The sequence below is a fragment of the Streptomyces sp. NPDC043853 genome, from assembly GCF_056436025.1.
In genome coordinates this window covers 285,714-331,765 of the sequence record NZ_JBWKDJ010000008.1, presented here as the reverse complement: position 1 = coordinate 331,765, position 46,052 = coordinate 285,714, and the positions used below count along the sequence as shown (strand labels likewise).

Here is a 46,052-nt window from a genome sequence, read left to right as displayed (position 1 = left end):
TGGGCGCTACCGGTGCCACGGGTGACACCGGTCCGACGGGTGCGACGGGTCCGACGGGCCCTGGTGGGACGGGCAGTGTCGGCCCGACGGGCGACACCGGTGCGACCGGCCCGCAGGGCGACACCGGTGCGACGGGTGACACGGGTGCGACGGGTCCGCAGGGCGGCACGGGCGCTACGGGTGACACCGGTCCGACGGGTCCGACGGGCCCTGGTGGGACGGGCAGTGTCGGCCCGACGGGTGACACCGGTCCGACTGGCCCGCAGGGCGACACGGGCGCTACGGGTGACACGGGTGCGACGGGTCCGCAGGGCGGCACGGGCGCTACCGGTGCCACGGGTGACACCGGTCCGACGGGTGCGACGGGTCCGACGGGCCCTGGTGGGACGGGCAGTGTCGGCCCGACGGGCGACATCGGCCCGACCGGCCCGCAGGGCGACACTGGTGCGACGGGCGACACCGGCCCGACCGGCCCGCAGGGCGACACGGGGGACACCGGTCCGACTGGTCCGACCGGTGCGACGGGCTCGCAGGGTGGCACGGGCGACACCGGCCCGACTGGCCCGACCGGTGCGACGGGCTCGCCGGGTGATACGGGTGATACCGGCCCCACCGGCCCCACCGGCCCCACCGGCCCCACCGGTGCGACGGGTCTGACCGGCGCCACCGGCGCAACCGGTCCGACGGGTGCCACCGGTGCCACCGGCGCATCGGGTCCGTGCCAGGACGTCGACTCCTACAACCCCAGCGGCTCGGCCCACGTCAAGGCGATCCTGACGTCCGACGGCCGGGCCATCGGCGGCGCCAGGGGCAGTCAGTCCGCGTCGTGGAACTGGACGCTCCTGAACCCGGCAGGCTCGAACTTCCCCGCGAATGCCTGCCACATCTCCGTCGCATCACAGGCGAACAGCGTCGAGTTCAACGTCCTGACCACCAACAACACGCTGTTCCAGGCGACTTGCAGCTACAACACCCCCACCGACACCCTGGTGATGTGCACTGGCTGGACGCAAGCCACTCCAGTGCTGCCGACGCCTCCGCCGCTCCGGCGAGCCGGGGCTCCGTCGGTGGTTCCGACCGACCCCAACCACCAGCGGAAAGACCTCGACAAGAGCGCCGCTCCCGAGAAGGCCGTGAACCACAAGGCCAAGGAATGACCGGCGCGGCTGAGCCGATCAGGTTGAGCAGGGCCTGACCGCCTGTGCCGTGTCGGGGAGCACCGGGGCGCGGCACAGGCGCATTTGACCGCCGGATTGGGGGCGCCACACCGCGATTTCCCTCTCATGGACCGCCTCAGGTGCGCCGTTGTGTTGAAGTTGCCGCGAGCCTGAGGGGATCGGACGTGCACGCAACCGAATGATTCCGACGGAAGTTGAAGCCCTTCCACCGGACCACCCCCCATTCGGTTCCATAAAGGAGCAAGTGCATGAGTCCTGAGTTCAGGACACGATCCTCGCTCGGCCCGCTGCCCCGCCGGAAGGCCTGGCTGGCGGGCAGCGCGCTCGCGTCGCTCGCCCTTGTGCTCACGAGCGTGGCCAGCCCTGCGGTCGCCCAGATCCAGAACGTCCAGACGGCTCCCGCGGCGGGCGAGGTCACCCCGTCGGGCGGCGGCGAAGAAGACTGCAAGGACGACCACCACGGCCGGCCCGACCGTCCTCACGATGAGTCGGACTGGCACGACGGTCCGGAGGGGGCGTCGTTCGCACTGGACGAGGCGATGGCCCTCGCGTCGGGCAAGTCGCGGGCCGTCCCGCGCATGAACCCGGACGACGACCACGACGACCACGACGACCACGACAAGTGCAAGAACAAGGGCGCCACCGGGCCGACCGGCCCCACCGGCCCGACCGGTCCGACCGGCCCCAAGGGCGACACGGGCGACACGGGTCCGACCGGCCCCGGCGGCACGGGCGCCACCGGCCCGAAGGGCGACACGGGCGACACGGGTCCGACGGGTCCGACGGGCCCCGGCGGCACCGGCGCCGCTGGTGCGACTGGTGCCACGGGTGCGACTGGCGATACGGGTGCGACGGGCGCGACCGGTCCGCAGGGTCCGACCGGCCCCGGCGGCGGCGACACCGGCCCGACCGGCCCGCAGGGTGACACCGGTGCTACCGGTGCCACGGGTGGAACCGGCGCGACGGGTGACACCGGCGCGACGGGTGCTACGGGTCCGCAGGGTCCGACGGGCCCCGGCGGTGGCGACACCGGCCCGACCGGCCCGACCGGCCCGACCGGCCCGACGGGTCCGGCGGGTGACACCGGCGCTACCGGTGCCACGGGTGGGACCGGCGCGACGGGTGGCACCGGCGCTACCGGTGCCACGGGTGGGACCGGCGCAACGGGTGGCACCGGCGCTACCGGTGCCACGGGTGGGACCGGCGCAACGGGTGGCACCGGTGCCACTGGTGCCACGGGTGGGACCGGCGCAACGGGTGACACCGGCGCTACCGGTGCCACGGGTCCGACCGGCGCTACGGGTGGCACGGGTGCGACGGGTGCGACGGGTGCGACCGGCGCCACCGGTGACACCGGCGCAAGCCAGTGCATCGACATCGACTCCAACGAGCCCAGCGCCGGCAACGACGAGGTGAAGGCCGCTCTCTTCAACGGCCAGGCTGTCGTCGGCATCCGAGACCTGGACAGCGACACGACCGACCCGGGTCCGTTCTTCTGGCACTCCCTGAGCGGCCCGAACGCGAACTTCCCCATGGCCCCGCCTGCAACCGACTTCCCCGACAACGCCTGTTCGATCGCGGTCGGCCGCCTGCACTCGGACCACGCGATCTCGGTCCAGGTGCTGACCACGGACGGCCAGGTGTGGGAAGTCCGCTGCTTGGTCGTCGAAGTGAGCAACCGGCCCTCGGGGCAGTTCGACCTCAACTGCACCAGCGGCATGCCGGCGACGGTGGATTGGAACCAGTATCCGTCGACGCCGCCGAACGGGCCGTTCGGCCCGCCGCCTCCGCTCCAGAGCAACCTCGACGCGAACTACAGGCTGAAGCCGAAGAAGTAACAAGCGCCCCTGAGCTGATCGGGAGCTGACCGTGTGTGCCGTGTCCGGCCCCGCCGGACACGGCACACGCATGCCCCGGGCCCTGCCTCCCGCGCGCGGCCGTGCGCGGGATTCTGACTCAGCGGACCACAAGACGGAGGCGGCGCGCCGGGTTTCGCCCTCATGGACCTCAGCGGGCTGCGCCGATGGTTGGAAGCTGCCGCGTGCCTGCCGTGCTCGGGCATGCCCGGAACCGAATGATTTCGGTGGAAGTCCGTACGTCTTCCACCGAATCACCCCTCCATTCGGTTCCGTAAAGGAGCAAGTGCATGAGTCCTGAGTTCAGGACCGGATCGCTCGGCCCGCTGCCCCGCCGGAAGGCGTGGGCGGCGTCGAGCGCCTTCGCGTCGCTGGCCCTCGTCCTGACCGGTATGGCCGGCCCCGCGCTCGCCCAGGCGCAGGTCGTGAAGTCGGTCGCGGTCAGCGAGGTCACCCCGTCGGGCGGCGGTGACGACTGCAAGGACGACCACGGCCGTCCGCGTCCGGACAAGCCGCACGGGCCGGACAAGGCGAAGCCCGGCAAGCCGCGTGGTGACGAGGACGGCAAGCACGACCACGACGGCAAGCACGACGACAAGTGCAAGGACAAGGGCAAGGTCGGCCCCACCGGTCCGACCGGCCCGACCGGCGACACAGGTCCGACCGGCCCGACCGGCGACACCGGTGCTACGGGTGACACCGGTGCCACGGGTGACACCGGTCCGACGGGTCCGACGGGCCCCGGCGGCTCCGGCAGTGTCGGCCCGACGGGTGACACCGGTGCTACGGGTGACACTGGTGCCACGGGTGACACCGGTCCGACGGGTCCGACGGGCCCCGGCGGCTCCGGCAGTGTCGGCCCGACGGGTCCGGCGGGTGACACGGGTGCCACGGGCGACACCGGCCCCACGGGTCCGGCGGGTGACACCGGAGCCACAGGTGCGACCGGCGCGACGGGTGCGACGGGTGCCACCGGTGACACCGGTGCGGCCGGCCCGTGCCAGGACGTCGACGCCTACGAGCCCAGCAACTCCAGCGAGGTCAAGGCGGTCCTGACCGCCGGCAACGTCGTCGGTGGCGTCCGGTCCATTCAGAACCCGACCACCTGGAACTGGCTGAACCTGACCAACGGCACCGGCGAGCCGCCCGGTGCGGACCTCCCCGAGAACGCCTGCTCCATCTCCGTCGCGTCCCAGGCGAACGACGTGTCGTTCCAGGTCCTGACCACGGACAACACCCTGTACGAGCGCCGGTGTGTGCTCCAGAACAACACCGACACCCTGGTGAACTGCACCAACGGCTGGGTACTGGTCACCCCGCCGCTGCCGCTCGTCCTGAACCAGCGCGCCGGCGCACCGCTGACGCCGGGCATGGACCCCAACCATCAGCGCAAGGACATGAAGGCCCTGAAGAAGTAGCGACCACCTGAGCTGATCAGGTGAGCAGGGTCTGACCGCACCACACCGCACCGTGCCGTGCCCGGCTCCGCCCGGGCACGGCACGGGCATGATCGGGCGGCAGACGCCAGGCGGCCGGCCGGCAGCCGCCAGAGAAGGATCAGCCCCACACCAGGCAGTACGGCTGGTGCCCCGCCTCGTGCAGCCGCTGCGAGAAGTCCTGCCACTCGTGCAGCAGCCTGTACACGTTGAACGCGTCGCTCGGACCGCCCCGGTCCGGGACCGTGGACCAGATGAAGGCCGCCGCGCCCACCGACTCCTCGCCGATGTCCCGCAGCGGGTCCACGACCGTCATCGGCAGCTTGACCACCGCGTAGTCGGGGTGCAGGACGACCAGCTCCAGCGGCGGGACCTTGTGCAGGGGTATGCCCTCGATGCCGGTCAGGACCATCGCGGCCACCGTCTCCGGCTTGATCTTGGTGAACATGCCGCCCATGCCGAGCTCGTCGCCGCCCAGCTCCTCGGGGCGCATCGACTGCGGCACCCGGGCCGCCGTCGCGCCGTCCGGGGCGCCGAAGTACTTGTACGTCACCCCCATGGCGCGGCCGCCCACGATCTTGCCGCCGGAATCCCTGCCGACGGGGCCCGAAGCCGGACCCGCGATGGGCAGCGGGGTGATGTCCGCCACCGGCGAGGTGATGTCCGAGACCGGGCCAATGTCCGACATGGGTGTGATGTCCGCGGCCGGATCGGACGTGGAAGCAGCCTCCGCGGACTCCGCCGCGGCCCGCCGGTGCTTGCCCCGCCGGCGCGCTTCCCGGGCTTCGCGGGCGCGCTTCGGGTCGAGGCCGTCCGTACCCTCGCCCGGTCCACCACCGCGTTGCATATCTCCACCCGACTGGTCTTGCCCGCGCCTGCGCCTGCCCTGGCCCCGGCTCCGCGGCCCCCGCCACGCAGCCTGATCATCATGGCAGTGACCTCCCCCGCGCCGCAGCGGTGAAACGCCCGTCCGCAAGCGAAGTCGCGGCCTCTGAGACCATGGCTGGTGTGAGCTACCCGTACACGTATGAAGCCCCAGTTTCGCAGACGCTCTTCGAGCGCGCGTCCCTCGTGACCCCCGGCGGCGTGAACTCTCCGGTCCGCGCCTTCCGTGCCGTGGGCGGTACGCCCCGGTTCATGGTGTCCGGTACCGGTCCGTACCTCACCGATGCCGACGGGCGTGAGTACGTCGACCTCGTGTGCTCCTGGGGGCCGATGATCCTCGGCCATTCCCACCCCGAGGTGATCGAGGCGGTCCAGGCGGCCGTCGCCCGAGGCACCTCCTTCGGCACGCCCGGTGAGGGCGAGGTGGCGCTCGCCGAGGAGATCGTCGCCCGCATCGAGCCCGTGGAGCAGGTCCGCCTGGTGTCCTCCGGCACCGAGGCGACCATGTCGGCGATCCGCCTGGCCCGCGGCTTCACCGGCCGCGCCAAGGTCGTGAAGTTCGCCGGCTGCTACCACGGCCACGTGGACGCGCTGCTGGCCGCCGCCGGTTCCGGCCTGGCCACCTTCGCGCTGCCGGACACCCCCGGTGTGACCGGCGCCCAGGCCGGCGACACGATCGTGCTCCCGTACAACGACCTGGACGCGGTCCGGGCGGCCTTCGCCGCGCACCCGGGCGAGATCGCCTGTGTGATCACCGAGGCGGCGCCCGGCAACATGGGCGTGGTGACCCCGCTCGACGGGTTCAACCAGGGTCTCGCCGACCTGTGCCGCGAGAACGGCGCGCTGTACATCTCCGACGAGGTGATGACCGGTTTCCGCACCTCCCGCGCCGGCTGGTACGGGGTGGACGGGGTCAAGCCCGACCTGATGACCTTCGGCAAGGTCATGGGCGGTGGCTTCCCGGCGGCTGCGTTCGGCGGCCGCGCTGACGTCATGGGGCACCTGGCCCCGGCCGGCCCGGTCTACCAGGCGGGCACGCTCTCCGGTAACCCGATCGCGACCGCCGCGGGCCTCGCGCAGCTGCGGCTGCTGGACGAGGCGGCGTACGACAAGGTCAACGCGGTCTCCAAGGAGATCCAGGGCCTGGTGACGGCGGCGCTGGCCAAGGAGGGCGTGGCGCACCGGCTGCAGACCGCGTCCAACATGTTCTCCGTCTTCTTCACCCCGGACGAGGTGCGCAACTACGACGAGGCGAAGAAGCAGGAAGGCTTCCGCTTCAACGCGTTCTTCCACTCGATGCTGTCGCAGGGCGTGTACCTGCCGCCGTCGGCCTTCGAGTCCTGGTTCGTGTCCACCGCCCACGACGAGCGTGCCGTCGAGCGGATCGCGGCGGCGCTGCCCGCCGCCGCCCGCGCCGCCGCGGAGGCCACGGCATGAGCGGCACCACGGGAAGCGCCACGGGAAGCGCCACGGGAAGCCCTGCGGGCGGCTCCGGCGAGATCACCGTCGTCCACCTGATGCGGCACGGTGAGGTGCACAACCCGGACGGCGTGCTCTACGGCCGCCGCCCGGGCTATCACCTCTCCGACCTCGGTCGGCAGATGGCGGACCGGGTCGCCGAGCACCTGGAGGGCCGGGACATCACGTACGTGGTCTCCTCCCCGCTGGAGCGGGCGCAGGAGACGGCGTCGCCGATCGCGAAGAGCCACGGCCTGGACCTCGCGACAGACGAGCGGCTGCTGGAGGCGGAGAACGTCTTCGAGGGCAAGACCTTCGGGGTCGGCGACGGCGCGCTGCGCAAGCCGGGGAACTGGAAGCACCTGACCAACCCGTTCAAGCCGTCCTGGGGCGAGCCGTACGTCGAGCAGGTCGTACGGATGATGGCCGCGCTGGACGCGGCGAAGGACCGGGCGCGCGGGCACGAGGCGGTGGCGGTCAGCCACCAGCTGCCGATCTGGATCGTGCGCAGCTTCGCGGAGAAGCGGCGGCTGTGGCACGACCCGCGGCGCCGCCAGTGCACGCTGGCTTCGCTGACCTCCTTCACGTACCGGGGGGACAAGCTGGTGTCGGTGGGCTACAGCGAGCCGGCCCGGGACCTGGTGCCGGCGCACCTGCTCGCGGGTGCGAAGCCGGTGAAGGGGAAGTCGAAGGCGTTCGGGGCGTAGTCCCGCCCGCCTGCGCGCAGTCCCTCCCGTCCGCGCGCAGTCCCTCCCGCCCCGCGCGTATCCCTGGCTCAATACCGGCCATGGGCGGCTGTCCGGCTGTGACTGTTTGGTGCGTGGCTGTTACGACTTGGGGTCATTAACCGCCAGGTCCGCAGGGAATCCCCGATGCGGGTGACGGCATCGGGGAGGGTGACATGCGCGGGGTCAGTCAGGTCAGTCGTAGGGGTGTGCTCGGGCTCGGGATAGGCGCGGCGGCCGCGCCGGTGCTCGCGGGATGCGGCAGCGGTGGGGGCGGGAAGTCCCGGTCGGGTGGCGGTGGGGGCGGGAAGCAGGGCGACGCGCCCGCGGCCAAGCCGATCGGTGACGGTTCGACGGCCGACACCGGTCCGCAGCCGAACCAGCCGGAGAAGCCGGTGCCGCTGCAGCCGGGCGAGACCCCGCCGCAGTTCGTGGTGTTCAGCTGGGACGGGGCGGGGGAGACGGGCAACGGGCTCTTCCCGCGCTTCCTGAAGGTGGCCAAGGACCATCACGCGTCCATGACCTTCTTCCTCTCCGGGATATACCTGCTGCCGGAGTCGAAGAAGGCCCTCTACAAGCCGCCGAAGAACCCGGTCGGTGCCTCCGACATCGGCTACCTCAAGGACGAGAACGTCCGGCTGACCCTGCAGAACCTGCGGCAGGCGTGGCTGGACGGCCACGAGGTGGGCACCCACTTCAACGGCCACTTCTGCGGGGGCGCCGGCTCGGTCGGCCGCTGGACCCCGGAGGACTGGCAGAGCGAGATAGACCAGGCCGTGTCGTTCGTCACCGGCTGGAAGACGAACACCGGCTTCACCGACCTCGAACCGCTGCCCTTCGACTACCGCAAGGAGCTGGCCGGCGCTCGTACCCCGTGCCTGCTCGGCCAGGGCAATCTGCTGCCCACCGCGCAGAAGCTCGGCTGGCGCTACGACGCGAGCTCGCCGGGCGGGCTGCAGCAGTGGCCGATGAAGAAGAACGGGGTGTGGGACCTGCCGCTGCAGGCGCTGCCCTTCCCGGGGCACCGCTTCGAGGTCCTTTCCATGGACTACAACATCCTGGCCAACCAGTCGAAGAACACCACCCGGGGCGTGCCCTCCAACTACCCGGCCTGGCGCACCCAGGCGACCGGCACCTACCTCAACGGCTTCAAGCGGGCGTACGAGACGAACCGGGCGCCGCTGTTCATCGGCAACCACTTCGAGGAATGGAACGGCGGCATCTACATGGACGCCGTCGAGGAAGCCCTCAAGGCCATGTCGGACAAAAAGGACGTACGGCTCGTATCCTTCCGGCAGTTCGTCGACTGGCTCGACGTCCAGGACCCCAAGGTCCTGGCCAGGATGCGCCTCCTCCGGCCCGGCCAGGCCCCGGCCGGCGGCTGGAAGACCTACCTCACAGCTGCCTGAGCTGCGGCTGCGCAGAGCCCCGGGGGGCGCGGAAGATCCCCGATATGCTCATGCGAAACTTTTCACATGAGAACTGGCCGCGCCCCCATCCTGCTGACCGCGGTGACCCTCGCGAGCGCCCTCACCCTTACGGCGTGCACCGACGGCGGCGGCAACTCCACCGGCTCGGCCGGCGGCAACTACGTCACCGGACCGAGCGGAATCTCCACCGTCGCCCGGGGCGAGCGCGTGGCCGCTCCCAAGCTCGACGGCGAGACCGTCGAGGGCGGCACCCTCGACACCTCCACCCTCAAGGGCAAGGTCGTCGTCCTCAACGTCTGGGGCTCCTGGTGCGGCCCGTGCCGGACCGAGGCCCCGTACTTCAAGAAGGTGTCCGAGGAGCTGGCCAAGGACGTCACCTTCGTCGGGATCAACACCCGCGACAACAGCAAGCAGAGCGCCCAGAACTTCGAGAAGGACTACGGGATCACCTACCCGAGCCTCTTCGACCCCTCGGGCAAGCTGATCCTCCGCTTCCCCAAGGGCGCCCTGAACCCGGCGGCCATCCCCTCCACGATCGTCATCGACAAGGAGGGCAAGATCGCCGCGCGTGCCCTCACCGCGATCGACGACAAGCGGCTGCGGCAGATGATCGACCCGCTGCTCGCGGAGAAGTGACCTCGTGAGTGCCCTTGTGAGTGCTCCCGTGAGTGCCCCCGCGATGCTCCTCGCCGCACAGGACGTCGGCGTCAACGAGACCGTCATGAGCGGCGGCCTGCTGCTGGCCGTGCCCATCGCGCTGCTCGCCGGACTGGTCTCCTTCTTCTCGCCGTGCGTCCTTCCCCTGGTCCCCGGCTACCTCTCCTACGTCACCGGGGCCAGCGGCGCCGATCTCGCCGAGGCCCGGCGCGGCCGGATGCTCCTCGGCGCCAGCCTGTTCGTCCTCGGCTTCACCGCCGTGTTCGTCTCCACCGGGGCGCTCTTCGGGCAGTTCGGCACCACCCTCCAGGGCAACCGGGAGATCATCTCCCGGGTCATGGGCTTCCTGGTGATCCTCCTCGGGTTCTTCTTCATGGGCTGGATCCCGGGTCTGACGATGCGGGAGTTCCGCTTCCACAAGAAGCCGGCGGCCGGCCTGGTAGGGGCGCCCCTGCTCGGGGTGCTCTTCGGCCTCGGCTGGGCCCCCTGCACCGGCCCCACGCTCGGCGCCCTGGTGACGCTCTCCATCAACGAGGCCAGCGCCGCCCGCGGCGCCGCGCTGACCGCCGTGTACTGCGTCGGCCTCGGGCTGCCCTTCATCGTGACGGCCATAGCCTTCCGCAAGGCGCTGGGCGCGTTCGGCTGGGTGAAGAAGCACTACGCGTGGGTGATGCGGATCGGCGGCGCCATGCTGATCCTCACCGGCCTGCTGCTCGTCACAGGAATCTGGGACAGCATCGTGTTCGAAATGCAGGGCTGGGCCAGCGGCTTCACGGTCGGGATCTGAGGACGACAGGCACATGAGTACGACGGACAACACCAAGACCGCCACTCCGGCGGACGCCGCGGAGCCGGGCTCCGGCGACGGCGGCCTCGGCGAAGCCGGGTCGCAGCTGTCCACGGCACCCGCCGAGGACACCGCGCCCCCCGGCATCGGCGTGATCGGCTGGGCCCGCTGGTTCTGGCGGCAGCTCACCTCCATGCGGGTGGCGCTGCTCCTGCTGCTCCTGCTCTCCCTGGGCTCCATCCCGGGCTCACTGATCCCGCAGACCCAGGTCGACCCGCTGAAGGTCGAGCAGTGGAAGCGGGACCACGATTTCTGGGTTCCGGCCGCAGAGAAGCTCCAGCTCTTCGACGTCTACACCTCGTTCTGGTTCTCGGCGATCTACCTGCTGCTGTTCATCTCGCTGATCGGCTGCATCGTCCCGCGCACCTGGCAGTTCGTCGGTCAGCTCCGCGGTCGCCCGCCGGCCGCGCCGAAGCGGCTGAACCGGCTGCCCGCGTACGTCGCCTGGCCCACCGGGGCCGCCCCCGAGGAGGTCCTCGCCCACGCGAAGACCCTGCTGGCCGGCCGCCGGTTCCGCACCGACACCGCCGAGGACTCGGTCTCCGCCGAGAAGGGCTACCTCCGCGAGGCCGGAAACCTGGCCTTCCACATCGCCCTGATCCTGATGCTGGTTGCCTTCGCAACCGGTCAGCTCTTCAAGTCCGAGGGCGGCAAGCTGGTCCTGCGCGGCACGGGCTTCTCGAACGTGCTCCCGCAGTACGACGACTTCAAGTCCGGCAGCCTCTTCGACACCGACGACCTGCCGAAGTTCAGCTTCAAGCTGGACCGGTTCGACGCGACCTTCGAGAAGACCGGCCCGCAGAAGGGCACCCCGCGCGACTTCAAGGCGTACGTCACCGTGAGCGAAGGCTCCGACGGTGCGCCCCGCAAGGCAGAGATCGAGGTCAACGAGCCCCTCGACATCGACGGCGCCAAGGTCTACCTGCTCGGCCACGGTTACGCGCCGGTCGTCTCGGTGACCGACCGGGCGGGCAAGGTGATCTTCAAGGACGCGGTGCCGATGCTGCCGCAGGACTCGAACCTCACCTCCTCCGGCGCGGTCAAGGTCACTGACGGCTACCGCGACAAGGACGGCAAGAAGACCCAGCTCGGCTTCGCCGCCTGGTTCGTGCCGACCTTCGCGGGCCACAACAAGGGGAACATGTTCTCCCAGTTCCCGGCTCTGGACTTCCCCGTGCTCGCGCTCAGCGCGTACCACGGCAGCCTCGGTGTGGACTCCGGCCTGCCGCAGAACGTGTACCAGCTCGACACCCGCAAGATGAACAAGTTCCCCGGCAAGGACGGCGGGGTGTTCAAGCAGATGCTCCGGCCCGGGGAGACGATGACCCTGCCCGACGGGGCCGGTTCGGTGAAGTTCGAGGGCATCGAGCGCTGGGCCACCTTCCAGGTGTCCCAGCAGCCCGGCAACGGACTGGCCCTGGCCGGGGCGGCCGCCGCCATCGTGGGCCTGGCCGCTTCCCTGTTCATCCAGCGCCGCCGGATCTGGGTCCGGGTGAAGCCGCTCCCGGGCGGTGTGACCCTGGTCCGCATGGCGGGCCTCGGCCGCAGCGAGTCCGCGCGGCTCGCGGAGGAACTCGCGGAGCTGGCCGCCGCGCTGCACGACAAGGTGCCCACGGCCCCGCAATCCGCTGCCGAACCCGACGAAGAAGACCTTGAAGGAGAGCGCGAATGACGACGACGCTCGCAGTCGCGGCCAACGAGAACCTGGCGCAGATCAGCAACTACCTGATCTATTCCTCGATGGCGGTCTACACGCTCGCCTTCCTCGCGCACATCGCCGAATGGGTGTTCGGCAGCCGCAGCAAGGTCGGCCGTACGGCGGCCGCCCTGACCGGCGGGGACGCGGCGGTGCCCGCCGTACAGGTCCGCACCAAGGGCGGCGGTACGGCCGTCCTGGAGAAGCCGAAGGTGATCACCCGGTCGGGCAGTGGCACCCGGGACGTCCCGGACGGCCCCGGCGCGGCCGGTGACACCGAGAAGGGCGACCTCTACGGCCGGATCGCGGTCTCGCTGACCGCCCTGGCCTTCCTGGTCGAGGCGGCCGGTGTCGTCGCCCGCGCGATGTCCGTGCAGCGGGCCCCCTGGGGCAACATGTACGAGTTCTCGATCACCTTCTCCACGGTGGCGGTCGGCGTGTACCTGGCACTGCTCGCGGCCAAGAAGAACGTGCGCTGGCTCGGCCTGATCCTGGTCACCACCGTCCTGCTGGACCTGGGCATCGCCACCAAGTGGCTCTACACCGACAGCGACCAGCTGGTCCCGGCCCTGGACTCGTACTGGCTGTGGATCCACGTCTCCACCGCGATCTTCTGCGGCGCGGTCTTCTACGTGGGCGCCGCCGGCACCGTGCTCTACCTCTTCCGCGACTCCTACGAGGCCAAGCTCGCGGGTGGCGGCAAGCCCGGCTCCTTCGCCACCTCGGTGCTGGAGCGGCTGCCCTCCGCGGCCTCGCTGGACAAGTTCTCGTACCGGATCAACGCGGCCGTCTTCCCGCTGTGGACCTTCACCATCGTGGCCGGCGCGATCTGGGCGGGCGACGCCTGGGGCCGCTACTGGGGCTGGGACCCCAAGGAGGTCTGGTCCTTCGTGACCTGGGTGGCCTACGCCGGCTACCTGCACGCCCGGGCCACCGCGGGCTGGAAGGGCCGCAAGGCGGCCTACCTGGCGCTGTTCGCGTTCGCCTGCTGGATCTGGAACTACTACGGCGTGAACATCCTGCTCAACGGCAAGCACTCGTACGCGGGCGTCTGACCGGAGCGGGCATCCGGCCGGAGCGGGTGTCCGGCCGGAGCAGGCGTCCGGCCGGAGCAAGTGCGACGCTGGTGTCATGTCTCCCGTGAGTCATGGCACCGGCGAGCGGCGCGACGCCGACCACTGGCTGCTGCACATCGCGCCGCACGTGGCGCACGCGTACGAAACGGTGTGGCCGGCCCTGACCACACCCGAAGGCCTGCAGGGCTGGCTGGCGGAGGCGGAGATCCTGGAACGGCGCCTCGGCGGGGCCGTCACCCTGCACTGGCCGAACTCGGGCACCAGGGTCTCGGGCCACATCACGGCCTGGGACGTGGAACGGGTGGCCGAGTACACGGTCGAGGTCCACGGCCGGATGCGCTTCCACCTGGAACCGCTGGGCACCGATTCCACCCTGATCCGCTTCACCAACGAGCTCCACGGCAACGAGTCCTACGCCCTCGACTGCCTGGCCGGCTGGCACGAGCACTTCCTGCTGCTGGAGGACTACCTGGAAGGCCGCCCGGCCTACTGGCCGGCCTGGACCAAAACCCGCTGGACCACCCTCCGCACCGAATACGCGACACAGCTCCAGCCGCACTGACCCTCGGTGTGGGCAGGCGTCCCGCAGGGCGATGGGGGTCCCTCCTGCTCGAGCGAAGTCGAGAGCTTGGGGGAGGGTGGGCACGCCGGGACACCCCGCTCTGCCGCCGTACCCCGCCCCGGCCCAGCGTGGCCCCGGACCGCGCTCGTCTACCAGACGGGCCGCAGCGGCGGCAGCGCGCCGCCTTCGCCGAGCGCCCCCAGCAGCCGGGTCAGCTCCGCCCGGAGCGAAGGCACGTCGACCCGGTCGGCCAGTTCCGCCTCCAGCGCGTGCAGGATGCCGCCGGCCACGGCAAGGTGCGTCCGCGCCGCCTCCGTGAGCACCACCAGCTTCCGCCGCCCGCCCGCCGGATGCGGCTCCCGCCGCACATAGCCGCGCCGCTCCAGGTCGTCGACCAGCTGCCCGGCGGCCTGCTTGGTCATCCCCAGCCGCTCCCCGAGCTCGCTGCTCGTGGTGCCGTCCCCCTTGAGGATCTGGAAGGCCATGCCGTGCACCGGCCGCAGGTCCGGGTACCCGGCCTCGGCGACCCGCCGGGTGAACTCGGCCAGCATCATCTGGAACCCCAGCCCGAGCAGGAAGGTCAGCTCGGGGCCGGGCGGGTTCTCGTCCGTCATGGGAAACATGGTGTCACGAGTGAGTCAATCTGCTTTACTTGGTCGCGAGTAAAGCAGGTTGACCAATATCGAGGAGAGCTCTTGCGCGTCATCAGCCCCGCCCCCGAGCACGTCACCGTTTCCCCCAACGCCACCATGACCGGTCTCGCCGCCCCCAGCCGCGGCAGCGCCGAGCTCAGCACCTGGCACGTCGACATGGCCGCCGGCTCGACCGGTCCCGACCACTCCGTCAGCCGTGAGCAGGTCTGGACGCTCACCGCCGGATCGCTGGAGATCACCTGGGACGGCGGCCGGACCGAGAGGGTCGCCGCCGGGCAGACCATGGTCCTGCCGCCCGGCGTGGTGCGCCGGATCCACGCCGTCGAGTCCTTCGAGGCGTACGTCGCCATGCGCGCCGACGGGGTGGCCTCGGTCCCGGGGACCGAGGGCACCCGCGTCCTGCCCTGGGCTCAGTGACCTCGCCGACTCGGTGACCTCGGGAGCTACTCCCGGTCCTGGTCCTTGCCCTGGTCCCGGCCGTCCTGGTCCCGGTCCGGGTCGCCGTCGTCCTGCCGCTGCTTCTTCCGCTGCTCGTCGCGGAGGGAGTTGAGGAAGTCCGGGTTGTCGTCCGGCGCGACCCACTGGGTGCGGCCGCGGCTGCGCCCGGCCCCGCCGCCGGAGGCCACCCGCTGCTTGCCCGCGAACAGCCACACCACCGGTCCCACGATCGAGAACAGCAGGATGATGATCACCCACACCACCTTGGGGAGGTGCTTGACCTCTTCCTCGGGGGTGTTCAGGCAGTCGATGAAGGCGTAGATGGTCAGCGCGATGATCAGCAGGAACGGCAGGTAGCGCAGCACGGTGTGGGACCGACCCCCAGGCAGTGGCGGCGGGCCGCGACGGGCCCCGGTGACGCCTCCAGGGTAGTCCGTGCCGGATACTTGCCCCCATGGCTTACGACGATCTCCGCTCGCTGCTCCGGGCCCTGGAGCGGGAGGGCGACCTCAAGCGCATCAAGGCCGAAGTCGACCCGTACCTGGAGGTCGGGGAGATCGTCGACAGAGTGAACAAGGCGGGCGGTCCGGCCCTCCTGTTCGAGAACGTCAAGGGCTCCGACATGCCCCTGGCGATGAACGTCTTCGGCACCGACCGCCGCCTGCTCAAGGCCCTCGGCCTGAAGTCCTACGGCGAGATCAGCGAGAAGATCGGCGGCCTGCTGAAGCCCGAGCTGCCGCAGGGCTTCATCGGCGTCCGCGAGGCCTTCGGCAAGCTCGGCTCGATGGTGCACGTCCCGCCGAAGAAGGTGAAGGGCGATTCCGCTCCCGTCCAGGAGGTCGTCCTCACCGGTGACGACGTGGACCTGGACCGGCTGCCGGCCCTGTTCACCTGGCCCAAGGACGGCGGCTCCTTCTTCAACCTGGGGCTGACGCACACCAAGCACCCGGAGACGGGCGTGCGGAACCTCGGCCTGTACCGGCTCCAGCGTCACGACAAGCGCACCATCGGCATGCACTGGCAGATCCACAAGGACAGCCGCAACCACTACGCGGTGGCGGCGGCGCGGGGCGAACGGCTGCCGGTCGCTATCGCGTTCGGCTGCCCGCCGGCCGTGACGTACGCGTCCACCGCGCCGCTGCCGGGCGACATCGACGAGTACCTCTTCGCGGGATTCGTGGCCGGCAAGCGGATCGAGATGGTCGACTGCAAGACCGTCCCGCTCCAGGTCCCGGCCAACGCCGAGGTCGTGGTGGAGGGCTGGCTGGAGCCCGGCGAGATGCTGCCCGAGGGCCCGTTCGGCGACCACACCGGCTTCTACACCCCGCAGGAGCCCTTCCCCGCGCTGAAGATCGACTGCATCACGATGCGGAAGCGGCCGCTGCTCCAGTCGATCGTGGTGGGGCGCCCGCCGACCGAGGACGGCCCGCTGGGCCGTGCGACGGAGCGGTTCTTCCTGCCGCTGCTGAAGATCATCGTCCCGGACATCGTGGACTACCACCTGCCCGAGTCGGGCGGCTTCCACAACTGCGCGATCGTCTCGATCGACAAGAAGTACCCCAAGCACGCGCAGAAGGTCATGCACGCCATCTGGGGCGCGCACATGATGTCGCTGACCAAGCTGATCATCGTGGTGGACAAGGACTGCGACGTCCACGACCTGCACGAGGTGTCCTGGCGGGCGCTCGGCAACACCGACTACTCGCGCGACCTCACGGTGGTCGAGGGCCCGGTGGACCACCTGGACCACGCCTCGTACCAGCAGTTCTGGGGCGGCAAGGCGGGCATCGACGCGACGAAGAAGCTGCCGGAGGAGGGCTACACCCGGGACGGCGGCTGGCCGGACATGGTGGAGTCCGACCCGGCGACGGCGGCCCTGGTGGACCGCCGCTGGAAGGAGTACGGACTGTGAGCCCGATCGCCATCGGCGGCCCGGACCTGAGCATCGGCACCGCCGAGGCCTACGTGGCCCTGGTGCGCCCGCTGATCGACCCGACCCAGCCCGGCGTGCTCGTCGCGGCCCGGGACGCGGGCGTGAGCCCGGAGGAGTTCGCCGGACCCGGCGACGTCTGGGCGCTGATGTACGAGGTGGACGGCGAGGGCGACGGCTTCGAACTGCCCGGCGCGCGGGACACGGAGGCGGATGCCTTCGCGGAGCAGCTGCAGCAGGCCCTGGCCGCGGCCGAGCCGTTCACCGTCGAGGCGGGCAACTTCCTGCGCCTGGAAGCCCGGCCCTCCGGTGCCGACTGGGTGGTCACCGCCCTGGTCACCCCGCCCGAGGGCGAGGAGGAAGGCACCGCAGCCCCCCGGACGCTGGAGCTCGGTGCGCTCCCGGCGGTGGAGCTGCTGGCCGATCTCGAACAGTTCCGGAGGGACCTCGGATGACGACGACCGCCGACGGGGTGCTCGGGCCCGGCCCGGCACCGCAGTCGACCGGCAAGGTCAAGGCGTTCCTGCGGCTGGTGATGATCGAGCACTCGGTCTTCGCGCTGCCCTTCGCCTACATCGCCGCGCTGACCGCGATGTTCACGGTGGACCGCAGCGTGCACTGGGTCGAGCTGCTCCTGGTCACCGTCTGCATGGTGGGTCTGCGGACCTTCGCCATGGCCGCGAACCGGATCATCGACCGGGAGATCGACGCACGGAACCCGCGTACGGCCACCCGCGAGCTGGTGACCGGCGCGGTCTCGGTGCGGACCGCGTGGACCGGTGCCGGGATCGCCGTGGCGGTGTTCCTGGGCTCCGCGGCCCTGTTGAACCCGCTGTGCCTGGCGCTGGCCCCGGTGGCCGTGGTGCCGATGGTGGTCTACCCGTACGGCAAGCGGTTCACCGACTTCCCGCACGCCATTCTGGGCCTGGCCCAGGCCATAGGGCCGGTGGGTGCCTGGCTGGCGGTGACCGGCTCCTGGTCCTGGGACGCGGTGATCCTGGGCCTGGCCGTGGGCGTGTGGATCGGCGGCTTCGACCTGATCTTCGCCTGCCAGGACGTGGCCGCGGACCGCGCCGAGGGCGTGAAGTCCGTCCCGGCCCGCTTCGGTGTCCCGGCCGCCCTGTGGGGCGCCCGTGTCTGCCACGTCGTCACCACGGCCCTGCTGGCCTGGTACGCGGTGGCGACGGACGCGGGCGTGCTGTTCTGGGCGGGGCTGGCGGTGGTGGCGGGCGCGTTCGTCTACGAGCACACGATCGTGAAGCCGCACGACCTGTCCCGCCTGAACCGGGCGTTCTTCACGGTCAACGGGTTCATCGGGATTGCCCTGTTCGTGTGTGCGCTGATGGATCTCGCCGTGCGGGGTCTGACGGTGTAGCTACTCCGCGGCCTACCATCGAGTGCATGGACAGGGAGGCCGACGTGACCGTCTCGGAGACCGAGCGCCTGCACTCACAGCTCAGCCGGTTCGAGGACATGTTCCCGGGCTACCGGATGGAGATTGTCGAGGGCGCCATCGTGATGAGTCCGCTGAAGCCGCACCATGCCCAGACGATTCGGCTGGTGTGGAACGCTTTGGAGGCGCAGATCTCCGAAGACTGGGGGTTCCTGAGCGACGTGGCGATCCCGCTCGATGCCGACAACGAGTTCTGCCCGGACCTCGCTCTCATTCCTGCGGCTGAGGTCGCCAAGAACCTCAGCGCCTACTCACCGGACCTGATCGAGCTCGCCATCGAAGTGGTTTCCCCGAGCAGTGTCCGCAACGACTACGAGATCAAGAACCGGGCGTACGCGCGGCGCGGCATCCCGAGCTACCTGATCTTCGACCCCTACCAGGCACACTGCGTGACCCTGTGGAATCCCGGCCCGGACGGCTACCGGGGCCGCGATACCCTCCCGTACGGGACGCCAGTGACGGTGGGAACCACCCTTGGCAAGCTCGTCATCGAAACGGCCGGGCTCCCCGTGGACCCCGGCGCACCCGGCCGCGCTCAGTAGTCCTACCCGTAGACCCCCGCCCGCCCGGCCGGGGCCTTCGGGAGGAGGAAGGCCGTGGCCGCGCCGGCCAGCAGGCCGATGAGGTGGCCCTGCCAGCTGACCGAGGAGTCCGAGGGGCCGATCCCGGACAGGATCGCGCCGCCCCAGATCGCGGCGACCAGCAGGCCGACGATGATCCCGGTGGGGCGGCGCTCCACGAAGCCGCGGACCACCAGATAGCCGAACAGGCCGAAGACCAGTCCCGAGGCGCCCGCGGTGTTGCTGTCGGACGGGGAGAACAGCCACACCCCCAGCCCGTCCGCGACGATGATCACCGCGCAGACCAGGAAGAAGCGGCGCAGTCCGCCCAGCGCGGTCAGGAACCCGAGCGCGAGCAGCGGCAGGGTGTTGGCGGCCACGTGGTCCCAGCCGAAGTGGATGAAGGGCGCGGACAGCACCGAGGGCAGGTCGCCCACGTCCCGGGCGGTGATGCCGTACGCGTCGAGGGCGTGCCCGGTGGCCGTGTCCACGGCTTCGAGCAGCCACAGCAGTGCCACCCAGCCGGCCATCAGCAGGCCGGCCGTCCTGGCGCGCTCGCCGTCGGTCATGGCTCCGCCGCGGGTGTCGGTCTGCTTCATGGCGTCCCCCTGGTCGGTGCGTGCGAAGGGAGAACGTACGGCACACCTTGGCGAGTGCCCGGACGAGGTGGCCGGATAGTCTCGGTGTCATGACTGACGGCAAGCGCACCCCGTGGGTGGTCGGGGTTTCCGGGGCGTCGGGGACGCCGTACGCGGCGGCGGTGCTGCGGGGGCTGCTGGCGGCCGGGGAGAGCGTGGACCTGGTGGTCAGCCGGGCCTCGCGGCTCACTCTGCTGGACGAGACCGGCATCGCCTTCCGGGACGCGCACTGGCGCGAGGACCTCGCCGAGTGGCTGGCCCGGGGGGCCGACGGGAAGCCGGGCACCTTCGAGGTGTCCGTGGAGGACGTCCGGTACTGGGGGGCCGGGGACCTGGCGGCGGGGCCGAGCAGCGGCTCGTACGCCGTCAAGGGAATGCTGATCGTGCCGGCGTCCACCGCCTGTGTGGCGGGTGTGGCGCTCGGACTGTCGAAGGACCTGTTGCAGCGGGCGGCGAGCGTGACGCTCAAGGAGCGCCGCCGGCTGGTGGTCGCGGTGCGGGAGACCCCGCTGAACGGCCAGACGCTGAAGCACCTGGTGGCGCTGGACGAGGCGGGAGCCGTGGTGCTGCCCGCCTCTCCGGCGTTCTACGCGGGTGCGACGCACATCCAGGATCTGGTGGACTTCGTCGCGGGGCGGGTGCTGGACGCGGCAGGGGTGCCGCACCGGTTGTACCGCCGTTGGGAGGGAGAGCTTGGAAGCTCTCGGGCTGCGGGTTAGCGCTTCTTGGCGTTGCGCGGCTTGGTGCTCTTCTCGGCGCGCCGCGCGGCGACTACCTGCTGGTGGGCACGGGATCGGTTGGCCTGCTCCTGGAGCTGCCGCATTTGGGCGTAGGCCATCTCGATCGTGTACACGGTGAACCACTCCTGAAGATCGTCATTGATCTGTTGAAAGATTCACAGGGCGTTGACCCTGTGCGCCTTTGATTCTATACCTAATCTTGCAGGATCGCCGAACAATAGAAGGGTCCAGATACATGGACGCGGTGGACAGGCAGCTCATCCAGGCACTCCGGGAAAACGGACGTGCCTCGTACGCGGAGCTGGGCCGGCTCGTGGGTCTCTCCGGCCCCAGCGTCACCGACCGCATCAACCGGCTGGAGACCGCCGGGGTCATCACCGGGTACCGCGCGACCGTCGACGCGGCCTCCCTCGGCCTGGGCGTCACGGCGCTGATCGGCATCTCGCTCTCCGATGCCGCCGACCACGAGGACGTGGCACGCCGGCTGCGCGACCTCGCGGAGATCGAGGACTGCTGGTTCATCGCCGGCGACGACTCCTACATGCTCAAGGTGCGCGCCAGCGACGTGGACGGCCTGGAGAAGATCATCCGCAAGCTGTCCGGGACCAAGGGCGTCTCCCGGACCCGTACCACCATCGTGCTCTCCACCAAGTGGGAGAACCGGGTCGGAGAGCTCCCCGAGGAGCACTGAGAGTACGGTGGGGCGGGGAGTGACCCCGGGCGGAAACGAAGCCTGGGGGAGCCGGCGGACAGCGACCGGCAGACATCGATCAGGAGGCGACCGGCACATGGACGCTGGGCTCAAGCGCGAGCTGGAGGAGAAGGTCCGCTCCGGCGAGCGGCTGACCCGTGAGGACGGCATCGCCCTCTACGAGTCGGACGATCTGGCCTGGCTCGGTGGCCTCGCCCACGAGGTGCGCACGCGGAAGAACGGCGACGTCGTCCACTTCAACGTCAACCGGCACCTCAACATGACGAACGTGTGCACGGCCTCGTGCGCGTACTGCTCGTTCCAGCGGAAGCCGGGCGAGAAGGACGCGTACACCATGCGCATCGAGGAGGCCGTCCGCCTGGCCAAGGCCATGGAGAACGAGAACCTCACCGAGCTGCACATCGTCAACGGCCTGCACCCCAACCTGCCGTGGCGCTACTACCCGCGCTCGCTCTCCGAGCTGAAGAAGGCGCTGCCGAACGTCTCGCTGAAGGCGTTCACGGCCACCGAGATCCACCACTTCGAGACCATCTCCGGCCTCTCGGCGTCCGACATCCTGGACGAGCTGATCGAGGCGGGCCTGGAGTCGCTGACCGGCGGCGGCGCGGAGATCTTCGACTGGGAGGTCCGGCAGCACATCGTCGACCACCGCACCCACTGGGAGGACTGGTCGCGGATCCACCGGCTCGCGCACGAGAAGGGGCTCAAGACCCCGTGCACGATGCTCTACGGCCACATCGAGGAGCCGCGGCACCGGGTGGACCACGTGCTGCGGCTGCGTGAGCTGCAGGACGAGACGGGCGGCTTCCAGGTCTTCATCCCGCTGCGGTACCAGCACGACTTCGTGGACATGAAGGACGGCAAGGTCCGCAACACGCTGCAGGCCCGGACCTCCATGGCCACCGGCGCCGAGGCGCTGAAGACCTTCGCGGTCTCCCGCCTCCTCTTCGACAACATCAGGCACGTCAAGGTCTTCTGGGTGATGCACGGTGTGCAGACCGCCCAGCTCGCGCTGCAGCACGGCGCGGACGACATGGACGGCTCGGTGGTCGAGTACAAGATCACGCACGACGCCGACAACTACGGCACCCCGAACAAGCTGACCCGGGACGACCTCCTGGAGCTGATCCGCGAGGCCGGCTTCCGGCCGGTCGAGCGGAACACGCGGTACGAGATCATCCGCGAGTACCCGGGGCCGGACGCCTCGCTGCGGGAGTCGCCGCAGCCGATGCGCGTCTGACGCGCGGCCGCCCGATCGCTTGCTCCGACGCCCTGGTCCGCACGACGGACCAGGGCGTTTTGCGTACCGAATCCAGTGGCGCCCGAGCCCGGGTAATAGATAATCTGCCCCTATGACCCTTACGCAGCTCGCTCCGCCCGCCACCGCGCCCGACGACCGGCCCGCTGCCGCCCCCGGGGCCCTGGCCTTCACCCTGGACCCGTCGGTGGATCCCGCCCTGCACGAGGGCATCCTCGACCTGTGGACGGACGTCTCCAACGCGGGCGGCGCCGTGGGCTTCGTCCCGCCGGTGGTCCGGGACGACGTCCGGCCGCAGCTGATCAAGCAGCTCGCCGCGGTCGCCGAGGGCGGCAGCCGGCTGGTCGTCGGCCGTGACGCGGACGGCCGGGTCCTCGCCACCGCCTTCCTCACCCTCAACACCCACCGCCTGATGACGCACTGGCTGTGGGCCTACACGGTCATGGTCCACCCCGCCCTCCAGGGCCGGGGCGCCGGCCGGGCCCTGATGGCCGCGGTCGCCGACGCGGCCCGCACCATCGACGGCATCGAGGCCATCCGCCTGACCTGCCGCGGCGGCCTGGGCCTCGAACGCTTCTACGAGTCCTGCGGATACACGGAGGTCGGCCGCGTCCCCGCCGCGATCCGCGTCGCCCCGGGCGACGACCGTGACGACGTCACCCTCCTCCTCCCGCTGACCTGATGGCGGGAAGGGGGGCGTGGGACCAGCGGGTGGTGGCGCTGGTCGAACTCCGGGGTACGCAGACCGACCGTGACCTCTTCGAGGCGGCGCTGGAGGCCCGCGAGTGGCCGGTTCTGGAACAGCACGGCACCACGGTCACCGCGGAAGCCGACGGCCTTGCCTGGTACCTGGTCGAGGTGCGCATACCCGGTTCATCGTTCCGGGCGGCGGAAGGTGCACGCCTGCGGCTCGAAGCTCTTGCCGACGGCATGTGCCTGGCCCTGACGGTGGAGGCGGTGGAACGCGTCGACCGTGCATCGCCACCGCGAGACCGCTGGGAGACCTCCCGGGGGCGACCTGGTCGCAGGCCGCGACGATACGCCGACACTCTCGCCGGTCGGGTCGACAGCCCGCGCTTGATCCGGGCCGCGGACGAAGAGACTGCGCGGGCCCTTGCCACGCTGCGGATGCCAGGCGTTGAGCAAGAGCCGCCGACAGTCCCGCTCATGCGCTCATTGACCACCCGAGGAAGAGTCCCGGCTGCCGCGTCACGGATGTTCGGCCGGGACCTGTCCGTCCCGGTTGGGATGGCCTTGCTTGCTGGAGGAGGCTTTGAAGCGACCGTCGTATCGTTTCTGCTGAGCAGTCTCCTGTTTGTGATTGCATTCGGACTGGGGCTGATCCTTCTTGCTCGAAGGGCGCCGGAACAACCCTTCCGCCAGTCCGTGCTCCGCGCTGCAATCCTTGTCGGGCTCCTTGCTGTCGTGAGCGCAGCAATCTGGCTTGTCGCACCTGTTGCCTCGCTCGTATTGGTGCTCGTGGGCTGCGCGACCATGGTCCTCGCTGGGTTGCACATGCTGGTCCGCGAGTCCAGCTGGCGCGTCCTGTTGCCCTGGCTACTTCCGGCTGTGCTGCCCTTCGTTCCCGGGCTGTTGCCGACGCTCGGGCTGTCGCTGCCCGGCTTCTACTTGCGTGCGTTCGATGTAAATCTGGAGGACATCGAGATCCCGGCGATGCATGGGCTTCGAGCCACTGCCAAGGTGATGGCGGGCATGGCCTTGTGGCTTCTGGCACCGGCGATGATCGGCTATGCCAAGCATCTCCACAACATGGTCCGGGACCGGTGGCTGGGGTACGTGGGGTTTGTCATCGTCTCAGCCATGTGTCTGTTTGTGGGAGTTTGGGGCGTTGCCCTGGGGCCAGCCGAGATGGCGGGGCGCCAGGCTGTCGCAGATGCCGCAGCCGGGCGGGCGCCAGCGCCGTACTACGGCATCAAGCCCGAGTGGATGTGTGCGACCCCCGTCACCGACCCGGCCAGGGTGCCCGTGGAGGGCGGGCAGCTGGACCCCCGCAAGGCGTACGTCCTGCTGGGCGACGCCGACGGCCGGGCCGTCCTCTGGGACGCGCAGGGGAAGGCCGCGCTCAAGATCCCCCTGGCGTCGCTGCGGCTCGTGCCCGCCGAGGACCCCCGGCGCCCCTGCCCGTAGGCGGCGCGTGCTTCACTGGACGGGCATAACCGACACAGACAGAGAGAGGTCAGCGTGTCCAGCAAGCCGAACGCAGCCATCCGTTACACCGCGATGCGGCTCGGCATCTTCGCCGGGTGCTTCCTCGCCGTCTACGTCCTGGTGCGGCTCCGGTGGGTGCCCGCCGGGCTGGGCGACGCCAATCTCGCCTGGGTCGTGCTGCTCGCACTGGTGCTGTCCGCGCCACTGTCATTCGTCCTGCTCCGCGGTCAGCGCGAGCAGATGTCCGAGCAGATCGCCGGACGGGTCGAGGGCGCCAAGCGCAAGCTGGCCGAGAACCGCAGCCAGGAGGACGCGGCCGACGACGCCGCGCGCGCCAGTTAGGTTCATCACACACCGAACTGCCCCAACGCTGGGTCCTACCGCCCCAGCGTTGGGGCAGCGGCGTTTTTGGGCGGTCCCGGCGCACTCACTGCTCAAAGTAAGCCTTTGAGATTCTCAAAGCAGAAGTGTTAGCGTCATCGGCATGTTGACGACAGCCGCGCACCTGACAGCCATGAGCACTCCGCTCGTGGTGCGCCTGCACGTCGACCTCTGCCGCCGCGTGTCCGCGGCCTGTTGCTGTTTCTGACGCGTTCGCGCCTTCCAGCAGCGGTCCCGGCCGGGCTTTCCTGGCTGCCGCACCGCAACACCTCGCAGAACCTTTCCCCCTCTTTTGTGCGTCATTCCCGGAGTGTGCCCGTGTCCGCGACAGCGACCACGCCCCCCAAGTCCCCCGCCAGGCCCTCGCTGAAGTTCCCGTTCTGGGCCCAGATCGTCACCGGCCTCGTGCTCGGCGTCCTCCTCGGCTGGCTCGCCCGCAGCCAGGACGTCAGCTGGCTGGCCACCACCCTGGAGAAGGTCGGCGACATCTTCGTCCAGCTGCTGAAGCTGGCCGTGGCCCCGCTGGTCTTCTTCGCCATCCTGGTGTCGATCACCAACCTCCGGAAGGTCAACAACGCCGCCCGGCTGGCCTCCCGCACCCTGCTCTGGTTCATGATCACCTCGCTGATCGCGGTGGGCATCGGCCTCGCCATCGGCCTGCTGACGAACCCGGGCGCCGGCACCGGCCTCACCCCGGCCGACGGTCAGGAGCCCAAGAAGACCGGCTCCTGGATCGACTTCCTGACCGGCATCGTGCCGACCGACGTCATCACGCCCTTCACCGAGCTGAACGTCCTGCAGATCGTCTTCATGGCCGCCGTCGCCGGCATCGCCGCCCTCCAGCTCGGTGACAAGGCCCAGCCGGTGCTGAACCTCGCCGAGTCCGTCCTGGAGCTGCTGCAGAAGGCCCTGTGGTGGGTCATCCGCCTCGCGCCCGTGGGAACCGTCGGCCTGATCGGCACCGCCATCGCCTCGTACGGCTGGGACCTCATCGGCAAGTACGCCACCTTCACCGCCGACGTCTACATCGGCTCGGCGCTCGTGATGTTCGGCGTCTACCCGCTGCTGCTCGCCACCGTCGCCAAGGTCAACCCGCTGCAGTTCTTCAAGGGCGCCTGGCCGGCCATCCAGCTGGCCTTCGTCTCCCGCTCCTCGGTCGGCACCATGCCGGTCACCCAGAAGGTCACCGAGCGCCTCGGCGTCCCGAAGGAGTACGCGTCCTTCGCCGTGCCCTTCGGCGCGACCACCAAGATGGACGGCTGCGCCGCGATCTACCCGGCACTCGCCGCGATCTTCATCGCGAACATCTTCGACGTGCAGCTGGGCATCAAGGAATACCTGCTCATCGCCTTCGTCTCGGTGGTCGGCTCCGCCGCCACCGCCGGCCTCACCGGCGCCACGGTCATGCTGACCCTGACCCTGTCCACGCTGGGCCTCCCGCTCGCCGGTGTCGGCCTGCTGATGGCCATCGACCCGATCCTGGACATGATGAGGACGGCCACCAACGTCGCCGGTCAGGCGCTCGTGCCGGTCCTGGTCTCCGCCCGCGAGGGCATCCTGGACAAGGAGGCCTACGCCGCGGCCTCCGGCTCCCCGCTGGACGAGACCGTCCCGCAGGCCGCCCCGGCCGCCGCCGCGGCCTGACCCCGGCACCAAACGCTCACCGCGGCCCCCGCCCCGCCCGGGCGGGGGCCGCGGCCCGTTTCGGCGGGGCCTACCGGACGACCGGGCCTGTCCCCGCTCGCCAATCGCCGATGCGCTTGCGGATGCTCGGCACCATCGGGAGCTGATCCACCTCGTTCGGGGTGAACCACGCGACCTCGAAGGACTCGTCCGACACCCGGAGGGTGCCGCCGATGGGGCGGGCCAGGAGGCAGATGGAGAACTCCTGACGCACCTCGCCGTCGTCATAGGCGAACACGTGCCCCGGGTTGGTGTACGTCCCGACGATCCCGGTGATCTCCACGGTCATGCCGGTCTCCTCCAGCGTCTCCCGGACCGCGCACTCCCCGATGGACTCGCCCAACTCCATCTCTCCGCCCGGCAGTGCCCACATGCCGTTGTCGGTGCGCCGTTGCAGCAACACCCGGCCGTCGTCGTCCACGCCGCCGGCCGACGCCGCCGGCACCAGGCTGTTCGCCTTCGGGGCCTTCGGGTCGTCCTCGTAGTCACGCCTGGCCATCGTGTCCACCCTCCCGGATGTCGCGCCCGCGGCTCCACAACGGTAGGCGCGGCGCGTCCCAAACGTCCCTGCATCACGACCCGATGGATCCCCACGTTCCTCCAGAACAGGCGTTCCGCTGAGGGGTGCTCAACCGTGCTCTGCCTGCTCTACCGGTGCACCCGAGAGACCCTCCATACCCCTGCCTACATATGAGTCCGGAGCAGCAGGGGCACACTCACCGCTTCAACCCGGCGTCGTTGGTCTGATCCCTATGACAGAAACGACTCGGCGGCCACTCCTCCCCTTCAAGAGTGGCCGCCCTTTGTCGCCTATCGAAGCTGAGTCATTTCGTTCTGCCTATAGCCCAGGCAGAGAGAATGTCAGCCGCCCTGTGTCAGCAGTGCAGCCTCCATATCAACCCAGGATGCAGTATCAACTGGAAGAGCAAGAACACCTTTCTTCTGCAGAGGATTCGACTGCACTATCGAATTTTGACCTTGAATCCGCTCAAGCTCTAGCTCAAGGTCTTGGACACGCTGCTGAAGCCGATGCATTTCAGCTTGGAGTCGACTCTTCTTGCGCTCTTCGCTCAAGAGTGCAAAATAGTCGATAGCGTCAGGGTCACCGCTGTCGGCTGCCAGTCGCCACCATTCATACGCCCTGTCGTCCTCTCCCATTACTTCGAGAAGTTCGGCGACACGTCGCAGATCTTCCGGTGCCCTCTTCTTCCTGTTCAGCAAGAGGTCAATCTCTTCTCTTGCTGAATTAACTTTCCCGGCATTTGTTCTGGGGACGGGCACGCCGGGGCGGCCGGCCGCCATACGGCGGCCGGCCTTCTCGCTCGCGTCTTCTACTGCCGGCGTCCGTGGGGGCGCCTTCTCCGTCAGGAACCGATCGAGGAGCAGCCGGAGCAACTCAGCCGCAACACGGTCGAGGCGGTGCAGTTCGTCGACGAGACGCAGTTCCCCGTAGTTCACGCGACCACCTCCTTCAGGGTCTCTGTTGCTTCCTTCTTCAGATTCGTCCTCGCCGCATGCAAGTAGCGAGTTACCGAGTCGACTGTTATTTTCAGTTCGTCGGCGACCTCTTCCTTACTCTTCTGCTTCCAGAACATGAGATTCACTACCTCGCGCTGCCTCACCGGCAGCTTGTTGAGGAGAACGTTAACCTGCATTGCGATTTCGCTATAAGCGGCCTCAAGGATGACATTCTCCTCGGGATTGCCCTCTTGGGACTCATCCATTTGGAGCGGATTTTCCAAGCCCTGGGGGATTTCTCTTTTCCCCTGGGATTTGTAAAAATCCTTCGCCACATTGCCGATGGCAACATGGATGTACTTCTTCAGTTCAAGAGGATCCGAGGGGATTGACTTTTCCTTGGCAATTCTCTTGAGGACGTTTTCGTACGCCTGCTGGAGTACGTCAGCGCCCAGGTGCGGATCTCCGTTGGCGTGCCGGGTGGCGGACCTGAGGAGACCCGGGTGGTATTCCTCGACCGTGGCCTTGAGGACGGTGCGCGGCAGGGGCGCCTGGCCAGGCGCCCCTGCAACCGGGTTGGGCGTGGTCATCGCACCTGCCGGTGCGGGCGATGCGGGACGACGAGGAGGCGGTCGGGGGCCGGGGCCACCTTGACCTCCCATGACTGCCCGCTATGGACAACTGCGGTACTGCCGGGCGGCAGGGCAGTGGCAAGCATGGTCAGCGTGGTGCGGCGCTCGCGCTCCATGAGGATCTGAAGCCAGCCGACCACGAGCAAGGACGCCGTAGGGGACAGCGCCCTTGCCGCAGCGGAGACGGACACCAGTGCAACCAGTGCCATGAGGTACCCGCTGCCCAGGAGGGATTGCCAAGCCATCAGGACTCGGCTCCTTTCGGCAACAGAGGAGAGGGAAGGAGCCCTCTCGCCAAGTACACGAAGCAGGCTGAAAGAACCGGATGCCGCAAGGCCGGACCGGCGCAGTGATCTACGCCACAGGACCTGTCTTACGGTCAACTCGCGTGCTGGCAAAGCGTCCGGTGCCGCGGGACGGCTCCAGCCACGGGGACGGGTGGGCGGTGTCCCCCCAGCGCGAACGGCGGTCCGCCGACGCGTACCTGCTCGCGTCGGGGGATGCCGCCCGGAGCAGGGGTCTGGGGGCCGGCGAAGGCCAATGTTGTTGCCTTAGCGCCGGTGTCCGTTGATCAACGCTTGGCAGCCTCGTGCTCTACGCCGAAACGGTGTCCGCCGAGGGGTCAGCCCAGGTGCTGCTGGAAGAAGTCGGCCGCCTCCGTGCCGACCCGAACGCGGACAGTCGGGTCGGCAGGTTCCGGGGCGAAGAAGTCGTCGTGACGGACGTCGGGGCCGGCCGAGCTGCCACTCGCTGTGGGGATGTGCTCCAGGTACGGCCGGGTGTCGACGTCATACGGGTTGACCGTGTCTGCTCCACCCCAGCGGATGCCCACAGGCACCCGCACAGTTGCCAGGCTTTCCGGAGTCACGAGACTGCCGACTCCGGGGGCCACCTGGAAGACCGCCCGCACTCGGGGATCCGAGAGGTCTGCTGCGGCGGCATTCAGTGCATGTCGTGACGACTCGTCCAGCGGGTGCTTCTTCCGCAGCGCCTCCAGTGCGCCGGGGAACTCAGGGATCTCCGGCAGAGGGACCGTCCCCGTCAGTACCGACCACAGGATCTGCGGATCGACACGAGCCCCGGCGAGGGCCGCCGCGGTGTAGCCGCCGAGGGAGAAACCCGCCACACCGACCGGACCAAGGAGCTGTTCCCGAGCAAGCGCGTCGAGGGCGAAGGAGACGTCCCGGGGCCGTTCCCACACGTGGAGAAAGCCCTCCGGCTCGTAGCCGTCGACGTAGTTGTTGCCGTGGTGGTCAAGGGCCACGACCCGGAAACCCGCCTCGTGCAGCGGACGTACCAGCCACTCCATGTTGCTGCCCGAACCTCCAGTGCCGTGAGAGACGATGACCAGTGGAGCCGGTGCAGCTTGGGGGCGGCTCGGCTCCCACAGGTAAAGACGGACAGGGCGCGGACGAGTCGGATCCCGCAGGTCAGGTCGGGACTCGTCGTGCAGGACACGTATCAGCGGCTGTCCCTGTCCAGAGATCGTCATGGCGACATCGTAGGGAGGTCGCCTGTCCTAAGTGCTGGTCTTCCAGCCCGGCGGGTGCTTTTCGGCTTCGCGGTCGGGTTGTGGGCCCAGCGGCCTGGCTGCACGGTGCCGCGTTTGGCGCGGGTCCTCAGCACCGGCCCGAACTCGACCGACCAGAAGCCTCGGTCGGCGATGACCAGGTCGCCGGGGCCGGTGGAGCCGGCCAGCGGGTAGGCGAGGCTGCGTTCGCCGTCGTGGTAGCCGCCGAGGCGGGCATCGACGACTCCGTGCGTTCCGATCTCGGCGAGGACCACCGCCCTGACCTGGGGGAATCCGAAGGGGACGCCGCCGGTGGTGGAAGGGCCGGCGAAGGCCCCCAGCACCGGCGGCGGTCAGCTCAGTCCTTGACCCCGGCCCCGGTCGGCGGCTGCGGGCGCAGGTGCGCGGGCTGCTCGTACTCGGCTCCGGTGTACCGGCGGCCGGTGCTGGCTTTCCTCGTCTTCGGGACGGCGGCTGGGCGGCGGCGGACCGGACTCGGCCCTCGGCCCGGCGCTGGCCGTCGGGCATCGTCTTGCGCAGGTCCTGCTCCTGGCGGAGCTCCCCGAGCCGCTGCTCGGTCTGCGTGATCGACGTGGCGTACCGGGCGGCGTCCTTCTGTCCGTTGCTGCGCTGGGCGGTGCCGTGGTCCTGGTCGGGGTCGTGGGCGTCGCCGACGAGCTCCCCTCAACGGGCCCCGCACTCGCGGCATTCGCCCTCACCGACCCCGCTCTGCATCGCGGCAAGAGCGGTTACGGGCCTGCCCCGCAGCCGCGCCCCCGTCCGGGCGGGGCCGCCGTGCGTGCCGCTCAGACCGTTCCCGCGCGGACCAGGGCGACCGTCGCGAGGAGCAGGGGGAGGGCGTACCACCAGAGGCCCATGGTGCGGCGGAACACCGGGGTGAGGGTGATCAGCAGGCCGAGCCCGCACAGTGTCGCCGACAGGACGCCCAGGGCCTGGACGTCCTCCCGGAACGGGTGGTCGCGGGGGCCCGGATCGGCGAGCAGGGCGAGGACGCCGAAGTAGACGGCGGGTGTGTAGAGGAGGGCGAGGGGGACGCCGAGGACCCAGCGCAGGCAGCCCTGGTCCTCGGGCAGGTCGATGTTCTCGCGCGGCATCAGCGTCTGGCCTTCCGTACCGGTTTCCTCACCGCATGGCCTCCCGCACCTTGCCGAGGTTGTCGCGGAAATCATCGCCGTAGTCCTGGGCCTTCTCCGATTCCCAGTACGGGCCGCCGTTGTAGCGGGCTGCGATCTCCTGCATCTGGTCCGGTGTCAGCCGGTCGGCGGGTACGTCCGCCAGGCCGGTCTCCGCCTTGATCTGTGCCAGGAAGCCCGCCGCGACGAAGGCGTTCTGCTTCGGGTCCTGGAGGGCCTGCTGTACCACTCGCTGCTGCTGCTCCGTCATGTGCTCCGGGTCGTAGCCGAGCACCTCCGCGCCGCGCCGCAGCTGGATCGCGATCGGCCCGAAGGAGGTCTCGTCCACCTCGCCGCCCAGTCGCCCCGGCAGGTTCCGGGCCGTGATCGGGCTCAGGCCCCAGGGGGCGTCCGCCGAGCGGCGGAAGAAGTCCACGCCGTTGTCGACGAAGCCGGGGCTGCCGGCGATCTCCTTCCAGGCGATCCCCGCGACCAGTTCCTCGGGCAGTCCGGCGTGCCGGGCCGCGGCCCGCAGCACCTCCTTGTTCTTCGAGATCCACTCGGCCTTCTCCCCGTCGCCCGAGGGCGGCAGCCAGAAGGTGTCGGCCGCCTCGGGCAGTCCCGCCACCCGGGTCCGGATGTCCTCCAGGCGGGGCGAGACCAGGGTGTCCGTACCGACCGGGCCGGTCATTCCGGTCTTGGGGCCGCTGCCGGGCAGCCGGGTCAGCGGGTTCGCCCGGGCCTCCTCCGTCTCGCGGCGCAGGTCGGCCATCGCCGCGGGCAGGTCGGGGCGCGGGCCGGCTCCCTTCACCGCGAACTCCGGCAGCAGTGCGTACGCCTGTTTCAGCGCGTGCGTGCACACCGCTCGGGCCTCGGCCTCGGTGGTCTTCGCCCGGTGGAAGAACCCGCCTGCGGTGTCGTGCAGGTGGTCGGCGCGCTCGCGGATGTCGTCGACGTCCATGGTGAGTTCGGCCAGCCCGTCGAGGAAGCCGGTGGTGGCCCGCATGTCCTCCCACTGGCGCATGGGCTCGGCCAGCTGCGCGGTCCGGGTGACGGCCGTGCCCTTGGTGGCGATGAGCGCGGCGAGCTTCCGCTCGGTGTCGGTGCCGTCGGCGTAGTGCGCCCGGGCGGTGGTCAGCGCCAGCGCGTACGCGTGGAGGGCGCTCGCCGCCTTGTCGAAGCCCTCCGCCATGTGCTCGACGAGCTTCCGGGTCTCGGCGAGGCGCCCGGTGTAGGTGCCGCTGTGCGCGCTGTGCCATACGGTGCCGGTCTCGGCGCGGCGGGCGGGCGCGCCGGCCTCGACGAGCAGGTCGCGCAGCCGCCGGAACTCCTGGGCGTTGCGCTCGACGAGCGGGGGATTGCACTCGGCGAGGAACTCGACGTCCTTGCGGAAGGCCAGTCCGTCGGTCACCGGTCCTCCGGTGCCACGTAGCGGCCGGACGACAGCAGGGTGTCCAGGAAGGTGCGGGCGGTGTCGTCGTCGACGCCGGCGAAGTGGGTGCCGGCGGTCCTCAGGCGGGTGCCGAGGGCGGCGAACAGCGCCACCGTGTCCTGGTACTGGTCGTCGGCGAACCGGCTGAAGCGGAGGACCTGTTCGGCGACGTCCTCGTGGGCGCGGGGGGCGCGGGCCATGGTGGCGGCGTCGCCGTCGGGGCGGCCCTCGTGGAGGAGGGCGGCGATCTCGACGAGCAGGTTGGCGTTGCCGTTGATGGAGGAGCGGTCGGCGACCAGGCTGTCCGCTCCGCCCGTCCCGGCCCCGGAACCGCCTCCGGATCCGGCCGAGTTCAGCCGGGTGGCGGGCGGGCCCGCCGCCAGTCTGGTGCGGGCGTCGGCCTTCTGCCGTGCCCATTCCGCTTCGAACGACATGCTGATGTTCCTCGTCCCGGTCCTGGACCGCCGGTCCCGGACCCCTGTCCTGGGTCCCTGTCCCGGATCCCCGTCGGTGCCGTCCGGACGCGACCGTAATCGCTGGTTCCGGCAGATGTGTTCACGCCAAACGGTGGGGTGGCGGTTGCATGGGCGTGGATGCCGGGGCGTGGACCTCGCGTGGACGTGCCGTGGGTGAGCGGGGGGCATGGCGTGCACGTGCCGTAGGAGGGGTGTTCAGGGCGGGTTACGGGTACGTAGATTACCGGCGGTAACCCTCGTGTGCGGCGGGGGCGTGCCGGAGTGCAAGGAGGTCCGCCGTGGATGCCATGGCTGCAGAGCCCGTGAAGACCGTGCTCGGCGGTGTGGTCCGGGAGGCGGCGGTGCCCGCGCTGGCGCCGGTGCCCATGGCCGGATCACTCGGGGACATCCCCTACGACAACGACCGGGTGGCACCCGGCGAGGCCGTGCTCGCCCGCAAGCAGGAGGACGGCTCCTGGCGGGACGTGACCGCGGCCGAGTTCGCCGCCGAGGTCACCGCCGTGGCCAAGGGGCTGATCGCCGAAGGGCTGCAGCCCGGTGACCGGCTGGCCATCATGGCCCGCACCACCTACGAATGGACCCTGCTCGACTTCGCCGCCTGGGCCGCCGGACTGGTGACCGTACCGGTCTACCCCACCTCCTCGGCCCTCCAGACGCGCTTCATCCTCCAGGACTCGGGGGCCGTGGCCTGCATGGTCGAGGACACCGCACAGGCGCGGATGATCAGCGCGGACCGTGCCGACCTGCCCGGCCTGCTGCACCTGTGGGCCTTCGACACCGGCGCCATCGGCCTGCTGGCCAGGGCCGGCGCGCACCTCCCCGACGCGCTCGTGCACGAGCGCCGCCGGGCCCGTACGCCCGAGTCCGTCGCCACGCTCGTCTACACCTCCGGCACCACCGGACGGCCCAAGGGCTGCGTGCTCACCCACGGCAACTTCTTCGCGGAGGTCGACAACGCGATCGAGCTGCTGCACCCCGTCTTCAAGGCCGCGAGCAAGGACCCGGCGTCCACCCTGCTCTTCCTGCCGCTCGCCCACGTCTTCGGACGGATGGTCGCCATCGGCTGCCTGCGCGCCCGGGTCAAGCTCGGCCACGCCCCCAGCATCGAGGGCGAGGACCTGCTGACGGACCTCGCGGGCTTCCGGCCGACCTTCCTGCTCGCCATCCCCTACGTCCTGGAGAAGGTCTACAACACCGCCCGCGCCACCGCCGAGAAGATGGGCCGCGCCTCCTCCTTCGACCGCGCGGCCAAGATCGCGCAGCGGTTCGGCGGGGCGGACGGGGGCGGCACCCCGGGCCTGGGGGCACGGGCCGCGCGGGCCCTGTACGAGCCGCTGGTCTACCGGCGGATCCGGGACGCGCTCGGCGGCCGCGTACGGTACGTGATCAGCGGCGGCTCCCCGCTCGGACGACGCCTCGCCGCGTTCTACACCGGCGCCGGGATCGAGGTCTTCGAGGGCTACGGGCTCACCGAGACCACCGGCGCCAGCACGGTCACCCCGCCCACACGGCCACGCCTGGGCACGGTGGGACGGCCGCTGCCCGGCACCGCCGTGCGGATCGCCGACGACGGGGAGGTGCTGCTCTACGGGCGGCACGTCTTCGCCGGCTACTGGAACGACCCCGAGCCCATGCCGGCCGGACAGTGGCTGGCCACCGGCGACATCGGGGAACTCGACGCCGACGGCTACCTCACCATCACCGGCCGCAAGAAGGACCTGATCATCACCTCCGGCGGCAAGAACATGGCGCCCGCACCCCTGGAGGACTGGCTGCGCGCCCACCCGCTGGTGGGCCAGTGCATGGTCTTCGGCGACAACCGCCCGTACATCACCGCACTGATCACCCTGGAGCCGGACGGACTCGCGCACTGGCGGCAGATGCGGCGCAAGGACGGCCTGTCGGCGGCGCGGCTCGCCCGGGACCCCGAGCTGCTGGCGGAGATCCAGCGGGCCGTGGACGAGGCGAACGAGCTGGTCTCGAAGGCGGAGTCGATCCGGCGCTTCACCATCCTGCCGGGCCAGTTCACCGAGACCCGCGGCCATCTGACCCCGTCGATGAAGATGCGCCGCGCGGCGATCGCCCGCGATTACGAGGAGGAGATCGAGGCCCTGTACGAAGGGTGACGCCGGCCGCGGCGCGGGCATGCCCCGGCGGCTTCGCGGCCGCGGTTCCCGTGGCGGCCGGCCCCGGCCGCGGTTGGGGCGGGCGCTGCCCGTGCCGGCCGGCCCCCGCCGCCGTGGGGGCGGGCGCGTCGGACCGCCCCGCCTGCCCACACCTCCGGCGGAGCCGCCGCGCACCTCGGCGGCGACTGCCCGCCTCGACTGCGACCGTCCGCCTCGGCCGGCGGTCGCTCATCGGGCTGGGGAGCAGACGCGGTGGGCGGAGCCTATGGTGGGTCGGAGGAGCGGGGGGCACCCGCGGGAGGTGCCGTGTACCTCTTTCGTTCCGCCGGCCGTTCGCGCGGCCGGGCCGTCGGCGCCGCGGCCGTGTGCTGCGCGCTGCTCGGCGGAGGGACGGGGACCGCCGCCGCGGTGCCCCCGCCGCCGGCCGTGCCCCGCCTGCACCAGGCGCAGGAGCAGCCGCGGATCCGGTGGGGCGAGTGCCCGGTGTCCCACGTGCCCGAGGACATGCGGTGCGGGGCGCTCAGCGTGCCGCTCGATCACGACCGCCCGAGGGGCGAGCGCATCACGCTGGCCGTGGCGGTGCTCCCCGCCACCGGGCAGCGGCGGCTCGGGGCCCTCGTGCTGAACTTCGGCGGCCCCGGCGCCCCCGGCATCGAGACGCTGGCCGCGTACGAGCACGAGTTCGCCGACCTCCGCGAGGAGTACGACCTCGCCACCTTCGACCCGCGCGGGGTCGGGCACAGCGAGCCCGTCAGCTGTGGCGGCTCGCTGGAGCCCGATGAGCCGGAGGACGAGACCGGTGGTCGCAGCGACGCCGCCGCGCAGCTCGCCGGGCTGCGCGCCGTCGCCGAGCGCTGCGCACGCCACTCCGGGCCGGTCCTCCGTTACATGGGGACCGTCCACGTGGCCCGCGACCTGGACCTCATACGCCAAGCCCTCGGCGAGCGGAAGCTCAACTACCTCGGCTTCTCCTACGGCACCCGGATCGGCGCCGCGTACGCCGCCCAGTACCCGCGGCGGACCGGCCGGATGGTCCTCGACGGGGTCGACACCATCTCCGAACCGCTCGCCGAGCAGGCCCTCGCCTCGGCGAAGGGCCAGCAGCAGGCCCTGGACAACTTCCTCGCCTGGTGCGCCCGCCAGACCGACTGCGTCTACGGGACCAACACCCGCACCGCCAGGGAGAAGGTCGGCGCGCTGGTGAACCGACTCGACCGGCACCCGCTGCCGGACGGCCACGGCTGGTACTTCACCGGCCAGGACGCGGTCGGCGCGATCGCCGTCGCCCTGTACTCGAAGGACAACTGGCCCGGCCTCGACCGGGGCCTGCGGATGGCCGAGCGCTACCGCGACCCGGGCGGTCTGCTGGACCTCGTCGGTGGCGGAGACGAGGACGAGGACGGTGACGGTGACGGTGAGGGCACACCGCCGGCCGAGGACGGCGTGCCCCAGGACAACGGACTGGCCGCCCTGGCCGCCGTCAACTGCGCCGACGATCCGGACCGGGACGACGGCAGGACCAGCCCCGATGCCCTGTGGCGGAAGGTCCTGAAGATGGAGGACGAGTTCCGGAACGCCTCGCCGGTCTTCGGCCCGGCCCAGCTGAGCACCGTGCTCTCCTGCTACGGCCGGCCGCGAGGCAGCGATTTCCTCCGGAGGATCGACCGGCCGCCGGGGCTTCCGCGGATGCTGCTGGTCGGCACCCGGGGCGACCCGGCGACCCCCTACCAGTGGACCGAGGAGACCGCCCGGCGGCTCGGCTCCGCGGCGGTGGTCCTGGACCACAAGGGCGACGGGCACACCGGCTACACGTCCTCGGCGTGCGTACGCGGCGAGGTGAACGACTTCCTCCTCGACGGCGATCTCCCGCGCGGTACGCGCGCTTGCCCGGCCGGCGAATAGCCCCTCTCCGGCGGTCGGACCCGCCGAAGGGGTAGGCGTTCCGCGGGTCGGCTCCGCCGGGGTGTGGGCAGGCGTTCCGCAGGGTCGTGCCCACCCTGCCCGTGGGGGTGCTGTTTCCCCTGGAGGTGTGGGCAGGCACCTCCGCCGGAGGTGTGGGCAGGCACCTCCGCCGGAGGTGTGGGCAGGCGTTCCGCAGGGCGGAACGGGTGGGCACACCGGAACGCCGCCCAGCGGGCAGCGCTCCCGCCCCACCGAAGCCATGGCGCGCTTTCGCCGCAGCGCCGCCCGGCCAGGGCGGTGGCTCCGCCGGACCCGACACCGCCAGGAGCGGAGCTCCGCCCGGACGGGGGTCCGAACCGCAGCCGGACCGGGGCCGGGGGTGGCTGCGCGAGCCCTCGCGGGACCGGGGTGCCGTGTGCCCACCCGTGCCGCCCTGCGGCACGACTGCCCACACGGCCGGCGGGACGGGTCCGGCCGCCCTGCCCCCACGGCGGCGGCCGAGGGGTCGGCGCGCCTGCGGTGGACCGGCTGCCCGTACAGCCGGGGCAGGCCGGGCTGCCCGCACCGCCGAGGGGCCGCAGCCGGGGCAGGCGCATCGTCGGCCGCCCCGCGGGGGCATGCGCATAACCGCCCCCAACAGGCATTGCGGGCACGCCGGATGGTCGGGGAGCGAGCCTCGGTCGGCCGGTACCGGCCGAGTTGGCGGGACGTCTGCCACAAACTGTCGGGGGGACGGCGAGTCGCGGTCGACCACCTGATAAACAGGGGATATTCACAGCTCGTCTTGGGGGGATCGCCGCACTGTGAAGCCTCTTCACCGACACCTAGTCAGCACCTCGCGCAAGGTGCTGTGCACGGCCGCGCTGGCGGCCAGTCTGACCACGGCCGCCGTGGTCACCAACGCTCCGGTCGCCGACGCCGGTGAGTCCGAGCCCACGCCGGACAGCCCGCAGGCCAACGACCGCGGCAACGCGCGCCTCGACCTGCCCGATCTGGTCGCCGACCCGCAGAAGCCGGGGGCCGGGAACACGCCCGGCACCGGCCAGGGGGGCGTCGGCATTCCCGCCACCGCGCTGGAGGCGTACCAGCGGGCGGAGACCGCGGTCAAGGCCGCCCTGCCCAACTGCAAACTGCCCTGGCAGCTGCTCGCCGGCATCGGCCGGGTCGAGTCGGTGCACGCCTCCGGCTACGGGCTGAAGGAGGACGGCTACACGACCAAGCCGATCCGCGGCCCCCGCCTGGACGGCAACGGCTTCGCCGAGATCAAGGACACCGACAAGGGCGAGTGGGACGCCGACCACGAGTACGACCGGGCCGTCGGCCCGATGCAGTTCATCCCCTCCACCTGGGCGACCTGGGGCGCCGACGGCAACGCCGACGGCAAGCGGGACCCGAACAACATCTACGACGCGGCGCTCGGCGCCGGCCTGTACCTGTGCGCCGGGGACAAGAACCTCTCGAACCCGCAGAGCCTCGACAGGGCGATCCTCAGCTACAACAAGTCGCGCGAGTACGTGAACACCGTGCTCGGCTGGATGAAGAAGTACCAGGACGACGGCACCGGCAGCGTGCCGAACCCGCCCGTCGGCGAGTACCCGACCCAGCCGCCGACCGCGCCGCTGCCGACCCCGCAGCAGCCGGCCCCGCCGTACACGCCCCCGGCCCACACGAAGCCGGAGAAGACCAAGCCGTCCAAGCCCGCCAAGCCCAAGCCGCCGGCCAAGCCGTCCAAGCCCAAGCCGCCGCCGGCCACCGTGCGCGGCCTGCAGGCGGTCGGCGACGCCACCCTGTCCGCCGAGGCCGGGACGGTCTTCCAGCCGTCCTCGAAGGTCAAGGCGGTCCTGAGCGACGGCAAGCCGGCCGTCCGCCAGGTCGTGGTCTTCGAGGTCGAGAAGGACACCACCGGCGGCACCGTCTTCGCCAAGGACGGCAAGACCCACCTCGTCGTCCAGACCGACAGCGAGGGCTTCGCCGCCGTCCCGAAGATCAAGGCGGGTCCGGAGGCCGGCACGTACACGCTGCGGGCCAAGCTCTACGGCACCCGGGTGTTCTCGGTGACCTTCGACGGCAAGGTCACCGAGAAGCCGGCGATCGCCCGGGTGGGGGACAAGCCGCTGGAGGTGCTCGCGGGCGCCAGCTTCCACGAGCAGAAGCTGCTGGTCACCGGCGCCGACGGCAAGCCGGTCCCCGGGGCCGTGCTGACCGCCGCCATGGTCGAGAAGAACGACAAGGGCGCGTGGGTGCCGGTCGCGAACGACGCGAAGGGCCCGTACTTCGAGGACAAGGACGGCAAGCAGCTCCGCACCCTGGAGCTGCCCGCCACCGACCAGGAGGGTCTGGTCACCCTGCCGTGGATCCTCACCAAGGGCCTCACCCCGCAGCAGCCGGTGACCTACCACCTTCGGGTGACCACCGCCGAGGGCCTCGAACTGATCCTCGACCTGAAGGTGACGCCGAACGAGGCCGGTGACGGCGGTGCGAGCGGCGAGGGCAGCGCGAGCAGCAAGGGCTGAACCCGACGAGGGCTGAACCCGGGCCGGGAAACACGTAAGGGCCGTGAGCACTGCTCACGGCCCTTCGTCGTGCCCCGGCGGCCCGAAGGCGTCGGGGCAAAGGGCAGGAGCCCCGGTGCCTCCGTTTTCACGGAAGCGTCGGGGCTCCTTGGGTACTGCTAGATCCAACCGCGATCGGCCGGTCCGGGCGATTAGGCCGGCGTGACGTTCTCGGCCTGCGGGCCCTTCGGGCCCTGCGTGACGTCGAAGTTGACCTGCTGGTTCTCCTCGAGGGAGCGGAAGCCGGTCGCGTTGATCGCGGAGTAGTGGACGAAGACATCCGGGCCGCCGCCGTCCTGGGCGATGAAGCCGAAGCCCTTTTCAGCGTTGAACCACTTCACGGTTCCGGTAGCCATGAGCCCTCCTATGGGCCAAAGGGTCGCCCTGCTCCAGAACCTGCTAAGAAGTCTGAAAACTACAAAAGCCTGCGGGTTACATGCTCCGCAGGCTCCGTACTGCAAGGGAAACCAAACTGCAACTTGCGGCGAGCCTAGCACGCACAGTCCTCGGGAGACCAGAGGGAAAGATCACGTCACCCGGACGTTTGAGACCCTGAGCGATGCTGACGCGGCCCCGGCGGCTAGTCTCGCGATGTGGACCCCTATCGCAGCCGGCCGCGGGTCGGCCACATTCAGTTCCTGAACTGCCTGCCGCTCTACTGGGGCCTGGCCCGGACCGGCACGCTGCTCGATCTGGAGCTGACCAAGGACACTCCCGAGAAACTCAGCAGGCTGCTGGTCGACGGGGAGCTGGACATGGGTCCGATCACCCTCGTGGAGTTCCTCAGGAACGCCGACGAGCTCGTAGCTTTTCCCGATCTCGCCGTGGGCTGCGACGGCCCCGTCATGTCCTGCGTGATCGTTTCGCAGGTGCCCCTGGACCGGCTCGACGGTGCCCGGGTCGCCCTCGGCTCCACCTCCCGTACGTCCGTCCGGCTGGCGCAGCTGCTGCTCGCCGAGCAGTACGGCGTACGACCCGATTACTTCACCTGCCCTCCCGACCTGGGGCTGATGATGCAGGAAGCGGAAGCGGCGGTGCTGATCGGGGACGCCGCACTGCGTGCATCACTGCACGATGCGCCCCGGCTCGGACTGGAGGTCCACGACCTCGGGCGGATGTGGAAGGAATGGACCGGGCTTCCGTTCGTCTTCGCGGTGTGGGCCACCCGCCGGGAATACCTGGAACGGGAACCGCTGGTGGTCGAGAAGGTGCACGAGGCCTTCCTCGCCTCCCGTGACCTGTCGCTGGAGGAGGTCACCAAGGTGGCCGAACAGGCCGCCCGCTGGGAGGCGTTCGACGCGGAGCTGCTGGAGCGCTACTTCACCACGCTCGACTTCCGGTTCGGTCCGGATCAGCTCGCGGGGGTAAGGGAATTCGCGCGTTTGACCGGGCCGACGACCGGCTTCCCGGCGGATGTGCGGGTGGAGCTGCTGAGCCGCAATCCGTAGGCTGCGTTAATTCTTCATATGTAATTCCATGGTTCGGCGTTCCATGGAATTTGCCGTTCCGCAGGGTCCGGCGTTTCGCTGGCGCGCGTGGGGGAGGAATTCCCCGGGCAGCCTTCGTACCGGCCGTCGGGGCCGTCGTCCGGGCGGCCGTCCGGGCGGCCGTCCGGGCCGTCGTCCGGGCCGTCGTCCCGGCCGCCCCGGTCGTCGCGCTGCCGCGTACCCGGGCGTGGCAGCCGGGGTGGCGCTACTGTGCCGGACGAGTGTCGTCGTACGGGGGAGGGGACGTCATGCAGCCGCTGGAGCCCGGGGAGCCGCGGACCATCGGGGCGTACCGGCTGCTGGGCAGACTCGGTGCGGGCGGAATGGGCCGGGTCTACCTGGGGCGCAGCGAGGGCGGCCGGACGGTCGCCGTGAAGATCGTGCACCCGCACTTCGCGTCTGACGACGAGTTCCGCGAGCGGTTCCGGCGCGAGGTCGCCGCCGCCCGGCGGGTCGGCGGCGAGTGGACGGCCCCGGTGCTGGACGCCGATCCCGAGGCCCCGGTGCCGTGGGTGGCCACCGGCTACGTGGCCGGACCCGGACTGGACCGGGCGGTGGCCTCGCACGGCCCGCTGCCCGGGGCGGCGGTGCGGGCGGTCGGGCTGGGGCTGGCGCGGGCGCTGGTGGCCGTGCACGGGTTGGGCCTGGTGCACCGGGACGTGAAGCCGTCGAACGTGCTGCTGACCCTGGACGGGCCCCGGCTGATCGACTTCGGGATCGCCCGGGCCACGGACGGCACGGCCTCGCTGACCTCGACCGGCGTCTCGATCGGCTCGCCCGGTTACATGTCGCCGGAACAGATCCTCGGCAAGGGCGTGACGGGTGCGGCGGACGTCTTCTCGCTGGGCGCGGTGCTGGTGTTCGCGGCGACCGGGCGGCCGCCGTTCAGTGGGGACAACTCCGCGACCCTCCTGTACAAGGTGGTGCACGAGGAGCCGGACCTGAGCGCGGTCCCGGTGGGCGGACTGCGCGAGCTGGCCGAGGCCTGCCTGGCCAAGGCGCCGGGCGACCGTCCGGCCCCGGCCGCCGTCGCGGCGGCCCTGGAGGACGCGCTCGCGGTGCCGGGCTGGCTGCCCGCGCCGCTGGTGGAGGAGGCGAGCCGGGCGGCGGTCCGGCTGCTCGACATGGACGCCCTCGACATGGACGCCCCCCACACCCCCGACGCCCCGGACGGCTCCGGCGCCTCCGGTGCCGTGGAGGGCGGTGCGGGGGCGTTCGGCCCCGCCGGGCCGGCTTCCGGGCCCGTCCCGTTCACGGCCGCGTCCCAGGGGTCTCAGGGGTCTCAGGGGTTCCAGGGAGGACCGGCCGCCGCCGGTGCGGTGTCCGGACCCACCCCCGGGTACGGCTACCCCGGCGCGGCCACCCCGACGTACGGCGGCCGGGCCGGAGCGGCGGAGTCCGTGGCGGGCGGATCCGCGGCCGGCTCCGGCGTGGGTCCCGGTACCGGATCGGGCACCGGTCCGGGTGCCGGGTTCGGCGCGCCCGACCCGTCGTACGGCGGGCAGGCCGGCGGCCCGTACGGGATGCCCACCCAGACCTCGGGCGGCGGCTCGGGCGGCGGCCCGTACGGACAGCCGGCCCCGACCTCCCCCGGCGAGGGCCGCCAGATGACCGTCCGGGCCGCCGGACGCCGGTACAGCTGCACGGTGGTCGTCGCCGCGGCCGCCGTGCTCGCCGCACTCGCCGGCGGGCTGTACGGAATGGGGATCCTGCCGGGCACCGGAGGGGACCGCCGGGACACGGCGAGCGGCAGCGACGGCCGGACCCCCTCCGGCACGCTTCCCGGGGCCGCCACCCGGGGGTCGGACACCGGGCCGACCGCTTCCCCCAAGGGCGGGCAGAGCGGCAGCCCGGCGCCCAGTGGCGCGGGGGCCCGGAAGGACGTGCCGCAGGCACTCGTCGGCACCTGGAAGGGCACCGTCACCACCTCCCGGTTCGGCGTCTCCTCCGCCTTCGAGATCACCATCCGGAAGGGAAAGGTCGGCGAGGTGGTCGGCCGTGACAAGTCCGTCCTCGACGTGATCGGCACCGACTGCAGCGGCGACTGGAAACTCGCCTCCGCCACCGACACCTCGCTCGTCCTCGACACCGCCGGCGGACCCAACCCGGCCCCCGGGATCTGTTCGGGCGGTTCCGCCGACGAGCGCTTCACCCTCAACCCGAACGGCACCCTGCACTACAAGTCCGGTGACGCGGCGGCCGGGAACCCGGAGGGAGACCTCACCCGCGTGCCTTGACAGCACTGGCGTAGGCTGGCCCGGTCCGGACCTCTTGACACACCGCCGAAGGGTGACGCACCGGTGACCGACCAGGCCGCTCTCCAGTCTGTCCTCGACCGTGCCGCCGAGGGGGGCCGGATCTCCGCGGAGGAGGCGCTCGACCTCTATCGCCACGCGCCGCTGCACGCGCTGGGCTCGGCCGCCGACGCCGTGCGCCGCCGCCGCTACGCGGGTACCGAGCACATCGCGACGTACATCATCGAGCGGAACATCAACTACACCAACGTCTGTGTGACGGCCTGCAAGTTCTGCGCCTTCTACGCGGCCCCGAAGGACACCAAGAAGGGCTGGACCCGGGACCTCGACGACATCCTGCGCCGCTGCGCGGAGACCGTGGAGCTCGGCGGCACCCAGATCATGTTCCAGGGCGGCCACCACCCCGACTTCGGCGTGGAGTACTACGAGGAGCACTTCTCCGCGATCAAGAAGGAGTTCCCGCAGCTGGTCATCCACTCCCTCGGCGCGTCCGAGGTGGAGCACATGGCCCGGATCTCCAAGGTGAGCGTGGAGGAGGCGATCCAGCGGATCCACGCCGCGGGTCTGGACTCCTTCGCGGGTGCCGGCGCCGAACTCCTGCCCGCCCGGCCGCGGAAGGCCATCGCCCCGCTCAAGGAGTCCGGCGAGCGCTGGCTGGAGATCATGGAGATCGCGCACGGCCTCGGCGTGGAGTCCACCTCCACCATGCTGATGGGCACCGGCGAGACCAACGCCGAGCGGATCGAGCACATCCGCATGATCCGTGACGTGCAGGACCGGTCGGGCGGCTTCCGGGCCTTCATCCCGTACACGTACCAGCCCGAGAACAACCACCTCAAGGGCCGCACCCAGGCGACGATCTTCGAGTACCTGCGGATGATCGCGGTCGCCCGGCTCTTCCTCGACAACGTCGCGCACATCCAGGGCTCCTGGCTGACCGTCGGCAAGGAGGCCGGACAGCTGTCGCTGCACTACGGCGCCGACGACCTGGGCTCGATCATGCTGGAGGAGAACGTGGTCTCCTCGGCCGGCGCCAAGCACCGCTCCAACCGGCACGAGATCATCGACCTGATCCGCAAGGCGGGCCGGGTGCCGGCACAGCGCTCCACCACGTACGAGCACCTCGCCGTGCACGAGGACCCGGCGAACGACCCGGCCGACCACCGCGTCGTCTCGCACATCTCCTCCATCGCCATCGAGGGCGGTACGGCCCACCCCGAGCTGAAGCTGATCCCCGCGAACTGAGCCGCCGCCGATGCTCACGCTGCACACCGCCGACCTGCTGGTGACCGCGGCCGGCGCCGCACCGCTGCCCGGCGGGGCGGTGCTGGTCGAAGGCGACCGGATCTCCCTGACCGGCCCGTACGAGGACCTGGCCGAGCGGTACCCGCACGCCCGGGCCCGGCGCTGGCCCGGGCTGCTCACGCCCGGGCTGCTGGTGCGGGCCGGCGAGGAGCTGCTGGAGCGCACGTACTACCCGGACGACCCGTACGAGATCACCGAACTCGGCGCGGAACCGATCACCGGGGCGGCGCTGGGCGACCTGAAGCTGACCGATGCCCGCTGGGGGCACAGTGCCCGGCGCGGCACGCAGCGGCTGCTGGCGCGGGGGGTGGTCGCGGTGGCGGCCCGCTTCACCGTCCCGGCGGTCCGCACGGCCGTGCTCCGCTCGGGCCTGACGGTCCTCCCGCCGGCTGCGCCGGCCGGGGGCGCCGGCGGGGCCTCGCTGGACCCGTTCGCGGGCCGCGCGGCGGCCGCCGAGGCCTACCACGGCACTCTGGAACCGGGCGCCCCGGCCCGCTTCGCCGCCTTCGCGGTCCCGGACGAGACCGCCCTCCTGTCGGAGGGCGCCACGACCTGCGTGGCCACGGTCATCAACGGCCGCCTCCTGCACCGCAGGCGCTGACCTCCCCCGGCGGGGTGGGGCGGGGTGCGGCCGTCCGCCCACGGAGGCGGGGCCGTCAGGGGACCGCAGGGCCCGAGAGGTACTTGCCGGTGCGGTCATAGGGCCAGGCGTTGGCCTTGCAGCCCTGCAGGCCCTTGAGCTGCTGCATCATCGCCGGGGCCGGCTTGCCCGGGCCGGGGCAGGTTTCGTGGCCGCGCCCTATCTCGTGGCCGACCTCGTGGTTGACGATCAGCGCCCGGTACTCCGAGACCGGCCCGTCGAACTGCGGCGAACCCTGCTGCCACCGCTTGAGGTTGACCACCACCGTGTGCCCCGCGCTGCAGTTGGTCTCGCCGACCAGCTCCGGCGTGGTCACCTCGCACAGCCGGTCGGTGGTCTGCGGCGTGGCGATCCGTACGGTGAAGTCCACCGTGCCCTGCGCGACGAGCTGGAAGCCGTACCGGTCGTCCCGGATCCAGCCCCGCCGGTCCGCGAGGATCGCGTCCACCTCGCGGGCGGCCTGGTCGGCGTCCAGGCCGGAGCCGTCCTCGACCTCCACCCGGTAGCGCCGGACGGTCCCGTTGCCGTGCTTCCCGGCGGAGACCTTGGCGGCGGTGAAGGTGCCCGGCCCGGAGCGCGGTACGTCGCTGCGGGAGGCCCGGCTCGGATCGGGAGCGGGCGTGGACGCCGCCGGCCGGGGTGCGGCGGACCGCGCCGGGTCCGGCGCGGCCGGTGCGGGGCGGAGGGCCGCCGGGGCCTTGTCCTCGTCCGCAGGCGGGTCCT

At 70.9% G+C, this 46,052-nt stretch carries 45 protein-coding genes and 1 pseudogene (1 of these 46 only partly in view); 30 read left to right on the top strand and 16 right to left on the bottom strand.

The annotated features are described in order from the left end of the window. From AC067U_RS22915 to AC067U_RS22905, 3 genes and pseudogenes are all read left to right on the top strand, one after another. A pseudogene (locus AC067U_RS22915) lies at positions 1 to 1,157 on the top strand (hypothetical protein); the annotation flags it as partial. A 269-nt stretch (positions 1,158 to 1,426) separates the two neighbouring features. Further along, positions 1,427 to 3,016, top strand: coding sequence for a hypothetical protein (locus AC067U_RS22910; RefSeq protein ID WP_478831580.1), 1,590 nt, complete (start codon positions 1,427 to 1,429; stop codon positions 3,014 to 3,016). Between the two features lie 308 nt (positions 3,017 to 3,324). After that, entirely contained in the window at positions 3,325 to 4,452 is a 1,128-nt protein-coding gene (locus AC067U_RS22905; RefSeq protein ID WP_478831579.1) for a hypothetical protein, read from the top strand. Positions 4,453 to 4,591: 139 nt separating this feature from the next. Here AC067U_RS22905 and AC067U_RS22900 read toward each other — a convergent pair whose 3' ends face one another. After that, complete coding sequence (locus tag AC067U_RS22900) at positions 4,592 to 5,029, bottom strand: hypothetical protein (RefSeq protein WP_478831654.1); 438 nt, start codon at positions 5,027 to 5,029, stop codon at positions 4,592 to 4,594. A 440-nt stretch (positions 5,030 to 5,469) separates the two neighbouring features. Between AC067U_RS22900 and hemL the strand changes: the two genes are divergently transcribed. The 8 genes from hemL to AC067U_RS22860 all read left to right on the top strand — a co-directional run bounded on the left by hemL (position 5,470) and on the right by AC067U_RS22860 (position 13,806). After that, a complete protein-coding gene (hemL, locus tag AC067U_RS22895; RefSeq protein ID WP_478831578.1) occupies positions 5,470 to 6,792 on the top strand; it encodes a glutamate-1-semialdehyde 2,1-aminomutase in 1,323 nt (440 codons plus the stop codon). 80 nt (positions 6,793 to 6,872) lie between these two features. Then, entirely contained in the window at positions 6,873 to 7,520 is a 648-nt protein-coding gene (locus AC067U_RS22890) for a histidine phosphatase family protein (RefSeq protein WP_478831653.1), read from the top strand. A gap of 194 nt (positions 7,521 to 7,714) precedes the next feature. Then, positions 7,715 to 8,947, top strand: a complete 1,233-nt coding sequence (locus AC067U_RS22885; protein WP_478831577.1) for a polysaccharide deacetylase family protein — start codon at positions 7,715 to 7,717, stop codon at positions 8,945 to 8,947. A gap of 66 nt (positions 8,948 to 9,013) precedes the next feature. Then, entirely contained in the window at positions 9,014 to 9,604 is a 591-nt protein-coding gene (locus AC067U_RS22880; protein WP_478831576.1) for a TlpA family protein disulfide reductase, read from the top strand. 43 nt (positions 9,605 to 9,647) lie between these two features. Beyond that, positions 9,648 to 10,412: a cytochrome c biogenesis CcdA family protein gene (locus AC067U_RS22875; protein ID WP_478831652.1), complete on the top strand. Its 765-nt coding sequence runs from the start codon at positions 9,648 to 9,650 to the stop codon at positions 10,410 to 10,412. A 13-nt stretch (positions 10,413 to 10,425) separates the two neighbouring features. After that, positions 10,426 to 12,144 carry a cytochrome c biogenesis protein ResB gene (gene resB, locus AC067U_RS22870; RefSeq protein WP_478831575.1) on the top strand — a complete coding sequence of 573 codons (1,719 nt, stop codon included), beginning with the start codon at positions 10,426 to 10,428 and terminating at the stop codon, positions 12,142 to 12,144. Further along, positions 12,141 to 13,223 carry a c-type cytochrome biogenesis protein CcsB gene (ccsB, locus tag AC067U_RS22865; RefSeq protein ID WP_478831574.1) on the top strand — a complete coding sequence of 361 codons (1,083 nt, stop codon included), beginning with the start codon at positions 12,141 to 12,143 and terminating at the stop codon, positions 13,221 to 13,223. Before resB ends, ccsB begins: the two co-directional genes overlap by 4 nt. A gap of 76 nt (positions 13,224 to 13,299) precedes the next feature. After that, a complete protein-coding gene (locus tag AC067U_RS22860; protein ID WP_478831573.1) occupies positions 13,300 to 13,806 on the top strand; it encodes an SRPBCC domain-containing protein in 507 nt (168 codons plus the stop codon). Positions 13,807 to 13,955: 149 nt separating this feature from the next. Here the strand turns inward: AC067U_RS22860 and AC067U_RS22855 are convergent, their stop codons facing one another. Further along, the gene (locus AC067U_RS22855; protein ID WP_478831572.1) at positions 13,956 to 14,429 is read right to left on the bottom strand and encodes a MarR family winged helix-turn-helix transcriptional regulator; all 474 of its coding nucleotides are present in this window, start codon (positions 14,427 to 14,429) and stop codon (positions 13,956 to 13,958) included. A gap of 72 nt (positions 14,430 to 14,501) precedes the next feature. Between AC067U_RS22855 and AC067U_RS22850 the strand changes: the two genes are divergently transcribed. Further along, positions 14,502 to 14,876 carry a cupin domain-containing protein gene (locus AC067U_RS22850; protein WP_478831571.1) on the top strand — a complete coding sequence of 125 codons (375 nt, stop codon included), beginning with the start codon at positions 14,502 to 14,504 and terminating at the stop codon, positions 14,874 to 14,876. Between the two features lie 26 nt (positions 14,877 to 14,902). Here the strand turns inward: AC067U_RS22850 and AC067U_RS22845 are convergent, their stop codons facing one another. Further along, a complete protein-coding gene (locus tag AC067U_RS22845; protein WP_478831570.1) occupies positions 14,903 to 15,262 on the bottom strand; it encodes a PLD nuclease N-terminal domain-containing protein in 360 nt (119 codons plus the stop codon). Between the two features lie 89 nt (positions 15,263 to 15,351). On the opposite strand from AC067U_RS22845, the gene AC067U_RS22840 reads away from it, so the two are divergent. From AC067U_RS22840 to AC067U_RS22825, 4 genes are read left to right on the top strand one after another with little or no spacing between them, the layout of a single operon-like run. Beyond that, on the top strand, positions 15,352 to 16,809 hold the full coding sequence (locus AC067U_RS22840) for a menaquinone biosynthesis decarboxylase (protein ID WP_393580055.1): 1,458 nt from the start codon (positions 15,352 to 15,354) through the stop codon (positions 16,807 to 16,809). Further along, on the top strand, positions 16,806 to 17,282 hold the full coding sequence (locus AC067U_RS22835; RefSeq protein WP_478831569.1) for a hypothetical protein: 477 nt from the start codon (positions 16,806 to 16,808) through the stop codon (positions 17,280 to 17,282). The genes AC067U_RS22840 and AC067U_RS22835 overlap by 4 nt, the downstream gene beginning before the upstream one ends. Then, positions 17,279 to 18,202: a menaquinone biosynthesis prenyltransferase MqnP gene (gene mqnP / locus AC067U_RS22830; protein ID WP_478831568.1), complete on the top strand. Its 924-nt coding sequence runs from the start codon at positions 17,279 to 17,281 to the stop codon at positions 18,200 to 18,202. The genes AC067U_RS22835 and mqnP overlap by 4 nt, the downstream gene beginning before the upstream one ends. Positions 18,203 to 18,228: 26 nt before the next feature. Next, positions 18,229 to 18,822 (top strand): Uma2 family endonuclease, encoded by a 594-nt coding sequence (locus AC067U_RS22825; protein ID WP_478831567.1) that lies wholly within the window; start codon positions 18,229 to 18,231, stop codon positions 18,820 to 18,822. Between the two features lie 2 nt (positions 18,823 to 18,824). On the opposite strand, the gene AC067U_RS22820 is transcribed toward AC067U_RS22825, so the two are convergent. After that, positions 18,825 to 19,439 (bottom strand): rhomboid family intramembrane serine protease, encoded by a 615-nt coding sequence (locus AC067U_RS22820; protein WP_478831566.1) that lies wholly within the window; start codon positions 19,437 to 19,439, stop codon positions 18,825 to 18,827. Positions 19,440 to 19,528: 89 nt separating this feature from the next. On the opposite strand from AC067U_RS22820, the gene AC067U_RS22815 reads away from it, so the two are divergent. Continuing rightward, positions 19,529 to 20,197, top strand: coding sequence for a UbiX family flavin prenyltransferase (locus AC067U_RS22815; protein ID WP_478831565.1), 669 nt, complete (start codon positions 19,529 to 19,531; stop codon positions 20,195 to 20,197). On the opposite strand, the gene AC067U_RS22810 is transcribed toward AC067U_RS22815, so the two are convergent. Next, positions 20,194 to 20,316, bottom strand: a complete 123-nt coding sequence (locus tag AC067U_RS22810) for a hypothetical protein (protein WP_478831564.1) — start codon at positions 20,314 to 20,316, stop codon at positions 20,194 to 20,196. The two genes, AC067U_RS22815 and AC067U_RS22810, sit on opposite strands and share 4 nt — an antisense overlap. Positions 20,317 to 20,453: 137 nt before the next feature. On the opposite strand from AC067U_RS22810, the gene AC067U_RS22805 reads away from it, so the two are divergent. The 6 genes from AC067U_RS22805 (at position 20,454) to AC067U_RS22780 (ending at position 26,382) form a co-directional block, all read left to right on the top strand. After that, positions 20,454 to 20,909, top strand: a complete 456-nt coding sequence (locus AC067U_RS22805) for an Lrp/AsnC family transcriptional regulator (RefSeq protein ID WP_478831563.1) — start codon at positions 20,454 to 20,456, stop codon at positions 20,907 to 20,909. A 97-nt stretch (positions 20,910 to 21,006) separates the two neighbouring features. Then, positions 21,007 to 22,170 (top strand): aminofutalosine synthase MqnE, encoded by a 1,164-nt coding sequence (gene mqnE, locus AC067U_RS22800; protein ID WP_478831562.1) that lies wholly within the window; start codon positions 21,007 to 21,009, stop codon positions 22,168 to 22,170. Between the two features lie 112 nt (positions 22,171 to 22,282). Beyond that, complete coding sequence (locus AC067U_RS22795; RefSeq protein WP_478831561.1) at positions 22,283 to 22,870, top strand: N-acetyltransferase family protein; 588 nt, start codon at positions 22,283 to 22,285, stop codon at positions 22,868 to 22,870. A 32-nt stretch (positions 22,871 to 22,902) separates the two neighbouring features. Beyond that, complete coding sequence (locus AC067U_RS22790) at positions 22,903 to 24,336, top strand: hypothetical protein (protein ID WP_478831560.1); 1,434 nt, start codon at positions 22,903 to 22,905, stop codon at positions 24,334 to 24,336. A 54-nt stretch (positions 24,337 to 24,390) separates the two neighbouring features. Further along, the gene (locus tag AC067U_RS22785; RefSeq protein WP_478831559.1) at positions 24,391 to 24,699 is read left to right on the top strand and encodes a DUF4229 domain-containing protein; all 309 of its coding nucleotides are present in this window, start codon (positions 24,391 to 24,393) and stop codon (positions 24,697 to 24,699) included. A 357-nt stretch (positions 24,700 to 25,056) separates the two neighbouring features. Then, positions 25,057 to 26,382, top strand: a complete 1,326-nt coding sequence (locus AC067U_RS22780; protein ID WP_478831558.1) for a dicarboxylate/amino acid:cation symporter — start codon at positions 25,057 to 25,059, stop codon at positions 26,380 to 26,382. Between the two features lie 70 nt (positions 26,383 to 26,452). On the opposite strand, the gene AC067U_RS22775 is transcribed toward AC067U_RS22780, so the two are convergent. From AC067U_RS22775 to AC067U_RS22735, 9 genes are all read right to left on the bottom strand, one after another. Then, a complete protein-coding gene (locus AC067U_RS22775; protein WP_478831557.1) occupies positions 26,453 to 26,920 on the bottom strand; it encodes an NUDIX hydrolase in 468 nt (155 codons plus the stop codon). 362 nt (positions 26,921 to 27,282) lie between these two features. After that, complete coding sequence (locus AC067U_RS22770; RefSeq protein ID WP_478831651.1) at positions 27,283 to 27,513, bottom strand: hypothetical protein; 231 nt, start codon at positions 27,511 to 27,513, stop codon at positions 27,283 to 27,285. 362 nt (positions 27,514 to 27,875) lie between these two features. Continuing rightward, entirely contained in the window at positions 27,876 to 28,469 is a 594-nt protein-coding gene (locus tag AC067U_RS22765; RefSeq protein ID WP_478831556.1) for an RNA polymerase sigma factor, read from the bottom strand. Then, positions 28,466 to 28,756 (bottom strand): hypothetical protein, encoded by a 291-nt coding sequence (locus AC067U_RS22760; RefSeq protein WP_478831555.1) that lies wholly within the window; start codon positions 28,754 to 28,756, stop codon positions 28,466 to 28,468. The genes AC067U_RS22765 and AC067U_RS22760 overlap by 4 nt, the downstream gene beginning before the upstream one ends. Before the next feature lie 377 nt (positions 28,757 to 29,133). After that, a complete protein-coding gene (locus AC067U_RS22755) occupies positions 29,134 to 29,901 on the bottom strand; it encodes an alpha/beta hydrolase family protein (protein WP_478831650.1) in 768 nt (255 codons plus the stop codon). A 98-nt stretch (positions 29,902 to 29,999) separates the two neighbouring features. Beyond that, positions 30,000 to 30,365 (bottom strand): hypothetical protein, encoded by a 366-nt coding sequence (locus tag AC067U_RS22750; RefSeq protein WP_478831554.1) that lies wholly within the window; start codon positions 30,363 to 30,365, stop codon positions 30,000 to 30,002. 462 nt (positions 30,366 to 30,827) lie between these two features. Continuing rightward, complete coding sequence (locus AC067U_RS22745) at positions 30,828 to 31,136, bottom strand: hypothetical protein (protein ID WP_478831553.1); 309 nt, start codon at positions 31,134 to 31,136, stop codon at positions 30,828 to 30,830. 28 nt (positions 31,137 to 31,164) lie between these two features. Beyond that, entirely contained in the window at positions 31,165 to 32,565 is a 1,401-nt protein-coding gene (locus AC067U_RS22740) for a hypothetical protein (protein ID WP_478831552.1), read from the bottom strand. Beyond that, complete coding sequence (locus AC067U_RS22735; protein ID WP_478831551.1) at positions 32,562 to 33,020, bottom strand: hypothetical protein; 459 nt, start codon at positions 33,018 to 33,020, stop codon at positions 32,562 to 32,564. The genes AC067U_RS22740 and AC067U_RS22735 overlap by 4 nt, the downstream gene beginning before the upstream one ends. A gap of 329 nt (positions 33,021 to 33,349) precedes the next feature. Between AC067U_RS22735 and AC067U_RS22730 the strand changes: the two genes are divergently transcribed. From AC067U_RS22730 to AC067U_RS22720, 3 genes are all read left to right on the top strand, one after another. Continuing rightward, complete coding sequence (locus AC067U_RS22730) at positions 33,350 to 35,188, top strand: AMP-dependent synthetase/ligase (RefSeq protein ID WP_478831649.1); 1,839 nt, start codon at positions 33,350 to 33,352, stop codon at positions 35,186 to 35,188. 306 nt (positions 35,189 to 35,494) lie between these two features. Next, positions 35,495 to 37,090, top strand: a complete 1,596-nt coding sequence (locus AC067U_RS22725; RefSeq protein ID WP_478831550.1) for an alpha/beta hydrolase — start codon at positions 35,495 to 35,497, stop codon at positions 37,088 to 37,090. Between the two features lie 803 nt (positions 37,091 to 37,893). Then, positions 37,894 to 39,603, top strand: coding sequence for a lytic transglycosylase domain-containing protein (locus AC067U_RS22720; RefSeq protein WP_478831549.1), 1,710 nt, complete (start codon positions 37,894 to 37,896; stop codon positions 39,601 to 39,603). Between the two features lie 191 nt (positions 39,604 to 39,794). Here the strand turns inward: AC067U_RS22720 and AC067U_RS22715 are convergent, their stop codons facing one another. Next, positions 39,795 to 39,998, bottom strand: a complete 204-nt coding sequence (locus tag AC067U_RS22715) for a cold-shock protein (protein ID WP_027749613.1) — start codon at positions 39,996 to 39,998, stop codon at positions 39,795 to 39,797. Positions 39,999 to 40,235: 237 nt separating this feature from the next. Here AC067U_RS22715 and AC067U_RS22710 point away from each other — a divergent pair, with 237 nt between their 5' ends. From AC067U_RS22710 to AC067U_RS22695, 4 genes are all read left to right on the top strand, one after another. Next, a complete protein-coding gene (locus AC067U_RS22710) occupies positions 40,236 to 41,090 on the top strand; it encodes a menaquinone biosynthetic enzyme MqnA/MqnD family protein (RefSeq protein WP_478831548.1) in 855 nt (284 codons plus the stop codon). 287 nt (positions 41,091 to 41,377) lie between these two features. Further along, positions 41,378 to 43,366, top strand: a complete 1,989-nt coding sequence (locus AC067U_RS22705) for a serine/threonine-protein kinase (protein WP_478831547.1) — start codon at positions 41,378 to 41,380, stop codon at positions 43,364 to 43,366. 63 nt (positions 43,367 to 43,429) lie between these two features. Continuing rightward, positions 43,430 to 44,629: a cyclic dehypoxanthinyl futalosine synthase gene (gene mqnC / locus AC067U_RS22700; protein ID WP_478831546.1), complete on the top strand. Its 1,200-nt coding sequence runs from the start codon at positions 43,430 to 43,432 to the stop codon at positions 44,627 to 44,629. A 10-nt stretch (positions 44,630 to 44,639) separates the two neighbouring features. Then, on the top strand, positions 44,640 to 45,290 hold the full coding sequence (locus AC067U_RS22695) for an imidazolonepropionase-like domain-containing protein (protein WP_478831545.1): 651 nt from the start codon (positions 44,640 to 44,642) through the stop codon (positions 45,288 to 45,290). A gap of 55 nt (positions 45,291 to 45,345) precedes the next feature. Here AC067U_RS22695 and AC067U_RS22690 read toward each other — a convergent pair whose 3' ends face one another. Continuing rightward, positions 45,346 to 46,052, bottom strand: partial view of a DUF3152 domain-containing protein gene (locus tag AC067U_RS22690; protein WP_478831544.1) — the 3' portion only. The gene runs 148 nt beyond the window's last position; only the last 707 of its 855 coding nucleotides appear in the window; its start codon lies off the right edge, out of view — the gene reads right to left on this strand; it ends in the stop codon at positions 45,346 to 45,348.

Coding starts and splice junctions, on each gene's coding strand:
- AC067U_RS22890 (WP_478831653.1), top strand. CDS start 6,873: ATGCGGCACGGTGAGGTGCACAACCCGGACGGCGTGCTCTACGGCCGC.
- AC067U_RS22875 (WP_478831652.1), top strand. CDS start 9,648: ATGCTCCTCGCCGCACAGGACGTCGGCGTCAACGAGACCGTCATGAGC.
- AC067U_RS22715 (WP_027749613.1), bottom strand. CDS start 39,998: ATGGCTACCGGAACCGTGAAGTGGTTCAACGCTGAAAAGGGCTTCGGC.
- AC067U_RS22885 (WP_478831577.1), top strand. CDS start 7,715: ATGCGCGGGGTCAGTCAGGTCAGTCGTAGGGGTGTGCTCGGGCTCGGG.
- ccsB (WP_478831574.1), top strand. CDS start 12,141: ATGACGACGACGCTCGCAGTCGCGGCCAACGAGAACCTGGCGCAGATC.
- mqnE (WP_478831562.1), top strand. CDS start 21,007: ATGGACGCTGGGCTCAAGCGCGAGCTGGAGGAGAAGGTCCGCTCCGGC.
- AC067U_RS22855 (WP_478831572.1), bottom strand. CDS start 14,429: ATGTTTCCCATGACGGACGAGAACCCGCCCGGCCCCGAGCTGACCTTC.
- mqnP (WP_478831568.1), top strand. CDS start 17,279: ATGACGACGACCGCCGACGGGGTGCTCGGGCCCGGCCCGGCACCGCAG.
- AC067U_RS22775 (WP_478831557.1), bottom strand. CDS start 26,920: ATGGCCAGGCGTGACTACGAGGACGACCCGAAGGCCCCGAAGGCGAAC.
- AC067U_RS22905 (WP_478831579.1), top strand. CDS start 3,325: ATGAGTCCTGAGTTCAGGACCGGATCGCTCGGCCCGCTGCCCCGCCGG.
- AC067U_RS22900 (WP_478831654.1), bottom strand. CDS start 5,029: ATGGGGGTGACGTACAAGTACTTCGGCGCCCCGGACGGCGCGACGGCG.
- AC067U_RS22805 (WP_478831563.1), top strand. CDS start 20,454: ATGGACGCGGTGGACAGGCAGCTCATCCAGGCACTCCGGGAAAACGGA.
- AC067U_RS22815 (WP_478831565.1), top strand. CDS start 19,529: ATGACTGACGGCAAGCGCACCCCGTGGGTGGTCGGGGTTTCCGGGGCG.
- AC067U_RS22825 (WP_478831567.1), top strand. CDS start 18,229: ATGGACAGGGAGGCCGACGTGACCGTCTCGGAGACCGAGCGCCTGCAC.
- AC067U_RS22820 (WP_478831566.1), bottom strand. CDS start 19,439: ATGAAGCAGACCGACACCCGCGGCGGAGCCATGACCGACGGCGAGCGC.
- AC067U_RS22810 (WP_478831564.1), bottom strand. CDS start 20,316: ATGGCCTACGCCCAAATGCGGCAGCTCCAGGAGCAGGCCAACCGATCC.
- AC067U_RS22705 (WP_478831547.1), top strand. CDS start 41,378: ATGCAGCCGCTGGAGCCCGGGGAGCCGCGGACCATCGGGGCGTACCGG.
- AC067U_RS22910 (WP_478831580.1), top strand. CDS start 1,427: ATGAGTCCTGAGTTCAGGACACGATCCTCGCTCGGCCCGCTGCCCCGC.
- AC067U_RS22695 (WP_478831545.1), top strand. CDS start 44,640: ATGCTCACGCTGCACACCGCCGACCTGCTGGTGACCGCGGCCGGCGCC.
- AC067U_RS22765 (WP_478831556.1), bottom strand. CDS start 28,469: ATGACCACGCCCAACCCGGTTGCAGGGGCGCCTGGCCAGGCGCCCCTG.
- AC067U_RS22795 (WP_478831561.1), top strand. CDS start 22,283: ATGACCCTTACGCAGCTCGCTCCGCCCGCCACCGCGCCCGACGACCGG.
- hemL (WP_478831578.1), top strand. CDS start 5,470: ATGGCTGGTGTGAGCTACCCGTACACGTATGAAGCCCCAGTTTCGCAG.
- resB (WP_478831575.1), top strand. CDS start 10,426: ATGAGTACGACGGACAACACCAAGACCGCCACTCCGGCGGACGCCGCG.
- AC067U_RS22745 (WP_478831553.1), bottom strand. CDS start 31,136: ATGCCGCGCGAGAACATCGACCTGCCCGAGGACCAGGGCTGCCTGCGC.
- AC067U_RS22860 (WP_478831573.1), top strand. CDS start 13,300: ATGTCTCCCGTGAGTCATGGCACCGGCGAGCGGCGCGACGCCGACCAC.
- AC067U_RS22760 (WP_478831555.1), bottom strand. CDS start 28,756: ATGGCTTGGCAATCCCTCCTGGGCAGCGGGTACCTCATGGCACTGGTT.
- AC067U_RS22730 (WP_478831649.1), top strand. CDS start 33,350: ATGGCTGCAGAGCCCGTGAAGACCGTGCTCGGCGGTGTGGTCCGGGAG.
- AC067U_RS22840 (WP_393580055.1), top strand. CDS start 15,352: ATGGCTTACGACGATCTCCGCTCGCTGCTCCGGGCCCTGGAGCGGGAG.
- AC067U_RS22880 (WP_478831576.1), top strand. CDS start 9,014: ATGAGAACTGGCCGCGCCCCCATCCTGCTGACCGCGGTGACCCTCGCG.
- AC067U_RS22735 (WP_478831551.1), bottom strand. CDS start 33,020: ATGTCGTTCGAAGCGGAATGGGCACGGCAGAAGGCCGACGCCCGCACC.